The 57,671-nt window shown below is 39.4% G+C and carries 42 protein-coding genes (2 of these 42 cut by a window edge); 30 read left to right on the top strand and 12 right to left on the bottom strand.

Features of this window, described 5'->3' with window-relative positions; genetic code table 11:
• A protein-coding gene (scpB, locus tag I6F42_RS05480) for an SMC-Scp complex subunit ScpB (protein ID WP_197151334.1) crosses the window boundary here: on the top strand, nt 1–394 show its 3' portion. It extends 197 nt beyond the left edge of the window; only the last 394 of its 591 coding nucleotides appear in the window; the start codon falls outside the window, past its left edge; it ends in the stop codon at nt 392–394.
• Nucleotides 391–1,263: a 23S rRNA pseudouridine(2605) synthase RluB gene (gene rluB, locus I6F42_RS05485; RefSeq protein ID WP_007582584.1), complete on the top strand. Its 873-nt coding sequence runs from the start codon at nt 391–393 to the stop codon at nt 1,261–1,263. The genes scpB and rluB overlap by 4 nt, the downstream gene beginning before the upstream one ends.
• 83 nt (nt 1,264–1,346) lie before the next feature.
• Here rluB and I6F42_RS05490 read toward each other — a convergent pair whose 3' ends face one another.
• Nucleotides 1,347–2,093, bottom strand: coding sequence for a YciK family oxidoreductase (locus tag I6F42_RS05490; protein WP_007375386.1), 747 nt, complete (start codon nt 2,091–2,093; stop codon nt 1,347–1,349).
• Nucleotides 2,094–2,299: 206 nt separating this feature from the next.
• On the opposite strand from I6F42_RS05490, the gene I6F42_RS05495 reads away from it, so the two are divergent.
• Both I6F42_RS05495 and sohB read left to right on the top strand, forming a co-directional pair.
• Nucleotides 2,300–4,756, top strand: a complete 2,457-nt coding sequence (locus I6F42_RS05495; protein ID WP_197151337.1) for a VolA/Pla-1 family phospholipase — start codon at nt 2,300–2,302, stop codon at nt 4,754–4,756.
• A gap of 100 nt (nt 4,757–4,856) precedes the next feature.
• Nucleotides 4,857–5,873, top strand: a complete 1,017-nt coding sequence (gene sohB / locus I6F42_RS05500) for a protease SohB (RefSeq protein WP_007582588.1) — start codon at nt 4,857–4,859, stop codon at nt 5,871–5,873.
• A gap of 97 nt (nt 5,874–5,970) precedes the next feature.
• Here the strand turns inward: sohB and I6F42_RS05505 are convergent, their stop codons facing one another.
• Nucleotides 5,971–7,305, bottom strand: coding sequence for a dicarboxylate/amino acid:cation symporter (locus tag I6F42_RS05505; protein ID WP_007582590.1), 1,335 nt, complete (start codon nt 7,303–7,305; stop codon nt 5,971–5,973).
• Nucleotides 7,306–7,498: 193 nt separating this feature from the next.
• On the opposite strand from I6F42_RS05505, the gene I6F42_RS05510 reads away from it, so the two are divergent.
• Both I6F42_RS05510 and topA read left to right on the top strand, forming a co-directional pair.
• Nucleotides 7,499–10,798: an Ig-like domain-containing protein gene (locus I6F42_RS05510; protein WP_197151340.1), complete on the top strand. Its 3,300-nt coding sequence runs from the start codon at nt 7,499–7,501 to the stop codon at nt 10,796–10,798.
• 249 nt (nt 10,799–11,047) lie between these two features.
• Nucleotides 11,048–13,756, top strand: coding sequence for a type I DNA topoisomerase (topA, locus tag I6F42_RS05515; protein ID WP_024592543.1), 2,709 nt, complete (start codon nt 11,048–11,050; stop codon nt 13,754–13,756).
• 317 nt (nt 13,757–14,073) lie between these two features.
• Here topA and I6F42_RS05520 read toward each other — a convergent pair whose 3' ends face one another.
• Nucleotides 14,074–14,316, bottom strand: coding sequence for a hypothetical protein (locus tag I6F42_RS05520; protein ID WP_007582596.1), 243 nt, complete (start codon nt 14,314–14,316; stop codon nt 14,074–14,076).
• Nucleotides 14,317–14,555: 239 nt separating this feature from the next.
• On the opposite strand from I6F42_RS05520, the gene I6F42_RS05525 reads away from it, so the two are divergent.
• The gene (locus I6F42_RS05525; protein WP_007582598.1) at nt 14,556–15,101 is read left to right on the top strand and encodes a TIGR00645 family protein; all 546 of its coding nucleotides are present in this window, start codon (nt 14,556–14,558) and stop codon (nt 15,099–15,101) included.
• Nucleotides 15,102–15,193: 92 nt separating this feature from the next.
• Here I6F42_RS05525 and I6F42_RS05530 read toward each other — a convergent pair whose 3' ends face one another.
• Nucleotides 15,194–16,816, bottom strand: a complete 1,623-nt coding sequence (locus tag I6F42_RS05530; protein ID WP_197151341.1) for an alpha-glucosidase family protein — start codon at nt 16,814–16,816, stop codon at nt 15,194–15,196.
• A gap of 662 nt (nt 16,817–17,478) precedes the next feature.
• Between I6F42_RS05530 and I6F42_RS05535 the strand changes: the two genes are divergently transcribed.
• From I6F42_RS05535 to I6F42_RS05560, 6 genes are all read left to right on the top strand, one after another.
• A complete protein-coding gene (locus I6F42_RS05535) occupies nt 17,479–20,262 on the top strand; it encodes a TonB-dependent receptor (protein WP_007582601.1) in 2,784 nt (927 codons plus the stop codon).
• A gap of 132 nt (nt 20,263–20,394) precedes the next feature.
• Nucleotides 20,395–21,885, top strand: a complete 1,491-nt coding sequence (locus I6F42_RS05540; protein ID WP_197151342.1) for a tryptophan halogenase family protein — start codon at nt 20,395–20,397, stop codon at nt 21,883–21,885.
• Nucleotides 21,886–21,887: 2 nt separating this feature from the next.
• A complete protein-coding gene (locus I6F42_RS05545) occupies nt 21,888–23,738 on the top strand; it encodes a glycoside hydrolase family 13 protein (protein ID WP_197151345.1) in 1,851 nt (616 codons plus the stop codon).
• A 90-nt stretch (nt 23,739–23,828) separates the two neighbouring features.
• On the top strand, nt 23,829–25,688 hold the full coding sequence (locus tag I6F42_RS05550; protein WP_197151346.1) for an alpha-amylase family glycosyl hydrolase: 1,860 nt from the start codon (nt 23,829–23,831) through the stop codon (nt 25,686–25,688).
• Nucleotides 25,681–27,186: an MFS transporter gene (locus tag I6F42_RS05555; protein WP_010555040.1), complete on the top strand. Its 1,506-nt coding sequence runs from the start codon at nt 25,681–25,683 to the stop codon at nt 27,184–27,186. Before I6F42_RS05550 ends, I6F42_RS05555 begins: the two co-directional genes overlap by 8 nt.
• Before the next feature lie 10 nt (nt 27,187–27,196).
• Nucleotides 27,197–29,605, top strand: a complete 2,409-nt coding sequence (locus I6F42_RS05560; RefSeq protein WP_197151347.1) for a glucan 1,4-alpha-glucosidase — start codon at nt 27,197–27,199, stop codon at nt 29,603–29,605.
• Nucleotides 29,606–29,695: 90 nt separating this feature from the next.
• Here the strand turns inward: I6F42_RS05560 and I6F42_RS05565 are convergent, their stop codons facing one another.
• The gene (locus tag I6F42_RS05565; RefSeq protein WP_165735095.1) at nt 29,696–30,715 is read right to left on the bottom strand and encodes a LacI family DNA-binding transcriptional regulator; all 1,020 of its coding nucleotides are present in this window, start codon (nt 30,713–30,715) and stop codon (nt 29,696–29,698) included.
• 291 nt (nt 30,716–31,006) lie between these two features.
• Between I6F42_RS05565 and glk the strand changes: the two genes are divergently transcribed.
• From glk to I6F42_RS05595, 6 genes are all read left to right on the top strand, one after another.
• Nucleotides 31,007–31,999 carry a glucokinase gene (glk, locus tag I6F42_RS05570; protein WP_197151348.1) on the top strand — a complete coding sequence of 331 codons (993 nt, stop codon included), beginning with the start codon at nt 31,007–31,009 and terminating at the stop codon, nt 31,997–31,999.
• Between the two features lie 38 nt (nt 32,000–32,037).
• Nucleotides 32,038–33,051 carry a LacI family DNA-binding transcriptional regulator gene (locus tag I6F42_RS05575; protein ID WP_197151349.1) on the top strand — a complete coding sequence of 338 codons (1,014 nt, stop codon included), beginning with the start codon at nt 32,038–32,040 and terminating at the stop codon, nt 33,049–33,051.
• Nucleotides 33,052–33,387: 336 nt separating this feature from the next.
• Nucleotides 33,388–35,238, top strand: a complete 1,851-nt coding sequence (gene edd / locus I6F42_RS05580) for a phosphogluconate dehydratase (protein ID WP_007582619.1) — start codon at nt 33,388–33,390, stop codon at nt 35,236–35,238.
• A 33-nt stretch (nt 35,239–35,271) separates the two neighbouring features.
• A complete protein-coding gene (gene eda, locus I6F42_RS05585) occupies nt 35,272–35,892 on the top strand; it encodes a bifunctional 4-hydroxy-2-oxoglutarate aldolase/2-dehydro-3-deoxy-phosphogluconate aldolase (RefSeq protein ID WP_002959756.1) in 621 nt (206 codons plus the stop codon).
• Between the two features lie 9 nt (nt 35,893–35,901).
• A complete protein-coding gene (gap, locus tag I6F42_RS05590; protein WP_007582622.1) occupies nt 35,902–36,906 on the top strand; it encodes a type I glyceraldehyde-3-phosphate dehydrogenase in 1,005 nt (334 codons plus the stop codon).
• A gap of 212 nt (nt 36,907–37,118) precedes the next feature.
• Complete coding sequence (locus tag I6F42_RS05595; RefSeq protein ID WP_197151354.1) at nt 37,119–38,243, top strand: sterol desaturase family protein; 1,125 nt, start codon at nt 37,119–37,121, stop codon at nt 38,241–38,243.
• A gap of 77 nt (nt 38,244–38,320) precedes the next feature.
• Here the strand turns inward: I6F42_RS05595 and I6F42_RS05600 are convergent, their stop codons facing one another.
• The 4 genes from I6F42_RS05600 to I6F42_RS05615 all read right to left on the bottom strand — a co-directional run bounded on the left by I6F42_RS05600 (nt 38,321) and on the right by I6F42_RS05615 (nt 44,812).
• Nucleotides 38,321–39,646 carry a leucine-rich repeat domain-containing protein gene (locus I6F42_RS05600; RefSeq protein WP_197151356.1) on the bottom strand — a complete coding sequence of 442 codons (1,326 nt, stop codon included), beginning with the start codon at nt 39,644–39,646 and terminating at the stop codon, nt 38,321–38,323.
• A 41-nt stretch (nt 39,647–39,687) separates the two neighbouring features.
• Nucleotides 39,688–40,401 (bottom strand): YebC/PmpR family DNA-binding transcriptional regulator, encoded by a 714-nt coding sequence (locus I6F42_RS05605; RefSeq protein ID WP_010555049.1) that lies wholly within the window; start codon nt 40,399–40,401, stop codon nt 39,688–39,690.
• A 258-nt stretch (nt 40,402–40,659) separates the two neighbouring features.
• Nucleotides 40,660–42,738: a M13 family metallopeptidase gene (locus I6F42_RS05610; RefSeq protein ID WP_197151358.1), complete on the bottom strand. Its 2,079-nt coding sequence runs from the start codon at nt 42,736–42,738 to the stop codon at nt 40,660–40,662.
• A 295-nt stretch (nt 42,739–43,033) separates the two neighbouring features.
• Nucleotides 43,034–44,812, bottom strand: coding sequence for an ABC transporter ATP-binding protein/permease (locus I6F42_RS05615; protein WP_197151360.1), 1,779 nt, complete (start codon nt 44,810–44,812; stop codon nt 43,034–43,036).
• A 108-nt stretch (nt 44,813–44,920) separates the two neighbouring features.
• Here I6F42_RS05615 and I6F42_RS05620 point away from each other — a divergent pair, with 108 nt between their 5' ends.
• The 7 genes from I6F42_RS05620 to I6F42_RS05650 all read left to right on the top strand — a co-directional run bounded on the left by I6F42_RS05620 (nt 44,921) and on the right by I6F42_RS05650 (nt 50,209).
• Nucleotides 44,921–45,382 carry a hypothetical protein gene (locus I6F42_RS05620; protein WP_197151363.1) on the top strand — a complete coding sequence of 154 codons (462 nt, stop codon included), beginning with the start codon at nt 44,921–44,923 and terminating at the stop codon, nt 45,380–45,382.
• A 108-nt stretch (nt 45,383–45,490) separates the two neighbouring features.
• Nucleotides 45,491–47,329, top strand: coding sequence for a protein translocase subunit SecD (gene secD / locus I6F42_RS05625; protein WP_197151369.1), 1,839 nt, complete (start codon nt 45,491–45,493; stop codon nt 47,327–47,329).
• A complete protein-coding gene (gene secF / locus I6F42_RS05630; protein WP_197151374.1) occupies nt 47,322–48,257 on the top strand; it encodes a protein translocase subunit SecF in 936 nt (311 codons plus the stop codon). The genes secD and secF overlap by 8 nt, the downstream gene beginning before the upstream one ends.
• Nucleotides 48,258–48,438: 181 nt before the next feature.
• Nucleotides 48,439–48,915 (top strand): GreA/GreB family elongation factor, encoded by a 477-nt coding sequence (locus I6F42_RS05635; protein ID WP_010555055.1) that lies wholly within the window; start codon nt 48,439–48,441, stop codon nt 48,913–48,915.
• A 323-nt stretch (nt 48,916–49,238) separates the two neighbouring features.
• Nucleotides 49,239–49,496 carry a type II toxin-antitoxin system Phd/YefM family antitoxin gene (locus I6F42_RS05640; protein ID WP_010555056.1) on the top strand — a complete coding sequence of 86 codons (258 nt, stop codon included), beginning with the start codon at nt 49,239–49,241 and terminating at the stop codon, nt 49,494–49,496.
• A complete protein-coding gene (locus I6F42_RS05645) occupies nt 49,484–49,801 on the top strand; it encodes a type II toxin-antitoxin system RelE/ParE family toxin (protein ID WP_010555057.1) in 318 nt (105 codons plus the stop codon). The genes I6F42_RS05640 and I6F42_RS05645 overlap by 13 nt, the downstream gene beginning before the upstream one ends.
• Before the next feature lie 198 nt (nt 49,802–49,999).
• Entirely contained in the window at nt 50,000–50,209 is a 210-nt protein-coding gene (locus I6F42_RS05650; protein WP_007582647.1) for a zinc ribbon domain-containing protein, read from the top strand.
• A gap of 273 nt (nt 50,210–50,482) precedes the next feature.
• Here the strand turns inward: I6F42_RS05650 and I6F42_RS05655 are convergent, their stop codons facing one another.
• A complete protein-coding gene (locus I6F42_RS05655; RefSeq protein ID WP_197151377.1) occupies nt 50,483–50,821 on the bottom strand; it encodes a zinc ribbon domain-containing protein YjdM in 339 nt (112 codons plus the stop codon).
• A gap of 293 nt (nt 50,822–51,114) precedes the next feature.
• On the opposite strand from I6F42_RS05655, the gene I6F42_RS05660 reads away from it, so the two are divergent.
• Genes I6F42_RS05660 through I6F42_RS05670 form a run of 3 tightly spaced genes read left to right on the top strand, consistent with a single transcriptional unit; the run spans nt 51,115 to nt 54,147 of the window.
• Nucleotides 51,115–52,509 (top strand): RimK family protein, encoded by a 1,395-nt coding sequence (locus tag I6F42_RS05660; protein WP_169060176.1) that lies wholly within the window; start codon nt 51,115–51,117, stop codon nt 52,507–52,509.
• A gap of 4 nt (nt 52,510–52,513) precedes the next feature.
• A complete protein-coding gene (locus tag I6F42_RS05665) occupies nt 52,514–53,626 on the top strand; it encodes a GNAT family N-acetyltransferase/peptidase C39 family protein (RefSeq protein WP_197151380.1) in 1,113 nt (370 codons plus the stop codon).
• Between the two features lie 8 nt (nt 53,627–53,634).
• A complete protein-coding gene (locus I6F42_RS05670; RefSeq protein ID WP_197151382.1) occupies nt 53,635–54,147 on the top strand; it encodes an MgtC/SapB family protein in 513 nt (170 codons plus the stop codon).
• A 176-nt stretch (nt 54,148–54,323) separates the two neighbouring features.
• Here I6F42_RS05670 and I6F42_RS05675 read toward each other — a convergent pair whose 3' ends face one another.
• Nucleotides 54,324–55,550 (bottom strand): EAL domain-containing protein, encoded by a 1,227-nt coding sequence (locus tag I6F42_RS05675; RefSeq protein ID WP_197151383.1) that lies wholly within the window; start codon nt 55,548–55,550, stop codon nt 54,324–54,326.
• A gap of 88 nt (nt 55,551–55,638) precedes the next feature.
• Nucleotides 55,639–56,649 (bottom strand): GlxA family transcriptional regulator, encoded by a 1,011-nt coding sequence (locus I6F42_RS05680; protein ID WP_197151384.1) that lies wholly within the window; start codon nt 56,647–56,649, stop codon nt 55,639–55,641.
• 125 nt (nt 56,650–56,774) lie between these two features.
• Here I6F42_RS05680 and I6F42_RS05685 point away from each other — a divergent pair, with 125 nt between their 5' ends.
• A protein-coding gene (locus tag I6F42_RS05685; RefSeq protein ID WP_197151385.1) for a beta-ketoacyl synthase crosses the window boundary here: on the top strand, nt 56,775–57,671 show its start. 1,011 nt of this gene lie beyond the right edge of the window; 897 of the gene's 1,908 nt are visible here — the first part of the coding sequence; its start codon is at nt 56,775–56,777; its stop codon lies off the right edge, out of view.

Genomic DNA, 57,671 nt, shown 5'->3' on the forward strand with positions numbered 1-57,671 from the left:
AGTTGGTAGTGGGTATCGGTTTCAGGCATGCAGTAGTTTAAGCCCTTGGTTAAATAACTTGTGGCAAGAACGCACACCAAAATACTCGCGTGCTTTACTGGAAACATTATCACTTATTGCATACAGGCAGCCCATTACACGCGGCGAAATTGAGCAAGTAAGAGGTGTTACTACGGGTTCGAATATTATTAAAACCTTACTCGAAAGAGAGTGGGTTAAAGTGGTAGGGCATAAAGAGGTTCCGGGAAAGCCGGCTTTATATGCAACTACTAAGCAATTTTTAGATTATTTTTCGTTAACTGGACTTGAAAATTTACCTGCGTTGCCAACAGAGCAGCAAAGTAAAATTAACCAGTTATTGAGCGATCCTTCTGTGAGAGAACCATCCGAATGAGTATTATACAAGGTGAAAAGTTACAAAAAGTCTTAGCCCGTGCAGGCGTAGGCTCACGCCGTGAAATGGAAAAATACATTGACGCAAACCGCGTTAGTGTAAACGGTAAAGTGGCAAAGTTAGGTGACCGTGTTGAAGAAACCGATTTGATTCGTGTTGACGGACACAGTGTAAAAATCGAAGAAAAAGCAGACCGAATCTGTCGTGTGATTATGTATAACAAACCAGAAGGTGAGTTAAGCACACGTAAAGATCCTGAAGGGCGTCGTACTGTATTTGACCGACTTCCTCGTATTGATGGCGATCGCTGGATTGCGGTTGGTCGACTAGACGTTAATACATCGGGTTTAATGCTTTTTACAAACGATGGTGAACTGGCAAACCGTTTAATGCACCCAAGCTATGAAGTAGAGCGTGAATACTCTGCACGTGTATTTGGTGAAGTAACCAACGAGACGGTTAAAAACTTACTACGTGGTGTTGAACTTGAAGATGGTCCAGCCAAATTCACGACTGTAACCCCTATGGGTGGCGAAGGCGTTAACCGTTGGTTTAACGTAACGTTAAATGAAGGGCGTAACCGTGAAGTTCGTCGTTTATGGCAGTCTCAAGATGCGGAAGTATCTCGTCTTATTCGTATTCGTTACGGTAAATTAGAGCTTGATAAGCGCGTGCCACAAGGTGGTTGGATGGAGTATGATTTAGAAACAGTAAACTACTTGCGTAAAACCGTTAAATTAGGCCGCGAAACACAAACTAAGCTTTCTGTTATGCCTGAAAAACGCAAAGATAAACGCGCTAAAATCAATCAAATTCGTAAAGCAGTTAAAAAGCACAATCAGCGTGTTAAGCCGACTAAACGTAAATAATCAATTAGTTATTTATTGAACACAAAAAAGCCGCTAATTGCGGCTTTTTTAATGTGTGTTGTTTAAACTATTTAAACTCTAAATTACTTTTTTACTTGAGCATCTAACGATTCGCCATTCACTTCACTTGAATCGTCACTCATTAGATATAAATATGTAGGCATTAAATCCTCTGGTGTAGCAAGTGCGTCTCTATCTTCACCTGGATATGCAGCAGCTCGCATTGAAGTGCGAGTAGCGCCTGGGTTAATACAGTTTACACGAATATTCGTTTTACCTACTTCACATGCCCATGTTTGCATCATACCTTCTACTGCAAATTTTGAGATGGCATAAGGCCCCCAAAATTCACGACCTTTGCGGCCTACACCTGATGACGTAAATACTATCGATGCATTATCAGACTTACGAAGAACAGGAAAAAGTGCTTTAGTGATCATTGCTTGTGCAGTCACGTTTACTTTCATTATGTTTTCGAACGTAGATGAGCAAAAATGTTCAAGCGGACCGAGTGACCCTAAAATACCTGCATTATTAAGCAACCCATCAAGGCGTCCAAACTGATATTCGATTGTTGCAGCAAGGTCACGGTAGTTTTGCTTCGTTGCGCCTTTTAAATCCATAGGGACTATTGCAGGTTTAGGGTAGCCAGCATTAACAATTTCATCGTAAACACATTCAAGTTTATTAGTTGTTTTTCCTAATAAGATAACTGTAGCGCCGTATTTTGCATACGTAATTGCTGCAACTCGGCCAATACCATCACCGGCGCCTGTTATTAAAATAACTTTATCTTTAAGTGCGTTTTCAGCTGCTTGATATGTGTGCATAAAAGTACCAATTCATATAATTTTTTTGATTTTAACATAGCGAAACGTGAAGTAATCGAATTTATTGTAAAATTAGGTGGCGAAAATAGAAACTTTACGTTAAGTTTAACTGGTCTAATGTCTCATTAATAACCTGATTACATTGTTTTAACTTAATACACTGATTAAACACACTATAAAAATAAAATACGTGCGGAGCCAACAATATGAAAAAAATGCTACTTTCACTCTCGGTTACAGCTGCTTTAGCAGGTTGTGGCGGTGGAGAAACGTTAACAGATGTCAAAAACGACACAGCACCAGTTATCCCAACAGCAACAGTTACATTTGATCCAGCAGCAGGTATCTTATCGGTACCTAATGATTTATTAATGAGTGGAACTCAAGACGGTACACTTAATATTCCTGGTGAATTAGATGACAACAATGTGTCTATTTCGCGCGCAGCTTATGCAAACCCTCAACTTGCACTAGGTGCACTTGATGGTTGGTCTTCGCAGGTTCCTTATAAAATCGATTTAACATTCCCACCAAATGTGAGTTTAGATGAAGCGTCTGCTGGGACCCCAGGTACAGTAAGAATTTTTGAAGTTGTAATGGGTGCAAGTTTAACTGATGCAGAATGTTCAGTTGTAGCTGCCGGTACTGCTTGTAAATTGGTCGGTGAGCTTACTTTTGGTGTTGACTTTGTTACTCAAGCTTCAGGTGATGGCGTTGCTATTATACCTTTAAAACCTTTTACGGCCGGTAGCTCATACATCAATGTATTAACTACAGCGCTTAAGGATTCTTTAGGTCGTTCTATTGAGCCTTCATCTACTTATGCCTCTGTGAGTGAAGAAGCGCCGTTAATTACAGAAGCCCAACTTGGTTTGCAAGGTGCTGTAAATAGCTACGAAAATGTAGTAGTTAGTTCAGGCGATATTTCAAAAGACGATATTATTTTTTCTAGCGCAATGACTATTCAATCAGCAGGGCCAGTACTTGGTACTATTAAGCAATTGTTAGCTGGTAGTTTGAGAAACCCTGCAACCATACCAAAAATAACTATCACAGAGTCTGAAGAAACGGTTAAAGATTTTTTAGGTTTTCCAGACATAGCTACTTTTGCACCATTTGATGCTGTTGAATACATTAAAGGTGAAATTACTTTACCAATGTATCTAGGCACACCTACAGGTACCGATATAAGCGCTTTGAATGACACATACTGGAAAGCAATGTGTTCAAGCCCTGTTGCAGTATTAAATCAGTTAGCCGCGGATCAAAAGTTACGAGATGAGGGTAAAGAAGAAGATATTGATGCAACTATGTTTGACGAAGGGCCTTATGAAGACGTTTGTCAGCAAATAAATACCCGTCTACATGACTATCCAAAAATAGATATTACTCGGCATTTAACTAAATATAACCCAGTTCCATTAGCTCAAAGCAATGAGACTATACCTGTACAAATTACAAAGCCAATTTTAGCTGATATAAATGTTTATCGTTCAGCTTATGGTTTACCTGAGCTTGAAAGTATCCCAGAAGGTGGTTGGCCTGTTGTGATTATGCAGCACGGCATTACAACACAAAAAGAAAGTATGCTTGCTTTAACTGCGCAGCTTTCTATTCAAGGCTTTGCAACGGTTGCTATTGACCATCCAAGACATGGTGAGCGTGGAATAGATGTTGATGATGGAACAGACGACTTTAATGCAACAACGGGCTCTGTACTTAGTTACATGAACTTAAGTTCATTGCTTGTTGCACGTGATAGCTTACGTCAATCGGCTGCTGATTTATTAGGCCTTCGTTTAGGCCTAAACTTTATCAACGATACAACTATTAATAGTAAAGACGTTACCTACATTGGGCATTCGCTAGGTTCTATTGTTGCTCCAGCATTTATTGCTCAAGCTAATACGCCAATGGCAGAAACGCTTGATCCGTTATTTAATGTAAACACGGTAGCGCTTGCAAGTGGTGGTGGCGGTATAGCAAGTTTCTTACTTGAATCTGCTGCGTTTGGTCCATTTATTCAAGGTTCAGTACTTTCACAAGCGGGTACAACAGAAACTGATGAACTTAACGTTTACTTACAGGGCGCTGCACTTTCTAACTGTGGTTCATTGGCATCGGAGGATATGGAAGCTTATTTAACGTGTGGTTACAGCGAATATATTGCATCACTTACCACTGCGGGTGAAACGACTAAACTTACTAACATTCAAGGAGTGTTTACTCAGTTTGCTTTTGCGGCGCAAACAGCATTAGATAGTGGCGACCCAACGAACTACGCAGCCACTGTGAAAGCATTAGGTACTCCTGTTTATACTAATGTTGTTGTGGGTGATGGTGTTGATAACAAGCCTGACCAAGTGATACCACCAATGGCAGCTAATAATCCTATTTCTGGCACAATTCCATTAGCTAACTTGATGGGTCTTGAAACAGTAAGCTCTTCGCAAGCATTGAGTGAAACACCTTCGAGCTATTTAGTTAAATTTACGACTGGCCATCATGGTTCTATTTTAACGCCAGCTCAAGATGCTGCAGAGGCTTCGACTGTTGAAGGCAGTGCAGCTGCTAATGCAGAAATGCAGTTACAAGTAGCAACTTACTTAGCTGCTCGCGGACGGATGTTATTAGTGTCAAATCCTGAGATTGTGACTGATTAATAACCAGTAAAATAATTAACCTTTAAAAGCCACTGAAAAGTGGCTTTTTTTTGCTTTAAAGCATGCTAAATTAGCTGAAATTTATAAATGGAGAAACCTGTTGGAATTTTTATACGAGTACGGTTTGTTTTTTGCTAAGACAGTCACTTTTGTTATCGCTATAGCAGTTATTTTAATGCTAATAGTTGGCGCTGCAGTTAAGCCAAAGGCCAAAAAAGGTGAAATACAAATTGACGATATATCAGAGCAGCTAGTTGAACTTAAAGAAAGTTTTTTACAAAATACGTTGGGTAAAAAAGAGCTTAAAGCGCATCAAAAACAACTTAAATCAAAGAGTAAAAAAGCAGATAAAGATGAGCCTAAACCTCGTTTATATGTAATTGACTTTGTGGGTAGTATGGACGCTCACGAAGTAGAAAGCCTGCGAGAAGAAATTACAGCCATTATCTCTATTGCCGATCCAAGTAAAGACAAAGTACTTATTCGTTTAGAAAGTGGTGGCGGTGTTGTACATGGCTACGGACTTGCTGCATCTCAGTTACAGCGTATTAAAAGTGCGGGTATTCCTCTGAGTGTTGCAATTGATAAAGTGGCAGCAAGTGGTGGTTACATGATGGCGTGTGTCGCGGATGAGATACTTGCAGCGCCTTTTGCAATAGTTGGATCTATTGGTGTGATAGCTCAAATACCTAACTTTAATAAAATATTAAAGAAAAATGATGTTGAATTTGAGCAAATAACAGCAGGTGAATTTAAACGCACACTTACTTTATTTGGTGAAAACACAGATAAGGCCCGTGAAAAATTTCGTGAAGAAATTGAACAAACACATGATTTATTTAAAACGTTTGTAAGCACTCAACGTCCAAGCTTAGATATAAACTTAGTTGCGACAGGTGAGCATTGGTTTGCAACTCAAGCGATAGATAAAGGCTTGGTAGACGTAATAAAAACGAGTGATGATGCATTGCTAGAGCAACAACATGAGCGTCAAATTTATAAGATTAAATACAAAGTTAAAAAAGGGCTGAGCGATAAGCTAGCTCTTGGCTTGAGTAGTGGTGTAAATAAAGTGGGAATAAACTTACTTTCTAAGTTTAAGTCGTTAAATCCTTAGATTAGAATCTTTTTCAGGATTCAGTTTAATTATTTTTACTCGAAAAAAAACCTTGATGGATTGCATCAAGGTTTTTTTATAGCTGTATAAATGTAGCTTATGAGTCAATAGATTTATGATAATCTTCTAAGTCTTTAGCTGCATTAGGATCGTTAAATATGCTCTCATCTAGCTCACCTTCAGACTTGGCAACAACACAGGTAACCATACAATCGCCGGTTACATTAACTGCTGTACGTGTCATATCAAGTAATCTATCTACACCGATAATAATTGCAATCCCTTCTACAGGTAAGCCAACTTGGTTAAGTACCATTGCCAGCATTATTAAACCAACACCAGGTACGCCTGCTGTACCTACAGAGGCAAGTGTTGCTGTTAATATAACCATTAGATAATCAGATATTGTCAAATCGACACTAAACACTTGTGCAATGAACACGGTAGCCACACCTTGCATGATGGCAGTGCCATCCATGTTAATGGTAGCACCCAGTGGGATAGTAAATGAGGCAACCGAGTTATTAGCACCTAATTTTTTAGTAGCAGTTTCAAGTGTAATAGGCATAGTTGCGCTTGAGCTCGAGGTACTAAATGCAAATAAGCATGTGTGCTTCATTTTTGCTAAGAAAATAAGTGGGTTTAAGCCCGTTAATATTTTTAAAAGCAATGTGTAGTTTACAAAAGCATGTAATAACAGTGCAAGCACTACAACGCCAAAGTACTTAGCTAAGCTCACAATTAAGTTAAGCTCAATTGTTGTAAACAGTTTTGCCATTAAAAAGAACACGCCATAAGGGGCAATATTCATTAAAAGCGTAACTAGTTTTAAAATCACAGTGTTTAAATCTTCAAATACGGTAGCAACACGCTTTCCTGCTTTACCACTTAATGCCATTGCTACACCAAATAAAAGTGCAAACACAATAACTTGAAGCATATTACCTTTGGCCATCGCTTCAAAAGGGTTTGTAGGAAACATATCTATAATTACACGCGCTAGGGTAGGCGCTTCTTTCGCGTCGTAAGTTGCATTAGATGGCAAGCTTATACCTTCACCTGGGCTAAATAATAAGGCAAGTGTAATTGCGACTGTTATAGCAATAGCCGTCGTTAATAAGTATAAACCAATAGATTTACCACCTAGGCGACCTAATTTTTTAGGGTCACTTAAGCTACAGGTACCACAAACAAGCGATACAAAAACAAGAGGCACCACTAACATTTTCAAGCTGGCAATGAATATTTGACCACCAACATGGAAAATACCATCAACAAAAAAGGCTTTAATTGGCAAAGAGAATAACCCAAGTGGTATTAGATAATCGTCTTCACCAGCTAATATAGCCTGAAATATAAAACCTACTGTAACCCCAAGCGCCATACCAATCATGATGCGAGTGGTTAAACTCATTGAACGGATTTTTGACATATTTCCTGATCTACATTTTATAAATTTGCCATAGACTACCAGCAAGGAAATATTTACTACAGAAAAAGTTAGTATTTATTTAAAAATATTTCACTCAAAAAAGTAATAAAAAACTGTGATTTTAGACTAAGTTATAGGTTAATATTAAGCAGGAATTAATTTTGATTATAATAACAACGCTAGGGAGAGGTTTATGCCTTTAATGCGACTACTCAGCATCTCATTGCTCAGTTTTTTTCTTACAGCTTGTGGTGGCGGTGGGTCACTTGAAAAAGATGGTTCTATTGGTGATGGTGATTCTACGACGGAAACATCAACATATACTTTAAGCCTAAAAGGTTATTTGAAAGCAAGTGATACTGAATCTAATAATGTGACTGCTAACGCACCATTAGAATTAAGAGCTAGCTTAGTTAATGAGGATGGTGATGCTCTTTCAGGAGAGCGAATAACATTTGCATTAGCAGATACTATTGGCGAGCTAAATCCTACATCAGGAACTGCTCTTACTGGATCAGATGGTGTAGCCACAATTGAACTGATAGCAGGCTCGAATATAGGAGCAGGTGTAGTTACAGCAACTTTTACTATTGATAGTGTGAGTTACACTGATACATTTGCTTTTGAATCGGATGGTACTCAGTCAACAGATCCTCAGTTAAATATCACAGTAATAAACACTTCAGGTGATACTTCTCGAAATGTTGAATACTCAAACCCTCTCACAGCTCAAGTAGAACTCATAATTAATGGGGAGCCTGCAGCATTTAAATTAGTTGAATTCGAACTAACCGGGCTAGGAACAATCAATCCAACTAACGGAACTGCATTAACAAATGATAAAGGCATTGCAACAATAAGCCTTCTAGCAGGTACTGAAGCAGGAGCGGGTTCTGTAGTTGCTACTTACACTGATAATGATAATACTGTTTATAGCTCAGATGGTTATACTTTTACTACTGAAGGGGATGCACCTATTCAAGGTGAGTCCCTAGACTTTTCTATAGATCTGAGCCTTACGTCTTCGACGACATTGACCGAAATCAGTACTATAAGTGCAGCGGATAGCGGTGTGCTTAAAGCAACTATTCTTGATGGTGATGGTATTAAAGTAAAGGGCGCAGTTGTTAATTTTTCTTCTACCCTGGGTAACTTGATCCCAAGCATTGGAACTGCTTTAACAGGCGAAAATGGTATTGCTTCACTTAACTTAACGTCAGGTACTGTCGAAGGAGCTGGTGTAATAACTGCGAAATATGAAGGTGTGGAGCAAACTTTAGGCTTTTATACTAGAGGTGATGCTGTAAACCCAGAACAAAGTACTGCTGATATTAGCTTTTCTATTTTAGAAAATTGCCCAACAACTTTTAAAACAGCAAGAGACCCTTCTAAATGTGATGAAGTCACCAGTATTTCTGGTGACTCATCTGCCATAATATATATTAAAGTTACCAATAAAAACTCTACAACACCACTTACTCAAACACTAGTTACTGCAACTACAACTATTGGTTCAATTTCACCGACCACAGGAACTGCAATTACAGATGCTAATGGTATAGCACTACTCGATATAGTTCCTGGACAAGACGTAGGGGCAGGTGAAATCACCGTGTCTGTACTTGAGAGTAACTTAACTAAGGCCTTTCAAATTGCTGCTGTAGATATTGAAATTTCTATTTCAAGCTCTATTGCCGATGATGAGTTATTAGCGGCAGGAGCTACTGCTTTAGTCTCTATTGAAATCTCTAAAGATGGTGAATTATACACAAATCCATTAACTGTTGAGTTCTCATCTGGTTGTGTAAGTTCAGGACAGGCAATAATTGATAAAACGGTGGCTAGTATTGGTGGTTTTGCTCGCTCAACATACCGACCTCTCACCTGTGTTGGTGGCGATATAATTACTGCCACGGTTATTACTGGTGGCGATACGGTCTCTGCAAATACAACAATTAATGTATCACCTGCAAATATCGGATTTTTACAGTTTATTAAAGTTACAGAGCCTGTAATTGCCTTAAAGGGTACTGGCGGTGCAGACAGAACCGAAATTTCAGACGTAACATTCAAACTTGTCGATTCAAATGGTAACGATTTAGCCTCAAGAACGGTTGATTTTGAATTATCAACTAGCGTAGGTGGAATTACTTTAGGTACTTCTTCTGCTATTACAAGTGCGAGCGGCGAAGTAAGTACATCTGTGTTATCGGGCTCGGTGCCTACACCTGTGCGTGTTATTGCATCTAGTGTTGATGAAGATAACCCTTCAGTTATTGTAACGGCTCCTTCAGATATTCTTGTTGTCAGTACAGGTATTGCTGATCAAAATAGCTTTTCATTATCGCGTTCTATTTTCAATCCACATGCTTTAAATATTGATGGTACGGAGGTGTTAGTTAACGCTCGACTAGCGGATCATTTTAACAATCCTGTTCCAGATGGTACGGCCGTCACTTTTATTACTGAAGGAGGTGTTATCGAACCGAGCTGTACAACTACCAATGGCGCTTGTAGTGTCACATGGACAAGCACCAATCCTCGGCCTTTTACTGATTCAATGTACGAGAATACAATTGCACAAAAATGTGATGGTGGTTTACCTTGTCCATTAGGTATTTTAAAGAATAATTTAACTGTGGATTTACCTCTAGGTGGTCGAGCAACAGTGCTTGCTTATGCTATTGGCGAAGAAACATTCTCAGATCTTAATGGTAATGGCTACTTTGATAGCACAGATTTTTTTGGCGATTTATTTGATATCACAGAAGCTTTTATTGATAACAATGAAGATAGCACTTTTGGCGGTAAAGATTGTAGTGATGGAAAAGATCTATGTTCTCGTGACAATTCAACAGGTGATGAGTTTGAAGAGTTCGTAGATTTTGATGGTAATGGCTCTTGGACTGAACAAAACAGTTTATACAATGGCTTATTGTGTCGTGAAGAAGATGAAACCGCAGGACTATGTAGCCGCCAGATGGTTAATGTATTTCAAAATCAAGAGATTGTAATGTCGGGTGATACAGCATTCTTTAGGCTAGTAGCGTATGATGATAACTGTGCAACTGCTGTAGGCGTAAAAGCATCTGATGTGCATGTAAATAGTGATCCTAATAGTCCATTAGTACGTCGTTCACAAAGTGACCTCGCAAGTCAGCAGATGTGTGAAGTCAGTGAAATAGATTTAACCCAGAGTGCAACGGGGACTGGTAGTGTTAGTTTGATTTTGTATATTGCAGATATATATAACAATCCTCTGCCTGCAGGTACTGAGGTATCTATTAGTACTGATAACGGTGAACTTACTGGTGAAACTAGTTATGTATTTCCAAATACTACGAGCTTTATCCCAGTAGGTGTTTCATTTGGTATTAAACGGGAACCTCTAACAGGTGGTAACGATAGTCCATCGGGTAGCTTAAATATTTCAGTTAAGGCTCCGTCTGGTTTAGTATCTCCATTTTCAGTTACAGTAAAAGATGATTTATAATCGTTTAAAATAAAAAATGCCAACCTTTAGGTTGGCATTTTTGTTTCTGTTCTATATATTCCACATCAATTAATCTAAAAACACTAGTTTGTTTAATTTAACGACAAAAATTGTTCGTTTATTCAGTAAATACTGAAAAGTTTGTATTAAAAGCTTGTAACAACTAGTGTTTGTAGATATACCTATAAATATTCGCGCCGCTTATGTCGGCAAAACACATTTTCAATATTTGGTTAGAAATAGGCAACTATGGGCAAATCGCTAGTAATTGTAGAGTCTCCTGCTAAGGCTAAAACAATTAATAAATATTTAGGTAATGACTTCATCGTAAAGTCCAGTATTGGGCATGTACGAGATTTACCTACTTCAGGTTCGAGCAAAGCTAAAGTGCCGGCAACTAAAACGCCAGCAGAAGTTCGTAAAATGGAACCTGAAGAGAAAGCAGCGTATAAAAAGCAACGAGATTATACAAACTTAGTCGCGCGTATGGGTATAGACCCAAACCAAGGCTGGGATCCGCATTACGAAATACTGCCTGGTAAAGAAAAAGTTGTTCAAGAATTACAAAAGCTGGCTGAAAATGCAGACCAAATATATCTCGCAACGGATTTGGATAGAGAAGGGGAAGCAATTGCTTGGCACCTTCAAGAAATCATTGGTGGTGATCCTGCTAAGTATAAGCGCGTAGTTTTTAACGAAATTACTAAAAACGCAATACAGCAAGCGTTTGAAACACCTGGCGAGCTTAATACTGATATGGTTTATGCTCAGCAAACACGTCGCTTTTTAGACCGTGTTGTTGGCTTTATGGTATCACCATTATTGTGGGCTAAAGTGGCCCGTGGACTTTCTGCAGGACGAGTTCAGTCTGTTGCGGTACGTTTATTAGTAGAGCGTGAGCGTGAAATTAAGGCGTTTATCCCTGAAGAATTTTGGGATATCCATGCTGACGTTAAAAATACTGAGTCTGAGTTACGTTTAGAAGTAGCCAAACAAGCAGGAAAGCCTTTTAAGCCTGTAAATGAAGCTCAGGCTAGCGCAGCGGTTAAAAGCCTTGAGAATGCAGAATACAAAGTAATTAGCGTTGAAGAAAAACCAAGTAAAAGTCGCCCAAGTGCGCCATTAATTACTTCAACCATGCAGCAAGCGGCAAGTACACGTTTAGGTTATGGCGTTAAAAAGACCATGATGCTTGCTCAGCGTTTGTATGAAGGCGGTTATATTACGTATATGCGTACCGATTCAACTAATCTTTCAAAAGATGCCGTTGAAATGTGTCGTGAGTATGTAACAAACGAGTTTGGTGCTAAATACTTACCAAAAGATCCAATTAGCTACAGCTCTAAAGGCAATGCACAAGAAGCGCATGAGGCAATACGTCCTTCAAGCGTTACCGTGTTATCAGGTCATGTTGAAGGTGTAGACGCCGATGCTAAAAAGCTGTACGAGCTAATTTGGCGTCAGTTTGTAGCGTGCCAAATGGTACCTGCTGAATACGATTTAACAACACTAACTGTTGCAGCTAACGACTTCCAGCTTAAAGCGAAAGGCCGTGTGCTCCGCTTTGATGGTTGGACAAAAGTACAACCTGCGATACGTAAGAAAAACGAAGAAGATCAATCACTACCGGCTGTTAAAGAAGGTGAAGTCCTTACTTTAATCGAACTCGATCCTAAGCAACATTTTACTAAACCGCCAGCGCGCTTTAGTGAAGCAAGTTTAGTAAAAGAGCTTGAAAAACGCGGTATTGGTCGTCCATCTACTTATGCGTCAATTATATCAACGATTCAAGATCGTGGTTATGTACGTGTAGAAAACCGCCGTTTCTTCGCTGAAAAAATGGGTGAAATAGTTACCGATCGCTTGGTTGAAAATTTTACTGATTTAATGAACTTTGATTTTACAGCTAAAATGGAAGGCCGTTTAGATGATATCGCTGAAGGCGAGCGTGTATGGACTCAAGTTCTAGATAAGTTTTATGCTGATTTTTCAACGCAATTAACTGTCGCTAAAGACGAGCCAGAGAACGGTGGTATGCGTCTTAACGAGATGGTTGAAACTGATATTGAGTGTCCTACGTGTAGCCGAAAAATGGGTATACGAACGGCATCAACTGGTGTTTTCTTAGGGTGTACTGGTTACAGCCTTCCGCCAAAAGAGCGTTGTACTACAACAATGAACTTAGTGTCGGGTGATGAAGCAGTTGCAGCTGATGTAGAAGATGTAGAAACTGAAAAGTTAATGCAGATGAAGCGTTGTCCTATTTGTGAAACTGCAATGGATTCATACCTAATCGACGAAACCCGTAAATTACATGTGTGTGGTAATAACCCCGCATGTAAAGGGCATATAGTTGAAGAAGGTACCTTTAAAATTAAAGGCTATGACGGACCAATTATCGAATGTGATAAATGTGGCTCTGACATGGAACTTAAATCGGGTCGTTTTGGTAAGTACTTTGGCTGTAATAATGACGAGTGTAAAAACACACGTAAACTACTTAAAAGTGGCGAAGCTGCTCCACCAAAAGAAGATCCTGTTCACATTACTGAGTTAGAGTGTGAAAAGTCAGATGCGTATTTCGTATTACGTGATGGCGCCGCTGGTATATTCTTAGCTGCAAATACTTTTCCTAAGTCTCGTGAAACACGTGCACCTAAGGTAGAAGAGTTAAAACGCTTTAGAGACCGTATCTCGCCTAAGTTTTATTACTTAGCAGATGCACCTGCTAAAGATCCTGATGGTAATCTTGCTGTTGTACGCTACAGCCGTAAAAATAAAGCTCAGTATGTTATGACTGAAGTTGACGGTAAAGCTACTGGCTGGACTGCTCATTATGAAGCAGGTAAATGGACAGAAGAAGCGAAGAAAAAGGCAGCACCTAAAAAGAAAGCTGCTGCAAAAAAGGCACCAGCTAAAGCAAAGCCTAAAGCGAAAGCTAAAAAAGAAGATGAATAAGCACGTTATCGCTTATTCATAACTTTTTATAGGTTTTAAAAAACTATAAAAAAACCGGAACGCACAGCTTGTGTCTATTCCGGTTTTTTTGTGCCTAGTTAAATGTTTTCGCAACGGCTTTATTAGCAGTACATTCAACTAAGCGTATTGGAGATACCAGTTTTATTAAAAAAATGGTCATTATATTGCACTAAATAACCCACTCACTGCGTTAAAAAACATTCATATAAAAAAACTATATGCCATGCTATTTCACTTGCTATTGAGCTATTTTCTTAGCGCTAAAATAGATCACTAATTTAATGCAATTGGTATGATTAAATCTTAACAGAAGATACTTTTTTATAGCCTTCAGATTCAAGCTCATCATTTACGCATTTTAATACGTAGGCATTTAGCTCTTCATTGCTTACGTCATCATCTTTAGCCCAGTTAACACACATTTCTGTGTATTCTTTTACCATTTCGGCTGAAGCTGTTGGCGCATCGTCTGCTACCGCGTAAGTCGCAGATACTGCAAATAGTGGAGCTACGATTAATGCTAGCAATGCTTTTTTCATTCGTTTATTCCTAAAAAAATGGTGTGATGACTGATTTACCCAGTTTAAGATTAGGTTTAAATCAGTAGTGCCCAATCCAGAACAACTCTGTTGGTATACTGATTTTTAAACGAAAACGAAATAAAAGATAACGAAATTTTTTTATCGTGAGGATGAGTAATTTACTTGTCAGGATTTCGCAGCATTGTGTTGCAGTGGTTTATAAGCTAAGGTCGCTTTTTTAATTAAAAGACAAATCAATGTCATCACACACCCCTAATAAAAAACCACGCCAAGCTAATAAAGTAGAGCATGCATTAGAATCTTTTATTTTTAAAGGGCGTTGGCTACTAGCCCCATTTTTTGTGGGTTTACTATTTGCAGTTGTACTGTTGTTAATAAAGTTTTTTAAGCAGCTTTATTTAATGGGTATTGCGACATTTACAGCAACGAATCAAGAGTTACTTGTCGGTATTCTAACTTTAGTTGATACGGCATTATTAGCGGGGTTATTGCTGATCATTACATTTAGCGGTTACGAGAACTTTGTTTCTAAGCTTAATATTGATAATCATGAAGACAGACCATCTTGGATGGGAAAAGTTGGTTTTTCAGGTCTAAAGATGAAATTAATAAGTGCGATAGTCGCTATTTCTGCTGTTGAGTTATTAAAAGTATTTATAAACTCAGGCGCATATCCAAGTGATGAGCTACTTTGGAAAGTGACTATTCATGTTACGTTTGTAATGTCAGGCGTTTTATTTGCTTTAACTGACTACTTAAACAGTAAAACCCAAAGTCATTAGAAAAATTAAACGCACAAAAAAGCCCAAGTAATTTACTTGGGCTTTTTATGTTTAGAGCTTAGCTGTAATATTAAGTGTAATTATTGATGTCATTAACACTTTGCATAAAAGCAAGCGAAAGGCTCAAGCGTAAGTGTGTCTTGGCTTAATTTTGCGCTGTGGTGGCTAAGCTCATTGTATTCTTTAACGATTGATGTTGGCATATCAATACTTGTTTGTTGAGAGCTTAGATTAAATATGCACAGCATTTTTTGCGGTCCAAGCGTTCTATAAAAAGCAAGCACAGGCTCAGGCGTTTCAATAAACTCAATATCACCCTCTAGTAAAACAGTTTGGCTTTTGCGCCACGCCATAAACTCACGATAGGCGTTTAAAATTGAGTGGCTATCATTAGTTTGCACAGCGACTGATTGCTGTTTGTGTGCATCATCAACAGGTAGCCAAGGTTTTACGTCACTAAAACCCGCATGAGGTGAATCAGCTTGCTCCCAAGGCATTGGCGTTCTACAGCCATCACGCCCTTTAAAATTAGGCCAAAATGTTATGCCATATGGGTCTTGTAAGTCTTCAAAGGCAACACTTGCTTCACCTAAACCTAATTCTTCACCTTGGTACATACATACACTGCCACGAAGGGAGGCAAGTAGGGCGGTTAACATTTTACATTGCTGAGGGTTTATTTCGCCATTTTCGCTCCAGCGACTTGCTACGCGCTCTACATCATGGTTGCTAAATGCCCAACACGGCCAACCCTCAGTCATACGTTGTTCAAGAGTTTGAACCGTAGTTCTAATATATTCACTTGAATAATCATTTGTTAAGAGCTCAAAGCTATATCCCATGTGCAGCTTATCGCCACCTTGGGTGTACTGTGCCATTGTCGCCAATGAATCCTCTGATGAGATTTCGCCAAGCGATACAGTACCTGGGTATTTATTAAGTAATGTGCGAATGTCTTGCATAAACTCAATATTTTCTGGCTGAGTGTTGTTGTAGTAATGATACTGAAATGCGTATGGGTTATCTTCACTAAAACCACGACCCTGGCGCTTATCTTTTGGTTTAGCTGGGTTATCGCGAAGTTGTGCATCGTGATAACAAAAGTTAATAGCATCTAATCTAAAGCCATCAACGCCTTTTTTAAGCCAAAACTCTACGTTATCAAGTACAGCTTGTCTTACGTCAGGATTATGAAAGTTTAAATCGGGTTGTTCGGTTAAAAAGTTATGCAAATAATATTGCCCACGGCGAGGTTCCCACTGCCACGCGCCACCACCAAAAATAGACAGCCAATTATTAGGTGATGTGCCGTCATCTTTAGCTTCAGCCCAAACATACCAATCCGCTTTATCGTTATTTTGATTTTCGCGGCTATCTGTAAACCATTGGTGTTGATCTGATGTATGGCTTAGTACTTGGTCAATTATAATTTTAATGTTGCGATCGTGGGCTTGGCTAATAAGTTCATCAAAATCGTTTAAATCACCAAAAAGCGGGTCAATGTCACGGTAGTCACTAATATCGTAGCCAAAGTCTTTCATCGGCGATTTGAAAAAAGGTGAAATCCAAATTGCATCAACGCCTAAGCTTTTAATGTAATCAATACGATTAATAATCCCTTTTAAGTCACCAATACCATCGTTGTTGCTATCTTGAAAGCTACGCGGATAAACTTGATAAATAACCGCACCTTTATACCACTGCTTTTGGGTCATGCTTTTCTCCGTCATTCGACACAGTATTTAGACTATTCTTAATTGTGATTACGATTAATCACGTTATTTTCAAAAAGCATACGTGAAGCCTGTAATTCTGTAAAAAGTCTGCATACGTATGCACTAAAAATAATGCAATAAAATTATTTAAAATAAGCGCTTAGCGCATCTTTAGCGGTGTTCGTTTTGTGTGTTTAATGTTTACCAATTATGGTATTCATTCATTTTTTAGTTAAATTTAACCTAACAGTTTGTACTATAAAGGAAATATACCCTTGGTTTTACTAGAAATGGTCTGACCAATTTAACACTTAGTAAATGTGCAATTATTTAAACGTTATATAACAGTGCCAATTAATTTCATCTTGTTTACATTCAAGTAGAAAGGCTATTAGTTTTCTACAAAATAGATTTAATCTGCCATGCTCTTTCAGTGTTTTTTGTTTTGTTTATTTTTAATAAAATCATATGGTTAAAATTATATGTGTGTAATGTATGTTAATGTTAGGCTACATTGAAATTGTTGAATACGTATGCATAAAGTTGTTAATAAAATAAATCTGGCGTTAATATTCATCCTGACAACAAAATTAGCTCGCCTTGTTTAACTATCACTTAAACATTGAACGCGGGTATCACAATATGGGTAACGGGAAAACATTATGTCTATGTTCAAACCAAGTATATTAACTTTAGCATTAACAGCTGCAGGCTTATCAAGCTTTGCTACACAGGCTGCTCAAGAAGATACAATAAAAAAAGATGATGTAGAAGTTATCGAAGTTAAAGGCTTTCGTGGCAGTGTTGTAGAATCAATCAACACAAAACGTTTTTCTACACAGGTTGTAGAATCTATTTCTGCAGAAGATATAGGTAAGCTGCCAGACTCTTCAATTGCTGAATCAATTGCACGTTTACCAGGCTTAACAGCTCAGCGCTTAGATGGCCGAGCAAGTCGTGTCTCTATCCGTGGTTTTGGCGAAAACGAAAGTGGTACTACGTTTAATGGTCGTGAACAAGTATCGATTGGTGATAACCGTGGTGTAGAGTTTGACCTTTACCCATCAGAAATAATGAGCGGTGTAACTGTTTATAAAACGCCAAATGCAAGTATAGATGCTGAAGGCATTGCCGGTGTTATTAATATGCAAACCGTGCGCCCTTTAAGTAAAGGCGAGCGTGTTGTGCAAGTAAATGGGCAGTATGAGCAAACCAGCTTTGGTAAATTAAATCCAGACGGTAATGATGACGGCTATCGAGGCACTATCTCATACATCGATCAGTTTGCTGACGATACAATTGGTGTTGCCTTTGCTTTAAATACAATGAGTTCACCAAATCAAGAAAAACGTTGGAACTCATGGGGCTACCCAGAATTCACCGAAAATGGTAACGATTATTCAATTCTAGGCGGCGCTAAACCATTTGTACGTTCATCAACCCTTGAGCGTGATTCGGCAATGCTAGTACTTGAAGCCGCCCCTACAGATAAACTAAACATGACGTTTGATGCGTTATATGTAGATTTTACAGATGAAAAAATTCTACGCGGTATTGAAGTTCCATTTGCATGGGGTCAAGGTAGTATTGATGCAAATAGTGTTGTAGTTGATGAAGCATCTGGCTTTATAACAAGTGCAGTAACACAAGGCCAACGTGTAGTAGTTCGAAACGATTATGAAGAACGCGAAGCGGAACTTACAGCTTTTGGTTTTAATACTAAATATGATATTGACGATTCGTGGTCAGTAGAGTTTGATGCAAGTTATTCACAAGTAGACCGTAAAATCTGGAGTGTTGAGAGTTACTCAGGTACAGGGCGTGGTGATGCTCGCGGTGTTGCAGATAACTTAGGTTATACATTTAATGGTGGAAATACCGGCGCAAGTTTTACTCATGACTTAGATTATAGCGATTATGGTTTAATACAGTTAGGTGGCCCGCTATCGTGGGGTGCAAGCTCTGCACTTAACGATAAATATGGTTTAACTGGTACTGAGTATGAAAACCAAGCGCAAGATGGTTTTATTAATGCACCGACCATTGAAGATGAGCTATCAACATTAAAAATAGCGGCTTCAAAGGTATTAGAAAACGAGTACATAAGTTCTATTGAATTTGGTATGTCTTACAAAGAACGTGAGAAAACAAAAGATTCAGAAGGTTACTTTATGACGTTATCTAGCTTTTCGCTTGATAACCCAGGCATGCTTAATGTGCCAGAACAGTACCGTAACGGAAGTGTTGATTTAGGTTTTATAGGCATGGGCGATATGATTGCTTATGACGTAAATGGCTTAGTTAACGACGGTTATTACGACTTACTGGCAGAGAGCTTAACAAATACAAGTCATGCGACTAAATCGTGGACTGTAAAAGAAGAAATTACTTCTGCATTTGTTCAAGCTAATATTAATGCTGAAGTAAGCGGCCTTGCATTAACGGGTAACGTGGGCGTGCGTTATGTACAAACTGATCAATCATCACAAGGTAATGCATTTAGTACTGTTGATGGTGTGGTTGTTACATCACCTACAAACATAAGTCATGATTACTCGCACGTATTACCTAGCTTAAACTTGTCACTTGCGATTGATGAGCAACAAACGATACGTTTTGGTGCTGCTAAAACAATTTCTCGTGCACGCTTAGATGAAATGAATTCATCAGTTAATGCTTCATATAATCAAACACCTGATGAAAATGGCAACTATTGGTCTGTATCGGGTGGTAACCCAAATTTAGAACCTAAAGAAGCAACCGGCTACGATTTTACTTACGAGAATTACTTTAGCGATGAAGGTTACTTCTCTGCTGCGTTTTTCTATAAAGATTTAACTCAGTGGATTTTTGACGGCACGTATGCAATTGATATGTCAGGTGTAGCTGACCCTTCAACAGGTGAAGTTCCTGCAACATCATCAGGTACAGGCAGCGGTAAAATAAATGGCGGCGGTGGCGATTTATATGGTTACGAGCTTTCACTAGCGTTACCATTTAAAATATTCCATCCATCTCTTGAAGGTTTTGGTTTAATTGCCAGCCATACTGGTATTGAGTCTGATATTGAAGATCAAAACGGTAACGATTACGAGCTACCAGGTCTTTCGGATAAAATTCAAAGCTTAACAGTTTACTACGAAATGCATGGTATGCAATTACGTACCAGTATGCGCAAACGCAGTGCCTTTAAAGGTGATGTATATGGTTTAGGTTTTAACACTGAACAAGTTGATATTTTAGGTGAAACTATTTGGGATGTTCAAGCAGGTTATGACTTCTCTGAGGCCGGCATTGAAAGCCTTGAAGGTTTATCTGTTCAGTTTCAAGTACAAAACTTAACTGAAGAACCGTTTACGTCACTTTCTGGCGATAATGCTCTACAAGTACGTGACTACCAAGATTACGGTCGTACTTACTTGTTAGGCTTTAGTTACAAGCTATAATAAAAGTTGTGTGTAGAAGCCCTTGTGATTTGTTTTACAAGGGCTTTTTTATAGCTAGTTTATCAAACACTGATTAATACCAATTCGCTTAATTAAGTTTATTGAGCGCTGTATTAAAGCGTGGGCAATAATATGAAACCAATAAAACATGTCGTAATTGCAGGCGGTGGTACCGCAGGGTGGATAACAGCAGCACTGCTTAATAAAGTGTTAGGTAAAGTAATTAATATCACACTAATAGAATCATCAGCTATTGGTACGGTAGGAGTGGGTGAAGCAACGATACCGCCCATTATTCAACTTAATAACGCGCTGGGTATAAACGAGCAAGATTTTATTAATGCCACTAATGCTTCAATAAAATTAGGTATAGAGTTCGAAAATTGGAAAACCCAATCGCATAGCTACATGCATGCGTTTGGCTCGTTAGGTAAAAACTTTCCCTTTTGCGATTTTTATAACTTTTGGTTAAAAGGTCAAATTACGGGTTGCGAAGACGACTTATGGGATTTTTCACTCAATTACCAAGCGGCTAAACAGCATAAATTTGCACTCCTCAATACAATTCCTAATACCCAACTATCTGGGCTGAGTTACGCATATCATTTTGATGCAACGCTTTACGCTGAATACTTAAAAAAGTTGGCTATATCGCGCGGTGTTAAACACATAGATGCAAAAATAAACCATGTTGAACAATGCGATACAGGCAATGTTAAAAGCCTAGTACTGGATAACGACAGTCAAATTAGTGGGGATTTATTTATAGATTGCACCGGGCTGCGTGCACTATTAATTGAACAAACATTAAATACAGGGTTTATTGATTGGTCTCATTACTTACCATGCGATAGTGCAGTAGCCGTACAAACAAAAAGTACTCATGAGCTTAAGCCCTATACGCGATCTATTGCACATAGTGCTGGTTGGCAATGGCAAATACCACTGCAAAATCGTATTGGTAATGGCCTTGTTTATTGCAGTAGATACTTGTCAGATGATGATGCTAAGCAGTTACTGCTAAAAAGCTTACCCGCTGAGCCAATTACAGAGCCCCGTATTATAAAATTCAAAACAGGTCGGCGTTTAAAGCAATGGCATAAAAATGTGGTGTCGGTTGGCCTCTCAAGTGGTTTTTTAGAGCCGCTAGAGTCAACCAGTATTCATTTAATTCAAACTGCGGTTACGCGTTTAATTAAGCTATTTCCACACAACGGTATTAGCGATGCGTTAGTAACGGAGTTTAATAAACAAAGCGTTATTGAATTAGAGCACATACGTGATTTTATTATTTTGCATTATAAACTCACCGAGCGAGAAGACTCCCCGTTTTGGCGTCAATGCATGCAAATGGATATACCAAATTCCCTTACCCATAAACTGAATTTATTTAAACACACAGGCAAAGTAATACGTGAAGATGATGAACTATTCGCCGAAGTTGCTTGGCAGCAAGTCATGATAGGGCAAGGGCTTATCCCTGATGACTATAACAGTATTGTTGATTCACTAAGTGATGATCAACTGAGCGATTTATTCTCTACTTTAAAAACGTTGATCAGCTCAACTGTAACGCAATTACCAACTCACCAGAATTTTTTAGCCAGCATTAAAAAGGTATAACAATGCGATTTTTAAACACACTTTTACTAGTAAGCGCTTGTAGCTTACCAAGCTTTAGTTATGCACTTAATGTAGAGCCTGCCAATTGGTGGGTCGGAATGAATAAAAATAACATTACAGTACTCGTGCATGAGCAAAATATAGCTAACGAAGAATTTAAATTAGATAAGTATAAAGGGGTTGAACTTAATAACGTAACACGTACCGACAACCCTAATTATGCTTTCCTACATTTAAATATTAGCGATAACGCCAAAGCAGGAACGCTCAAGTTTAACAGCACTAATACAGCGCATAGCTTTGAGTTTCTTTTATTTACTCGAGATAAAAATAGCGCGCAACGCCAAGGTTTCACAAGTGCAGATGCTTTATATTTAATTAACCCAGATCGCTTTGTAAATGGCGACTCCACAAATGACACCGTTAAAAGCATGCTAGAAGCTGCAAATCTAGGCTTTAAAGGCGGGCGACATGGAGGGGATATTCAAGGTGTTATTAACGCATTACCGTATTTAAATAATTTAGGTGTAACACAGCTTTGGCTTACTCCAGTGCTTGAAAACAACATGCCAGATTACTCTTATCATGGTTACGCGATTACAGACTTTTACAACGTTGATCCGCGAATGGGATCAAACAATTTATACAAAACGTTATCAATAAAGGCTAAAGAGCAGGGCATTGGGCTTGTTATGGATATGGTGCTTAATCACTTTGGTGCTGAGCACCCGTGGATGAAGGATAAACCAACTCAAGATTGGATTAACTTTAATGGGCAGTTTGAAAATGGCAAACATGCCACAAGCCATGCGCGCCAAACAATTCAAGATCCACACGCAAGTAACTACGATAAACGCCAGTTTAGCGATGGTTGGTTTGTCGCTAGCATGCCCGATTTAAACCAGCGCCAACCATTATTGAATGAGTATTTAATTCAAAATGCAATTTGGTGGATTGAATACGCAGATTTAAGCGGTATTCGTGTAGATACCTATTCTTATTCAGACAAAGTATTTTTAAGTGATTGGACCAAGGCCATTATGGATGAATACCCACACTTTAATATTGTTGGCGAAGAGTGGACTTCAAACCCTGCAATAGCGTCGTATTGGCAGCGCGGTAAAGTAAATCAAGATGGGTATGTGTCAAGCTTACCCAGTGTGATGGACTTTTCGTTGCAAGAGGCGGTAATTCGAGCTTTAAATGAAGATGAAAGTTGGAGCACAGGCTGGGTTAAAGTATATCAGTCATTAGCTAACGATTTTTTATACCCAGACACCAATAACATTATGGTGTTTGCTGATAACCACGATATGAGCCGTGTATATACGGAGCTTGGGCAAGACTTAGCTAAAACTAAAATGGCGATGACTTTGTTTTTAACAACGCGCGGCATTGCTCAAATATATTATGGAACCGAAATATTATTGGATAATACGCCGAGTAAAGATCATGGTGATATACGCATTGATTTTCCTGGTGGGTTCAAAAATCAAAACGCTAATGCGTTTACTGGAGTCGGGTTAAGTAAAGATCAGCGCGATATGCACGAAACTATAAGCACGCTACTTAACTTTAGAAAGCAAAGCCCGGCGCTTGCAAAGGGTAAGCTCGTTCATTTCAGTCCGAATAATGGTGTTTATAGTTATGCTCGCGTTAGTGATACGCAAACAGTATTAGTTTTTATGAATAAAAACAAAGTAAAACAAAAGCATAATCTTGATTACATGCAAGAAGCCATACCAAAAAATGCCAATGCGCAGGGATTATTCACACAACACACTTTTAAACTAACTAACAGTATTAACTTAGAGCCAATGACTGCTACGGTATTAGTGATTAATACGCCGTGAATGTTTAAGTGAATACGTATGCAGCAACTGTATGCTTGCTGCAGATATCTTTAGTATAAAGCTATAACACTACTGACAAAAAGACACACAATGAAAAAATCAGTTTATGTACCCGCATTACTGTGTAGCGCACTTATAACAAGTGCGTGCTCAGACAATAATGAAACCGAACAACAGCAAGCCCCTAAACAGGCACAAAATGAGTTAACAAAGCCTGTTGTATACCAAGTATTTACACGCTTATTTGGTAACACACAGACCGCGAATGTGCCCTGGGGTACAAAAGAGCAAAATGGCGTAGGTAAATTTGCCGACTTTAACGATGCTGCACTTAAAGGTATTAAAGAATTGGGTACGACCCATGTTTGGTATACCGGTGTTTTACATCATGCGCTAGTGGGCGATTATACCGAGTATGGGATTACGCAAGACGACCCTGATGTAGTTAAAGGCCGTGCAGGTTCACCTTATGCAATAAAAGATTACTACGACGTAAACCCAGATTTAGCTATAAATGTGACCAATAGAATGGGTGAGTTTAGTGATCTGATTGAGCGTACTCATGAGCATGGCATGAAAGTGGTTATAGATATTGTACCTAACCATGTGGCTCGTAATTATAAATCAGTAGCAAAACCCAAGGGAATAAATGACTTTGGTGAACAAGACGATACAACCAAAGCATATGATAAAAACAATAATTTTTACTATGTCCCGGGTCAGTCTTTTCAGGTTCCAACATCACAAAGCTATACAGTTTTAGGGGGTAATACTCACCCTTTAGCTGACGGTTTTTTTGATGAAACGCCAGCGAAATGGACGGGGAATGGTGCGCGTGCACCCAAGCCAGATATTAACGATTGGTACGAAACCGTAAGAGTCAATTATGGCGTTAAGCCTGATGGCAGCTATGACTTTCCTGTATTACCTAAAGAGCTAGAAAACCAAGATTATCGCGCTCATTATGCGTTTTGGCAAAATAAGGAACTGCCTAATAGCTGGTATAAATTTAGAGATATCACTCTTTACTGGCTTGATAAAGGCGTAGATGGTTTTAGGTACGATATGGCCGAAATGGTGCCGGTTGAATTTTGGAGCTTTTTAAATTCATCAATAAAAATGCAAAAGCCCGATGCGTTTTTATTGGCTGAAGTTTACAACCCACAAATGTACAGAGCGTATATTCAGCAAGGAAAAATGGATTACTTGTATGACAAAGTCGGCTTTTACGACACATTAAAAGCCATTATGCAGGGTAAGCAAGCTGCTAATACTATTTTTGCAGCCCAAAGCCAAGTGGCTGATATTGAAGCGCACATGCTGCACTTTTTAGAAAATCACGACGAACAACGCATTGCTAGCCCTGATTTTGCAGGTGATGCACGCTGGGGGAAACCAGCAATGGTCGTTTCTAGCTTAATGAGTCGCGCACCTACTTTATTATATTTTGCCCAAGATGTGGGGGAGGACGGATCTGCAAACGCAGGTTTTGGCACATCTACTCGCACCAGCATTTTTGACTATATTGGTGTACCAGCGCATCAAGCATGGATGAACAACGGAAAATTCGACGGCGCTAACTTATCGAGCGAGCAAGCATCACTTCGTGATTATTATAAATCAATAATGGCTCTTAATCGTTTACCCGCTGTTGTAGGTGGAACCATGTCAGAGCTTTCACTTAGCAATAGCGAACGCGTTGTTGGTTTTGTACGCTCGCTGGGACGGCAATCTGTTTATGTTTTTAGTAATTTTAGTGAGGAGCCACAAACGGTATTAATTAATTTAACACCAGAGCAAGCAAATATCTTTGAGCGAAATAAACCGCTACACGACTTACTTGAACAAAACACGGTAAAGATCATCACTGACAAAGAAGTTACAAAGCTTATGCTTTCGCTAGATGCATTTAGTAGCGCAGTTTTAACTAATAAGGCTAATCATGAATAATCAAAATAATAATTATGACAGCAACAAACCAAATCTAAGTTTTTGGCAAATATGGAATATGTGCTTTGGCTTTTTAGGCATTCAATTTGGTTTTGCACTACAAAACGGCAATGTGAGCCGTATTTTTCAAACCCTAGGCGCACAAGTTGATGATATTCCTATTTTATGGGTTGCAGCACCGCTAACGGGCTTAATAGTGCAACCAATAATTGGTTATTGGAGTGATAAAACATGGGGGCGTTTTGGTCGTCGTCGTCCATTCTTTTTCATAGGGGCGGTACTTACTACTATCTCACTCTTTATCATGCCGCATTCACCAACCCTTTGGATTGCTGCAGGTATGTTGTGGATTATGGATGCATCAATCAACGTCACTATGGAGCCTTTTAGAGCACTTGTAGGCGATAACCTGCCAGAAAAACAACGTGCTACGGGCTATGGCTTGCAAAGCTTTTTTATTGGTATTGGTGCGGTATTAGCCTCAGCGCTACCATGGATGATGACCAATTGGTTTGACGTAAGTAATACCGCTGCGCCAGGGCAAATCCCTGAATCTGTTAAATATTCATTTTATTGGGGTGGGGTGGTGTTACTTGTTGCAGTTCTCTGGACAGTTATGCGAACCAAAGAATATAGCCCTGAGCAATTAGCTGCTTTTGAAAACCACACTGCCAAACCGACTAACACCGCATTAGTAGATATCAACTTCAATAAAGGTGCCATTATTTTTGTGGTGCTAGGTTTAGCAACCCTTGCATTAGTAATGGGTTTATCGCTTGAAAAAGAGTTATACCTACTTGCTGGTGGCTTACTAGCGTTTGGTATTGTGCAGTGGATAGCAAGCGCATTAAAGGCTGCTAACAAAATACAAGGCGGTTTTTACCAAGTAGTACAAGATGTATTTACCATGCCAGAGGCAATGAAGCAGCTTGCTTGGGTGCAGTTTTTTAGCTGGTTTACGTTGTTTGCTATGTGGATATACACCACAGCCGCAGTAACAAGCTTTCATTACGGCAGCAGTGATGCAACAAGTAAAGCCTTTAACGATGGGGCTGATTGGGTCGGTATTTTATTTGCAGCTTACAATGGCTTTGCGGCTATTGCCGCTATGTGTATTCCATTTTTAGTTAAAAAAATGGGCTTAAAAGGCGCACATTGCTTTAACTTATTACTAGGCGCATTGGGCCTTGCGAGCTTTATGTTTATAACAGATCCAAAAATGCTCCTTATTCCAATGATAGGCGTTGGCTTTGCATGGGCTTCTATTTTATCGCTTCCTTATGCAATGTTAAGTAATGCATTACCGAGTAATAAAATGGGCGTGTATATGGGTATTTTTAACTTCTTTATTGTTATACCGCAATTGCTTGCCGCTAGTATTTTAGGGCTTATTTTACGCCACGTATTTTCTAACCAGCCTATTTACGCATTATTAATTGGTGCTGCATCATTCGTTGTTGCTGCGATTGCTGTAATGCGCGTTAAAAATTCAAACTAAGGGTCACACAATGAAAAAATATAACCTTATTACTACCGCTCTTTTAACTTTGGGCTTAACAGCCTGTGGTGCACAAAATACGAATAACGAAAATATTGACGCTACAGTTTCAGCAGCTCCTGGCGCACCAGGTGCTGAACCATATTGGGCTTACGCGGGTAAAACCGGAATTGGTACTTCTTTTGAGCAATACCAAAACGGCCAATATAATAACAACGCTGCGACAGGTGAAGTATCAAAAGTATGGTTTTCAATTGCCAAAGGTATGATCACCGAAACTATGTTTGGACTCATTCACCAAGCTCAAATTAAAGATATGCAGTTTGTAGTAACCGGTAAAGATTTTACAGTCACTGAAGCTGACGACTTAGACGTTACAATTGATTACTTACATAAAGACGATAAAGGCAGACCACTATCGCTTGCTTACAAAGTAACAAGTACAGATAAGAAAGGGCGTTTTACCCTCGAAAAACACATATTCACCGACCCTGACGGACAAACATTGTTTGTACGCAGTATTTTTAATACATCACTTAAAGGCGTGAAAGCGTATGTTGCTGTTAACCCTTATATAAACAACAACGGCTTAGGTGATTTTGCAAAAACCACTGAGCAAGGCTTAGTAGCATGGGAAAATGATAATTTTTTAACGTTGCAATCATCTACGCCATTCAAAATGCAAAGTGTAGGCTTTACAGGTGTGAGCGATGGCATCACCTCACTTAAAAAACAACACACACTAAGCAAAAAATATTCAAACACCGGCGATAAGGCCGGTAATGTCACTCTGCTGGCAGAGCTTGGTAATATCGATAGTAATACCACATTTGATTTAGCACTAAGCTTTGGTAAAACGCAGCAGCAAAGCCAGCAACAAGGTGCACAGAGCTTATCTAAAGGTTATCAAAATGTGCTTGATGCCTACAACGGTAAAGGTGAAGCGCTAGGCTGGGAAGATTATTTACAAAGCCTTGAACCATTAAATACAATGGTTAAGCAAACAGCCGATGACGGTAAATTGCTTTACACCAGTGCAATGGTACTAAAAGCGCAAGAAGACAAAACTAATGCGGGTGCGCTCATTGCCTCACTTTCTAATCCTTGGGGTGAAACTGTTTCAGCCAAAGAGGGTTCGACTGGTTACAAAGCAGTATGGGTTCGTGATTTTTATCAAGTAGCTATGGCATTTATGGCCTTAGGCGATACAGCGACTGCAAAAACGGCCTTCGAATACCTTGAAAAAGTACAAGTTACTAGCAAAACCCCGGGTAACAATGGTGATACAGGATGGTTTTTACAAAAAACACATGTTGATGGTGAACTTGAATGGGTAGGGGTACAGCTAGATCAAACGGCTATGCCAATTATGCTTGCGTGGAAGTTACATCAAGCAAACGTACTAAGTGATAACGAACTTAAAGATTGGTACGCACGCATGCTAAAACCGGCAGCTGACTTTTTAGTTGATGGCGGAAGAGCTAAAATTTTATGGAACGACATGCAAATCACTCCACCTGCAACACAGCAAGAGCGCTGGGAAGAGCAAAGTGGTTATTCTCCCTCTACAACGGCTGCCGTTGTTGCTGGCCTTATAACAGCCAGTGACATAGCAACACTCAGTGGTGATACTCAAAATGCAGATCGTTATTTAGCAACGGCTAAAAAGTACAACAGTAATATAGAATCGCAAATGTTTACCACCGAAGGTAATTTAAAAGGTGATAGCACCGATGGCGAGTATTTTATTCGTATCGGTCAAGACACCGACGCTAACTCTAATACTAAAATTAACGCCAACAATGGCCGTGAAGGTTTTAACAAAAAGCAGATTTTAGACGGTGGTTTTTTAGAATTAGTCCGCTATGGAGTAAGAAGTGCCAACGATTCAAGTATAGTTAAAACCCTGCCTGAGTATGACGACGAAACGCTTGAAGATAACTTACAAGTTAAATACAGCTTTAACTTTACCGATGGTAGCGGCACATTTGCAGGCTATCGCCGTTATGGCAACGACGGTTACGGTGAAGATGAAACCACAGGTACTAATTACGCCGAAAGCGGGAGCAATACGCCAGGCCAACGTGGTCGTGTATGGCCATTTTTTACAGGCGAACGCGGACACTATGAAATAGCGGCCGCAAACGCAAATAATACGCTAGATGATGCAAAACAAGCGGACATTAAAAATAGTTACGTAAAAGGGCTAGAGCAATTTGCTAATAGCGGAATGATGCTACCTGAGCAAGTATGGGATGGCGTGGGTGTAAATAAAGCAGGTTATGCGTTAGGCGAGGGCACAAACTCAGCAACACCTCTAGCTTGGACACATGCAGAATACATTAAGCTTGTACGCTCACTCAGTGATAAACAAGTTTGGGACTATTATCCGGTGGTTGCCGAATCGCTTAAAGACTAATATAAAACATGCTGTAGTTATTAAAAAAGGCTTCTAAATAAATTTAGAAGCCTTTTTGTTATGTTGAAGTCTTATTAGGATATTTAATTTTTAACTGCTACTTTTTCGAGAAATTAATACAGGTGGGAGTAAGGTACTTTGCACTTCTTCACCACGTATCAGTTTTAATAAGTTCTCTACGAGCATTTGCCCAGCAACAGTGGTGTTTTGCTCTATCGTCGTCAGCGGTGGGTTTACATAACTAGCAATGGCTATGTTATCAAAGCCGACTACCGCAACATCTTTTGGCACGTTAATATTTGCTTCTTTAAGTGCACGTATAGCCCCAATAGCAATTAAGTCACTTGCAGCAAATAAGGCGTTAAATTTAATATTATTAGCGATAAGCGAACGAGTGGCGTGATATCCAGATTCTTCAGTAGATATAGCATTAGCCATTTTACGTTCGTTTATTTTTACGTTGTTAGCCAGTAGCTCATCTTTAAAGCCCTGAAAACGACTAAAGAATTCAGGGCTATGATCAGATGCATCACCAATAAAAGCGCAGTCAGTTCTGCTGTGAGCAATAAAGTGCTCAGCGGCAAGCTTACCGCCACCGTAGTTATCACAACAAACAGTTAAATCTGGGCGATTATCAACCGTTGCACCCCAACAAACAAACTTAGTGTTTTGTTCAAGTAAGGTATTAAATTTTGGTTGGTAATCAATGTAATCGCCATAACCGAGTAAAATAATACCATCGGCTCTGTGGCTATCTTCATAGTCTGCTTGCCAATCAGCACTGGCTGATTGAAATGATACTAATAAATCGTAACCTTCTTTAGCGCAAGCACGGGTAATGCTGCCAAGCATGGCTAAAAAGAAAGGATTAATTTGTGACTCATCAGAAGTAGGGTCTTCGAAAAGAAGTAATGCAAGTGTGCTGCTTTGTTGTGTACGCAAGTTGCTGGCATTTTTATCAACTTTATAATTAAGCTTTTTAGCTATATCGAAAACACGTTTACGTGTTTCTTCATTAACAAGATGGCTGTTACGTAAAGCGCGAGATACAGTTGATTGAGATACCCCTGCATAGTGGGCAATATCAAATGAGGTGGCTTTACCTTTCATTGTTACAACTTAATTAATTTGATAAATAATTGTGCCATTTTCGGTTATTAATGAATAATTTCAAGCTTTTTGTGAATTAACGTATATTTTTATTGATAAACGGCTGACACCGGTGTCATAATATAAATGTTTTATCATTTTGTTGTCAAAACGTATTCGCTGTTTATATATTTTATAGGCAGCATTTTTTACTGTGATAGCTACTTTGAGGTGATAGCTCAAAGTATAAATAACAATGGTATACCATTGTAAAATAATAAGCACGAGTCGCTTAACAAAAGAGATAATACTATGAGCCTAAACTCTTCTGCCCAATTTGATCCCATCTTAGTTGCTGATGTTGGCGGCACCAATGCCCGCTTTGCTTTAATAACTGCTTTTAATGAGCACACTAACCAATTTGTAATAGAGCACATTAATATTTTTCCTAGTGCTAATTTTGGTTCACTTGAAAGTGCGCTTGAGCAATATTTACAAACAGTCTCGCATATTACACCCAAACGCGCATGTTTAGCCGTTGCAGGTCCAATAAAAGCTGGGCAGGTACATTTAACCAATTTAGGTTGGCATTTTAGTGTTAGTGAATTTAAAACTCATTTTGATTTACAGCAACTAGAAGTCATTAACGATTTTGCTGCTTTTGCATATGCGGCTCCTTACTTAGATCCTAAACAAAATGTCATTGTTAAATCAGGTCAAGCTGATGATAATGCAAACATTGGTGTTATAGGTCCCGGTACTGGTTTTGGTGCCGCGTGCTTAGTTAGAACGTCGCAATCTACCGCTGTTTTAAGTTCAGAAGGGGGGCATATATCGCTTGCACCTGTTAATGAACTCGATACTTTACTATTAAATGAGTTACGTAAAGATCATCCCCATGTTTCTATCGAAACTGTATTTTCAGGCCCTGGCATAACGCATTTATACAAAGCGATGTCTGCGGTTAAGGGTGTAACAGCTAAAAATTTAGATGCTGCGCAAATAAGTAGCCTAGCAAATAGCGGTGAATGTGCTGTGTGCGATGCAACTCTTAATCAATTTTGTGATTGGATCGGCAGTGTAGCTGGCGATTTAGCCGTTGTTTACGGCGCTTTAGGCGGACTATTTATTGGCGGTGGAATACTGCCTCGTATGCAAGAAAGACTTCTAGAGAGCCGTTTTGTTGAACGATTTTCGCAAAAGGGTATTATGTCGCAATACGCAGGGCAAATTCCTGTAATACTTGTAACACAAGACAACATACCGCTCATTGGTGCCGCTGCATGTTTACACAATAATAAATAAGGTTTTAGCCTTGTTGGTTGTATTTGGATAATGGATAGATGAAAAAAGTAACCATAAATAGTGTAGCAAGTCATGCTGGGGTTTCTAAAAAAACCGTATCACGCGTTTTAAATAACGAGCCTAATGTAAGTGCTGCCACTCGAGAAAAAGTGCTTGCGGTATTTAAAGAACTCGATTATACCCCAAATCCAATTGCACGAGGCCTTGCACAAAATCGTAGCTTTATTATTGGTTGTCTTTACGATAATCCCAGTAAAAGCTATATCACTCGGGTGCAAACGGGCGCTTTAGAAGCGTGCAAAGAAAACAACTATAATTTATTGATACACCCTTGTGAGTTTCGTGGTGAAGCCCTTATTAATAATATTGATCAATTACTACAGACTTCTCGATTAGATGGCATTGTGTTAACGCCTCCTTTTGGTGATTTTGCTGAGCTTGTTTCTTTTTTAAAATCTAAAAAAATTCCTTATGCAAGGGTTGCATCGGCTTTACTTCAAGATGATTCTATTTCAGTTCGTAGTAATGATGAACAAGGCGCATTTGAAATTACTGAGCATCTAATTAGCCTTGGGCATAAATCTATAGCGTTTATTAAAGGGCACCCGGATCACAGTGCCACTCAACAACGCTTTAAAGGCTACAGGCGTTCACTTGCAAGCCATGGAATAGAGTTTGATGAGCGCTTGGTAGAGGAGGGTAACTTTAGTTATCACTCAGGTGTAGATAGTGCACGCAGTATTTTAGATTTGTCTCCTAGGCCAACAGCTGTATTTGCATCAAACGATTACATGGCGGCAGCGGTATTAAAATTAGCTACCCAGCGCCAATTAAAAGTGCCTGATGACATTTCAATAGCCGGCTTTGATAATGCACCCATTGCACGTCATATTTGGCCTGGTTTAACGACTATTGCACAGCCTGTTGAAGAAATGACTAAACAAGCCGTAACTCAACTTATTTCACACATCGCTCAACCGCAAGAACAGCCGTATCAGGTAACGCTTGAGTCACGCTTGATTACACGCGAGTCTACCTCTGCGATAAAATAGTGAGTTAAAAACACTTTCACAGTAGCCCGAATATGAGTGACGCTTATTCGGGCTTTTTTTTGCTCTGAACTTGCTAAAATATACTTTGTGCCTAAAAATCAATTAGGTCATTATTCGGTCATGTTAAAATATTAAACTATTTTTGTTACCCGGGGTTGACACCGGTGTCATTGCTATGCGTTAATACAGTGACACCGGTGTCAGGGCTGTTGTGAGAGGCTCCCTGGTAGCGTACCTTTGAACGGGTAAATCAAAGATGCTCAGTACAGTTATTTACGTGGAGTCTGTAGTTGCTACTGAGCCTTTATCCTCTAACTAATAGAGATGAGTTAAATTATGTTACATCCTCGTATTCAAGAAGTTACCCAGCGCGTTATCGAACGCAGTAAAAATACCCGTCAAGATTATTTAGAACGTATTTCGCACGCAAAAAAACAAACAAGAGTTCGTGCCGGTTTAGGTTGCGGAAATATAGCCCATGTTATGGCTGCATGTAGCAGTGATGACAAAGCGCGCTTAAAGGCTGATGAGCAGCCAAATCTTGCTATTATCAACTCATATAACGATATGCTATCGGCTCATGTGCCATACAAAGACTACCCAGATTTAATTAAAGACATTGCTACCAAATACGATGCTACAGCACAAGTTGCTGGTGGCGTTCCTGCAATGTGTGATGGTGTTACGCAAGGGCGTGACGGCATGGAACTTTCGCTTTTTTCTCGTGATGTAATTGCTATGTCTACGGCAATATCGCTTTCACACGATGTGTTTGATGGCGTTTTTTGTTTAGGCGTTTGCGACAAAATCGTCCCGGGTTTATTAATTGGTGCATTGTCGTTTGGTCATTTACCTGTGTTCTTTTTACCAGCAGGTCCAATGCAATCAGGTATTCCTAATAAAGAAAAAGCACGTATTCGTCAAAAATTTGCACAAGGTCTAGTAAGTCGCGAAGACTTATTAGAGGCTGAAAGCGCGTCTTACCACAGCGCAGGTACTTGTACGTTCTACGGTACTGCAAACTCAAACCAAATGTTAATGGAAATAATGGGCTTACACCTTCCTGGTAGTTCGTTTATTAATCCTTACACTGAGCTTCGCGATGGGCTTACAGGTAATGCTGTAGAAACTATGCTTAAGCAGCTTACAGATGATAAAGAAAGCCCGTGTTTAGCCGATGTGATCAGCGAAAAAACGATTATAAACGGTTTAGTAGGCCTGCTTTCTACAGGTGGTTCTACTAACCATGCTATTCATATTGTTGCGATAGCAAAAGCGGCGGGCATTCAGGTTACGTGGAAAGATATGTCTGATTTATCAGAAGTTGTACCACTGCTTACACGTATTTACCCTAACGGCTCTGCAGATGTAAACCACTTCCAAGCAGCTGGTGGTATGGGTTTCTTAATGCGCGAGCTAGCAAGCGCTGGTTACTTACACACAGACGTTAAAACAATGCTAGGCGATGGTTTAGCACCTTACATGACAGAGCCTCGTTTGGATAAAGACGATAGCCTGATCATGAGCAACTCAACCGGCCCAACTAAAGTTAAATGGGTAGATTGCCCAGCAAACTCACACGATGAAGAAGTACTTCGCCCAGTGAGTAACCCTTTTAGTAAGCAAGGTGGTCTGCAACTTCTAACGGGTAACTTAGGTAAAGCTGTTATTAAAGTGTCAGCTGTTGCTATTGAACATCAGGTTGTTACTGCTCCTGCAAAAGTATTTAGCTCACAAAGTGCTCTGCAAGATGCATACACGCGTGGCGAATTAAACCAAGACTTTATTGCCGTGCTAAAAGAGCAAGGCCCTAAAGCGAAAGGTATGCCAGAGCTACATAAATTAACGCCAGTAATGGCAACGCTTCAAGATGAAGGCTTTAAAGTAGCCATTGTTACTGACGGTCGTATGTCGGGTGCATCAGGTAAAGTACCAGCTGCTATTCACTTAGCACCAGAGGCAGTAGAAGGCGGCATTATTGCTAAAATCCGAGAAGGTGATTTAGTGACACTTGATGCGCCAAACGGAATATTAAAAGTACACGTTAGCGACGAAGAACTTGCTAAACGTGAAGCAGAACTTAGCCTGCCAAGTGCAACATTTGGTACAGGTCGCGAATTATTTACTGGATTTAGAAATATCGTAAGCAGTGCCGATTTAGGCGCGAGTGCTTTTGGACTTGAATAAATATTAGCCATACTGGGTAATGAGGAACAAGTAATGAGTATTGAAAAAATCTTAGCATCGGCACCCGTAGTGCCAGTGGTTGTAATCGAAAAATTAGAAGATGCAGCACCACTTGCAAGAGCGTTATATAACGGTGGCTTAAAAGCCTTAGAAATAACACTACGTACACCTATTGCTGCAGAAGCTGTAAAGCTGATGAAAGCAGAAGTACCTGAAGCCTATGTAGGTACTGGTACGGTAGTAGATAAAGCAAGTTTTGATCTTTCGGTTGCCGCAGGTGCAGATTTTATGGTGAGTCCAGGTGTGAGCGATGAGCTTATTGCTTTGGCTAAAACATCAGATATACCATTTTTACCAGGCGCTGCAACTGCAAGTGAAGTTATGCAACTTGCGTCGCATGGTTTTAAGTATTTAAAATTCTTCCCTGCAGAAGCAGCAGGCGGAACAGCAATGCTTAAATCAATCGGTGGCCCATTACCACATATTACTTTTTGCCCAACTGGCGGCATTAGCCTAGCAACTGCACCGAACTATTTAGCGCTTAACAACGTTATTTGTGTGGGTGGTACGTGGATGCTAGATAAACAACTAATTGAAAATAAAGACTGGCAAGCAATTGAAGCGCTTGCTCGCCAAGCAAGTGAACTTAAATAGGAGTCTAAAATGATTAATGTAGCAATTAACGGTTACGGCCGTATCGGTAGAAATGTTTTACGTGCACTTTATGAGTCAGCTCAAAACAGCGAAATTAAAATTGTAGCAATTAACGATTTAGCACCTGCTAACGTTAATGCACATTTAACGCAGTATGACTCAGTTCATGGTCAATTTTCTAAAAAAGTAACACTTGAAAATAACACCATGTTAATTGACGATGACGTAATTACGTTAACGCAAGAACGCGACCCTGCAAATTTACCGTGGAAAGCACTAAACGTAGATATCGTTTTAGAATGTACTGGCTTTTTCACTAAACGTGATGACGCTGCTAAGCACATTACAGCGGGTGCTAAAAAAGTAATCGTTTCTGCTCCAGGTAAAGATATGGATGCAACAGTGGTTCATGGTGTAAACAGCGATGTAATTAACGCTGATAGCCAAATCATCTCAAATGCATCGTGTACTACTAACTGTTTAGCACCACTTGCAAAAGCAATTAACGACACTGTAGGTATTGAAAAGGGGAGTATGACAACGATTCATTCTTATACGAATGATCAAAACCTATCTGACGTATACCACCCAGATCTATACCGTGCTCGTAGTGCAACTCAATCTATGATCCCAACTAAAACAGGTGCTGCGGCAGCTGTTGGTTTAGTATTACCAGAACTTGCAGGTAAATTAGACGGTATGTCGGTACGTGTACCAACAATCAACGTATCTTTAGTTGATTTTACGTTTATTACTAAGCGCGATACGACTGCAGAAGAAATCAATGCAATCATGAAAGAAGCATCAACGGGTTCAATGAAAGATATTTTACAATATAATGAACTTCCGCTTGTTTCTATCGACTTTAACCATAACCCAGCGTCATCTATCTTTGATGCAACGCAAACTAAAGCCGATGGTAATCTAGTTAAAGTAATGGCTTGGTACGACAACGAATGGGGTTTCTCAAACCGCATGTTAGACCAAGTTAAAGCATTAGGTGCGTTTTTATAATACAGCCCTAATGATGTAAAGTTTTAGCTTTATCCAACCAAGCCACGCATTGCGTGGCTTTTTTGCGTTTGGTTTATCTGTATATTTGCAACTCAGACTATGGAGGGAACTATTTGTATTTTTTATACCCTAAATTTTGTTAATATGTGGGTGTGTAAATCAATGGAATTTCGTTGTATTTAATCAACTCAACGAAGCAAGGAATAATAAAAATGATCAGAGCTTTATCACGAAAGGTATTTCGCACAAATCATCTTCAGATAGGTGAGGGCAACATAAGTGGCTACATAGCCTGCTTTTTAGCAATACTGAGTTGCCTAGGCGTATTAGCGTTTCACTTTCCTGAATACTTAACCACACCAGAACTACGCAAAAGCTACAGTGTCGACTTTTTACGTCAGCTTATGTTTGCATCATTATTGGTCTCGGGCAGTTTAGGATTACTTAACTTTGTACGCAATACCAATAAGCGTTTAGGAGCTACAGCGTGGTTTTTTATTATTCTGGCAATTATGTTTGGCGGACCAAACGTTGAGGTAAATGAGTTTGCCACCGACACACCTTACATAGGGCTAGATTGGTTTATTTTAGATTTACTCGGCTCAACACTCATATTTATTGTTATTGAAAAGCTGCTACCCCATCGAAAAGAGCAAAAAATATTACGTAGCGAATGGCGAGGCGATTTAAACCACTTTTTTGTAAACCATTTAATTATTGGTTTTGTGTTACTCGTTACTAACCACTTTGTGCATTATGGTTTTGGCTGGGCTGTATCATCTACAGTACAAGGTTATATAGAGCAAACACCATTTGTAGTGCAGTTGTTTTTAATAATACTCGTGGCTGATTTAATGCAGTATTGGGTGCATCGTGCTTATCACGAAGTCCCTTTATTATGGCGCTTTCATGGCGTACATCACAGTGCCAAAGAAATGGATTGGTTAGCGGGCTCTCGCCAACATATTCTTGAAATACTCGTAACTCGCAGCTTAGTGCTCACACCCATATTTGTACTTGGATTTTCACAGCAAATAATTAGTTTATACGTAATAATTGTGGGTTTACAGGCTGTGTTTAACCATGCAAATGTACGTGTGAAATTTGGTTGGCTAAAATATTTTATGGTTACACCGCAGTTTCACCATTGGCATCACGCGTCAGATAAAGCCGCAATTGACCGCAATTACGCTGCGCATTTTTCGTTTTTAGACTACGCGTTCGGTACTGCTGTTAAAGGTCAAAAAGAGTGGCCAAAAGCGTATGGTGTAGTCGGGGATTACATGCCGGTAGGTATGCTTAAACAACAGGTCTACCCATTTAAGCGCACTAAATGAGCTAGCCTAATTGAATAAACATAAACTAAAAAAAGAGCAACGTGTTACACGTTGCTCTTTTTTATGACTCTACTCAATTATATATTTAGCTCTTCTAATAGCTCAGTAAATGTAGGTCTCTGATTTAATGAAGGCTGCATAGCACGTTTTGCCATATCGGACATTTCACCAAATAGCTCGCTTTGCCTATCATCGCCGGTTACCGTGCCTAATAAGTCTTCAATTAAACAGCCCAAAGCTCTTACTTCTATCCACTCTAGTTGCTTTTGTTGATACTCACTTAGCATCGTTAAATTAGTTGCAGCACCAAAATCACCAAACAGAACGTCATGGTTTTGGTTAATCATAGTGTTATGCGCATAAATGTCGCCATGACTTACTTTACGAACATGTAAGTGATGTAAGGTACTTACCACTTGCTGTGCAATTTTTAAAATAGCTTGAGTTGAGTAATGGCAATCATTGTTAAATGTATCACGCGTACAGGTTTCAAGGCTTGGAGGCAGGCCTAAATTAGCGAAGCTTTTATCTATTAGCTCCATCACTAAACCCAACTGATCACTTTGTTCAATGTAGGCAAGTACTTTAATTAAATTAGCGTGATCGCCTGCTTGTAAGCAGCAATTCACTTCATCAAGCGGGTAGCCGTCGCTGGTAATTGCACCTTTAAATAATTTAATCGCTACAGCGCTATCTGCAGCTTGCGCTAAATGAATAACGCCCGATGCACCTTGGCCAATAACATGACTAAGTGTGTAATCGTTAAGAGGCTTATTTTCTAAGCTGCACTTTGTAAGGCACTGTGCTTGATTAAAATCGTTACCGGCAAACGCAAGCCAAGCAAGTTTAGGCAGTTCAAACAGCCAGTCGTCTACGTCTGTTAAGTTATTAGCAGAGAGCCTAACAAGCTCGAGGTTTTTACACTGCGCCATGCTACTTGGCAGTTGCTTAAGTTGATTGCCCGCAAGCGCGAGCTTTTTAAGCTGTGTAAATTGGCCAAAACTTTGCGGTAGCTCAGTAATATTATTATCGGTGAGGATGAGCCATTCAATATTTTTTGGCAGGCTGTTTAAAGCAAATTCAGAAATTTGGTTACCTTTAAACGCAACCATAATTAAAGCAGGGCATTTAGCCAGCACAGTAGGAATATGCTTAAACTGATTAAACGATAAAAATACTCGCTTAAGGCGTGTTAAACAGGCAAATTCATCAGGTAGTGTTGATAAGTTATTATTTGATAAATCGAGTACTTCGAGCGTGTCAGCTAAGCTAAAAATCTCTTCAGGGAATATTGTTAACTCTTCTACTAATTGCAGGTGAGTAGCACCAACAAGTTTGCCACTTTTAAGCTCTTTAAGGGAGTTCATATTTATACCACGTTCTAAAAATGAAAAAGCCAACATAGCTGTTGGCTTAAAGTCGTTCTAACTTACTAAATCGTTCTTTAGAATTGCGCGTTATGGTAAACGTTTTGTACGTCATCGCAATCTTCTAACATGGCTAAAAAGCGTTCCATAACTTCAACGTCTTCGCCTTCAATCGGCGTTTCAATTTGTGGCACAAAGCTAATTAGGTCTTCGTCAAATTCAGTCACACCCATTTCTTCAAGCGCTGTACGCGTATTGTTGTACTCTGTGTGAGGAGCAAAAACAGTAACTTTACCGTCATCAACTTCTACGTCAGTTACATCAACATCAGCCATCATTAATGCTTCAAGTACTGCTTCGTCGTCATCACCGTCAAATACAAAAATAGCAAGGTGATCAAATAAATGTGAAACAGAGTTTTGAGCGCCAATTTTAGCATTTGCTTTGGTAAAACAAACACGTACATCAGCAAAGGTACGCTTGTTATTGTCTGTTAAACAATCAACAATAATCATACAGTTACCTGGGCCGTAACCTTCGTAACGTGTTGCTGAGTAGTCTTCGCCGCCGCCACCTTTTGCTTTGTCTATTGCGCGGTCAATAACGTGTGCTGGTACTTGGTCTTTTTTAGCGCGTTCAATTAAACGACGTAATGATAAGTTACCATCTGGATCTACACCGCCGTTTTTAGCACAAATATAAATTTCTTTGCCGTACTTAGAATAAACTTTAGTTTTAGCACCCGCAGTCTTAGCCATTGAATCTTTTTTGTTTTGGTAAGCTCTTCCCATCTGCGTTTCGCCTTAATATATGTAAATAATAGAATAAAATTATAATGCGTATTCTAAAGGTAAATGCATTCAAGGGCTAGTAAGTATTAAAGCCGATTAAAACTGTAGCGTTTAAAGTCCATCTAAAGTGCATTTTAGTGAGGGGATTATCGAGGAATTTTGACGTTGGAATGATATCTATTATTGTAAATTTAACTCAATAAAAAAGGCAACCTGTATAACAGGTTGCCTTACTAAGTAATAAAAAGTAAGTATTACTTACCAAATACGTACACGTTCATCTTCAGGAAGGTATAACTCATCGCCTGGTTTTACATCAAACGCTTTGTACCATGCATCGTGGTTACGCGGCGCTTGTGCTCTAAAGCGACCTGGGGCATGTGTGCCACCACGCAGTTGGTTAAGCATGCTTTGCTCAGTACGTTTTTCTTTCCATACCTGCGCCCATGCAAGGAAGAAACGCTGATCGCCAGTAACGCCGTCAATAACAGGCGCTTCTTTACCATTTAAACTGAGCTTGTACGCGTGATAGGCCATTGATAACCCACCTACATCACCAATGTTTTCGCCAAGGCTATTTCGACCATTAACAAAGTTACCTTCTATTGGCTCGTATTTACTGTACTGCGCAGCCAGTTGATCGGCTTTTTTGTCAAATGCAGCGCGGTCAGCATCAGTCCACCAATTACGTTGCACACCGTTTTCGTCTGATTTTGAACCTTGATCGTCAAATCCATGACCCATTTCGTGACCAATTACAGCGCCAATACCGCCATAGTTTACAGCCGGATCGGCATTTGGATCGAAAAATGGCGGTTGTAATATCGCAGCCGGAAATACAATTTCATTAAACGAGCTATTGTAGTAAGCGTTTACGCGTTGTGGCGTCATGCCCCAGCGGTTACGGTCTGTTTTTTGTAGCTCTTTATCAACACTTTCTGCGTGGAAAAACTCACGCATGTTTTTCACATTACCAATTAAATCGTTTTTAGTAATGCTTAAACCATCATAAGACTGCCATACATCGGGGTAACCAATTTTTGGTACAAATGCAGCCAGTTTAGCGCGCGCATTTACTTTAGTTGCATCGCCCATCCACTCTAGGTTATCAATACGTTCACCAAGGGCTGTACGAAGGTTTTCAACTAGCTCTGACATTTGTTGTTTTGATGACTCAGGGAAGTAACGCGCTACGTATATTTTACCAATAGCAAAACCAAGCGAACTTGTGCCCGACATTTCACTTATTGCACGTTTCCATCGAGGGCGAGGCTCTTGCTGTCCGTTTAGTTCTTTACCAAAAAAAGCAAAATTAGTATTAAATACGTCTTCTGATAGTAAACCTGCGTTACCGCTAATAGCGTGATACGTTAGGTAGTCTTTCCATACTGCAATATCTTCTTGATTGATTAGCTCAATCATCGCTTTTATAGGTTCAGGCTGAGATACATTTAACTGAGGTACTTTATAACCTGTTTGCGCAAAATATAAATCCCAGTTAAAACCAGGGTAAGCAGTGCTTAAATCGGCGCGTTCAATTTGGTTTAGCGTTAAATCACGATTACGGCGCTTTTCACGTGGCCAGTGACCTTGTGCAATTTTGGTTTCAAGGTCTAAAATAGCTTGAGCACGTTCAGTTGCATTTTCAGTGCCTGCAAACTCAAGCATGTCAGCAATGTGAGCAACATAAGCTGTACGGGTTTTTACAAAGCGCTCAGCGTCTTCAAGGTAGTAAGAGCGATCTGGTAGGCCTAACCCACCCGCACCTAGTGACATTTCATATTTGTTAGGGTCTAGGCGATTAAACCACATGCCGCCGCCCAAAGGGGCTTTATTACCGGTTAACCAAGACTTACCAAACATTTCAGCTAAATCGTCAGTCGACGATATATCACTAATTTCACTTAACAATGGCTTAATAGGCGCTACACCGAGTTTATTAAGTGTTTCGGTATCCATATACGCATTGTAAAAATCAGCGACTAGTTTTTCTTCTGCGTTTAAATCTTTACGTGCGGCTATTTCTTCAATAATAGCTTTAACATCGCCTTCGCTGCGCTCAGCTAATCCTGAAAATGCACCGTAGCGGGTTTTATCTGCAGGCATTACGTAGTTGTCATACCACGTGCCACTGGCATACATAAAAAAGTCATCGCCTGGTTTCACGGCTTCGTTACGGGCTGTTAAATCAACACCAAAACTACCTAACTCTGCTTTTTCTGTTACTGCTGCAGTGGCTACTTTAGGTTGTTGCTCGTCTGTTTTTGTTGTTTGCGGCTCTGAACAACCGGTAATAAATGTGGCAGCTAATGCTGCGGCAATTAAACTCTTTTTCATTACTTACTCCTGAGTATCACTGATTGAATTAAAGCAGCAGTGAATCATTTTTATTGTTACGAATATTTAACTTATCGATTGTTATTGATATTAATCAGACAAACAAATCTTTTGAGGTGAATCACCACAGTGCTCGATAAAACTTAGATTAAGCAAGAAGAGCAAGATTAAAAGCGCGAGGTAAACTCCCGGCTACAATTTAATGGCAGTGTGTAATTTTTGTGTAGGCGCGGCTTTATGCCGCGCTTGTTTAAATTGGCTCAAAAGCGCGAGGTAAACTCACGCCTACTATTATTTATTTTTTATGCTGAAGCTCCCACATACGGGCATATTCTCCGGCGAGTGTAAGTAACTCATCGTGCTTACCTTGCTCAATAATTCGTCCGGCTTTGAGCACAATAATGGTGTCTGCATCGGTAATAGTAGAAAGGCGATGGGCAATAACAATACTCGTATGGTTACTGGCAACTTCACGCATTGCAGCAAGTATTGCTTGCTCAGAATGAGAGTCGAGTGCAGATGTTGCTTCATCAAAAATTAAAATAGGGGACTTTTTCAAAATAGCACGTGCAATGGCAATACGCTGTTTTTCGCCGCCAGATACTTTTAAACCGCGCTCGCCAACCAGCGTTTTATCGCCTTTATCAAGTGTTGCTATAAAGTCTTTTAAATGCGCCATAGCGATGGCTTCGTCAATTTCTGCATCACTTGCTGATGGTCTACCGTAAGCGATATTTTCACGAATCGTGGTGTTAAACAGCACAGTATCTTGCGGGACTATTGCAATGGCTTTTCGTAAACTATTAAGTGTTACTGAGTTTATAGCTTGATTATCAATACTAATTTCACCAGCGCTTACATCATAAAAACGATAAAGCAGTCGCGCTAATGAACTTTTACCAGCACCACTGGCACCAACAATGGCTACTTTGCTGCCTGCTTTAACGCTAAAGCTAAGGTTATTAAGAATAGGGCGATGGGTATCGTAACTAAAATTTACATTATTAAATGTTATTTCACCTTGGCTAATATTGAGCTCTTTAGCATTAAGTGCATCGGTTATTTGTGGTTTTTTGTTAAGTAGCCCAAGCATGTTTTCAAGGTCGGTTAGGGCACGCCTTATTTCGCGGTACACAAAACCTAAAAAGTTAAGTGGTAAAAATAGCTGAATCATATACGCGTTAATCATCACAAGTTCACCAATAGAGAGTGTACCTGCAACTACCTCGGTTGAGCCCAACCACATTAAAGCGGTAATAGCACAAGCGATAATAAGTGCTTGGCCTGAGTTGAGGGCGAGCAGCGACATTCTATTTTTTAAACGGGCTTTTTCCCAGTTTGCTAAAAAGGTGTCGTACGTTTTTGCTTCAAACTGTTCGTTATTAAAATACTTTACAGTTTCATAATTAAGCAAGCTGTCTATTGCGCGGGTATTACTTTGATTGTCGGCAGCATTTGCTTCTCTAATAAAGCGGTTTCTCCACTGGGTAACCACCACAGTAAAGGTAATATAAATAGCGACTGCCAGTAATGTAATAAGCGCAAACCAAACAGAAAACAACGTGCCAAAAATAATCGCAACGGTCAGTATTTCAAACAAAGTCGGCACAATATTAAACATTAAAAAGCGCATTAAAAAGCTTAACCCGCTCGTACCGCGTTCTATATCGCGGCTAATGCCACCGGTTTGCCTATCTAAATGAAAAGCCAGCTCAAGTGAGTGCAAATGCTTAAATACTTTTAAACCAATATCGCGCATGGCGTGTTCGGTAACGCGAGAAAATACAGCATCTCTTATTTCACCTAAAAACACGCTAGCAAAACGCAGCGCGCCGTACATCAATAATAATAAAGCGGGAATAACTAACAGTGGGTTAATCGACTTATCTACCGAGTCTATTATTTCTTTAAGCGCCCAAGGCATTAAAAGCGTGGCACCTTTTGCGCCTATAAGCGCCATAAGTGCAATAAAAACACGGCCTTTAAATTTTGTAAGGTAGGGCCACAGTGTTTTTACACTTTGGCGTAAATTCATGGCGTCTGGTCGTTTTTCACTGCTTTGTCTGGGGCGCATTAAAAGTCTCAGTAAAATTAAATTAGATAGTAAATAGCTAAGGGCTATTGTATTTCAAATACTAGCCCTTATATACTACGCATCCCTTATTTTAGTTTTAAAACGTGAATGTTTAAATTTAGAGTGTTTTTAACTGCCTTTTTGCTACTTGCTGCACTTTTTAGTGTGCAGAGCAATGCTATGGGCGCCTCACAAAATTTAAATATCAATATTAGTACGCAGGTTTCGCTTACTGATATTGGCGATTTAACTAAAATACAGCCTATTAGTAAGTCTGTAGATACTTCGCAACATAAAAAAACGCATCAAACCGATTTTGACGCGCACCAACCAAGGTTAACTGCCAATAATTCATCATTGTTTTTGCACACTGTTCAAAGTGAGCCAGAATACGATGTGGTTTTTGAATTTTTTGCTCAAAATCTTGTTAGGCATATATTTTTAAAACCACGCGCTGTTAACCCTATACAACCTTGGTATACGTTTGTAACTAATAGTAAAAAGTCGCGTTTGAGTGGCTGGAAAGACGTTAACTTACTCTACAAAGCTGTAACTACCTACCACGCTTAATTTTCCTTATTTAATTTTATTAGGTTTTAACTTTTAAAGTTTTAGCCTGCAGATTAATTGTGCTTTTAAAAAGTACGTCGCTAGCTTTGCTGGCAATAAGGATTCAACATGTTAAGTTTTAAAAAAGATAAAAAGCCGTCTACGGCTAAGTTCAAATTAAGCTATATCGCCATGCTAATTGTATTGGTTTTATTAGCTATCAGCGCATTACCAAACCTATATCCAAATAAATCGTGGTTGCACGTAAGTAGTACGCCGCACAGCGAAACGCAATCTTTACCGAGCACTAAAACGCTAGTTACTTTTTTAAATAAACAAGGGCTAGAGGTTGAGCAGGGTTTAGATAAGCAATCCACTATTAATATACTTTTAAACGAGCCAACTAAAAGCGCTCAGGCGCAAGCGGCTATAAAAGCGCAATATCCAAACACGCAAGTTAAAATTGTTGAGCATGCAACCAGCCCAACATGGTTACAAGATTTTGGTTTATCACCAATAAAGCTGGGCCTTGATTTAAATGGCGGTGTGCTATTTGTACTAGACGTAGATTTAGATAAAGCCGTTGATGAGCAATTAGTCAGTGCGTATCAACAAGCTAAATCAATCATCATTAAGCAAAAAGCACATGGCGTAAAAGCGCAGCAAACTCAGCAAGGGTTTGAAATAAACGCATTGCCTAATGCAACCGACAAGTTAACCCCAGTTATTGAAGAGCTACAAAGCCGATTTGCTAATTTAGCCGTTGTAACAAGCAATAACGGCAGCGTTAAAACTGCCAAATTTAGTTATTCAGAGCAAGGCCGCAGCAGCTTTGATAAAGAAGTAATGGGGCAAACACTCACAACCCTTCGTTCACGTATTGAAGAGTTAGGCATTACCGAAGCGGTAACACAGCGCCAAGGAAAGCACCGCATTCGTATAGAGCTACCAGGCGTGCAAGATCCAACCGAAGCAAAACGTATTATTGGTGCAACAGCATCGCTTGGTTTTTATCAATTAAAAGAAATTGGCGGGCAAACATTTAATATGCAATCGGGCGGAACCATAAAGCTCGATCCTGTGCCAATTTTTACAGGCGATCATATTAATAATGCAAACATAGGCCGCGACGATTGGGGTAAACCATTGGTACAACTAAGCTTAGACGGCCAAGGTGGTGATGCAATGTCGGCGTTTTCAAAAGCCAATATTGGTAAGCCAATGGCGACGGTCTACTCTGAGTACTCTCAAAATGCTAAAGGCGAAGTAGTTAAAAAAAGCGAAGTTATTAATGTTGCCAATATTGCTCAGCATTTAAGTTCGCGTTTTAGTATTACCAATATGAAAAGCCAACAAGCTGCAGCCGACCTAGCATTGTTATTACGTGCAGGCTCGCTTACAGCACCCGTTACAATTGTGCACGAACAAACAATAGGGCCAAGCCTCGGCAGCGAAAATATTAGTAATGGCTTAGCCGCGCTTATGTTAGGTATGGGTATTACCCTTGCATTTATGGCGCTTTGGTATCGCCGTTTAGGCCTTATTGCAAACGTAGCACTTATATTAAATTTAACGTCGCTTGTGGGCTTAATGTCATTATTACCAGGGGTTGTGTTAACGCTTCCGGGTATCGCTGGTCTGGTGCTAACGATAGGTATGGCGGTAGACACTAACGTAATAATATTTGAACGCATTAAAGAAGAACGACGCCAAGGCCGTGCACCATATCAAGCTATTCAAGAGGGTTATAAACAAGCCGCAAATACAATATTTGATGCCAATATAACCACCATGATCACCGCACTTATCTTATACGGCATAGGCTATGGGCCCGTTAAAGGTTTTGCCATTACACTCGCACTGGGGCTTTTAACGTCTGTATTTACAGGTGTGTACGTATCAAAAATATTAAGCCAAACGTTGTATTTAAAAATGGGTAAAAAAGCAGGAGAAAAAGCACATGCTTAATTATTTTTTGAAAGGTGAAAAGGGCACACGTTTACGCTTTATGGGTATGCTTTTAAGTGCCATTTTAGTGCTGCTATCCGTATTTACGCTTACGCAAAAAGGTCTAAATTTTGGCCTAGATTTTACCGGCGGTTATTTAACTGAGTTTACAACCAGCCAAAGTGTTGAACTAAAAGAGCTTCAATCGTTTATTGCTAAAAATCACAACGGTGAGTTTGAGCTAACCGCGCAAGGTAATAGTCATTTTCAATTAAGAGAAGCGCCAAGTGCATCAACAACAGCTAATAGCCCTGATTGGCAAAGCGCCGTTACACAAAACGATTATATAAACGCACAGGTATTATCGTCAGCTTATATTGGCTCACAAGTGGGCGATGAGTTATTTGATCAAGGCTGTTTAGCAATGTTTGCTGCAATGATTGTGGTAATGATTTACCTTGCAGTGCGTTTTGAATGGCGATTAGCCGTTGGCTCTGTGGTAGCGCTAGTGCACGATTTAATACTCGTACTTGGGTTATTTTCACTATTACAAATTGAATTTAACCTAACCGTGCTGGCAAGTTTACTGGCTATTATTGGTTACTCACTTAACGACTCAATAATAGTAGGGGATAGAGTACGTGAGCTTTTACGTGTTCAATCAAACAATGTACTTAGCCCAGCGACCATTATTAATAATGCGATTAAAAGCACACTAACGCGCACCTTAATTACGTCGGGTACTACACTTGCAACGGTTGCGAGCGTTTGGTTACTTGCAGGCGCACCACTGCAAGGCTTTGCTATTGCATTATTTACTGGCATTGTAGTGGGTACGTTCTCGTCTATTTGTATAGCGGCAACCTTGCCGGAGCTATTAGGCTTAAGCGCTAAAAACTACGAAGTTAAAGTAGATGCCCACACGCAAACATTATTAGATATGCCATAAGGTTTTTAATAAAGCACAAGCAAAGAGCTGCACCAACCAGCGGCTCTTTGCTTGTTTAATGTTTATTTAAACCCGGCTAGTATTCCAACCAACCTTGCGGGGTTTAAAACAATGGTTTTAAGCCCCGCAAAAATGTTAAACTGGTAGCCTTATTTTTACTGCCTGTATTGTATTAATCCCCATGAATAAAACCCACGTTATCGAACATCTTCGTTTTGCGCTAGAAGCGCAGCTTACAACAGCTAAAGTAGCGGCAAAAACTGCGCACGACACCGCCACACATGAAGAAAACATAGCCGAAAATAAATACGATACTCTAGGGCTCGAAGCCGCTTATTTAGCACAAGGCCAAGCCCAGCGCGTAAACGATTGCTATAAAAGCATAGAATTGTTCGAACCTGCCTTTAATGAAAAACCAACCGACAAAATAGCTATCGGTTCGCTGGTATGTTTAGAAGATGATAACGCAGCCCAAAAATGGTTTTATTTAGGCCCTGCAGCTGGTGGTTTAACAGTAAACGTTAAAAAGCACGCAATTGCTGTTGTAACACCCGGCGCACCAATGGGTAAGCAGTTATTAAATAAACAGATTGATGATGAAATTACGTTAACAATTGCAGGTAAAGCCCACGAATATGTGGTGGTAGAGATCTTATAAAGCTTTGGTTTTTTAAGAGAACACCATCTGACAAAGCCATACCAACGTAATAATCGCTTATTTATATTCATAAATTAATTGTCGGATGGCATGGCTCCGCCATTTATCCAACCTACAGCTATGCTTTTATAGCGTAACGTGGTGTGTATTTCAATTTGTGCAAAGGCATATAATGAGAAGTACCTAATAGTTTAAAAGTGAGCAGGGTTGACGTTAGGTGCTTCCTTTTTAATTGATTTTAGTGGTTATACAGCCTCGTTAGTTATATTTTCCAAGTTGGCTACTCGGTGCTACTATAGTGATACATTTGTTTGGGGATTATTATGAGAGTAGAACTAGTAACAACATTGAAGCGTCAAGCAACGAAGATATTATCTGAACTTCATTCCTCTAAAGAACCTGTGTTGATAACTGAACATGGACAACCATCTGCATACTTAGTAGATGTTGATGATTATGAATTTATGCAAAAGCGTATGCAAATTCTTGAGTCTCTTGCAAAAGGAGAGCAGGCAATAAGTCGTGGTGAAACCATGTCGAATGTTGAAGCTAAAGATAAAATGAATAAATGGCTGAAATAATTTGGACTAATCCAGCTTTGGATGATCTTAACGATATCGCTGAATATATCGCATTAAGCAATTTGCAGTCAGCGAAAAAATTGGTTTCCAAAATATTTGAAAAAGTTGAACGTCTCAAACCCTTTCCTGAATCAGGTAAAAAACCAATTGAGTTAGCTAACCTAAATTATCTTGAACTGGTCGTGAATCCTTGTCGTATATTTTACAAAAAAGATAACAATAAAGTATATATTTTGCACGTAATGAGACAAGAGCGAGACTTACGAAAATTTTTGTTGCTAACGCAATATACAGCTAACAAGTAGGTAATCCCTGAGTGAAATTAGTATGACCCCCATACTAATTATTATAAAAAGCAATTATTAAAAAGCCATCCAAACATCTATCAAAATTCCAACCTAACCAATATAAGAACTAAATTATGGTTTTTTTATTAAAAAAATTGCTACACACGTTCCTTAAGTGTTTAATATACCGTACATAAATAATATGGAGGTTGAAATATGAGACATAACAATTGGTCTTGCTCTAAGTGTAATAATAACGAATTTGATACCGGTGAAATAAGAGTTTCGGGTGGCTTTTGGTCAAGAATTTTTGATGTTCAAAATAAAAAGTACACCGCTGTGACATGCAGTCGATGTAGTTTTACTGAATTTTATAAAGGTTCATCATCAACACTTGGTAACGTATTTGATTTCTTTACTGGGTAATCAAAGCTTAAAAAGCACTTTAACTGAAATGTAAACTGATCAGTTCAAGAGATACCTCCTCATTAAGGTGAGGAGGTTAAATGCTTAAACACACCTAAGCGATAATTCACCTTATTAAATGTAGGTGGACCTTTAGATATACACCAACTAATAGCAGTTAAACAAAATCTATTACACGCACTAATAATAAGCTTCAATAACAGACCATAAGGCTTGGATGAATTTATTTTTATGATTTTTCATCTAACATCCTTATATTTTAAATATCTAATTTTAGGTAGCTTTTTTCACAAACTTTGCTGTTACCATCATTTCGCCAATGCCTTCTACTTTACAATCAAGTTCGTGATCTTTTTTATCAAGCACTCTTTTAACTACCGCTTTGGTGCCAATTTTAATTACTTGCGAGCTGCCTTTAATTTTTAAATCTTTGGCTACTGTCACTTTGTCACCATCATTTAGCAAAGTGCCATTGGCATCTTTAACTAAAATTGCGTCTTCATCGCTTGTATTATTAGGGTTCCACTCATGGGCGCACTCGGGGCAAACAAGCAGTTGTTGGTCCTCGTAAACATATTCACATTGGCATTTTGGGCAAGCAGGCAGCGACATTTTTAACTCTCATAAGGTACTGTTTTGCGTATTTTAATCTGCGTTATTAGTTAATCAATATTTTTTATCTTCACGCTAAAAATATCTCGTTTGTGCGTTTTTAAAAAAGGGCATATAAAGCACATGTCGCTTAAGCAATTTAAGCGCTAACTCGTACAGTAGGTACCTGTTAAAGCACCCATCATATTAAGTGATTCGCGCAATGCCCACTTAGTACGATGGGTGTTTCTATTTATAATGCTTAGTATTTTACTAAGCATGCTTTTTATATTTTGACTTAACTAGGAAAAGTCGTGTTTAAAACCTTAATTGTGGTTGATAACAACGAGCAAACGCTTGCTCAATCGTTCGAAAATGTAATTACGTTTAATACCTACTTACGTGATTACCCAAAACATAACGAACCAAAAACACGCATTATTAATCTGTGCGACTCAAGCCAATACTTGAGCAAAGGTTACTATTGCTCGTTACTTGCAGAGGCGCGCAAGCACCAAGTTTTACCCAGTGTAAAAACCATTAATGCTCTTCGTAGTGGCCAAGCACCTATGTTAAATGTGGGCCAAATAGATGGCACACTTTACTTTGGCAATGCCCAAAATGATTTACAATCAAAAGCAGCAAAGTCGGTATTTAAACAATACCCAGCGCCTATTTTATTTGTTGATGAGCAAGGCTTATTGCAACAAGGCTCGATGTCGTCTTTAAGCGAGCAACAGTACAGCGAATTTGTAGCCAAGCTAGATAACTTTACTAAAACGCAGTGGCGTATTAGTTCGGTACAACGTCGTTTTAGATGGGACATGGCAATACTTGTTGATCATAACGAAAAAGTACCACCGAGTGATAAAGACGCCATTGCACGTTTTATTAAAGCAGCGGCTAAACATGGTATTAATGCACAAGCATTAAGCTTTGACGAAATTGATAACATTGCCCAGTTTGATGCGTTATTTATTCGCCAAACTACAGCGATTGACCATCCAACGTACCGCCTTGCAAGCAAAGCGCAAAGCCTGGGTTTAGTGGTTATTGACGATGCTGAGTCTATTTTACGTTGTTGTAATAAAGTGTATTTACACGATGCTTTTAATTATCAAAAAGTGCCAAGTTTAAAAACGGTTGTAGTGGCTGATCAAGCAAATGAAACGCTTGAGCAATTAGAAGAAGCGTTTACGTATCCGCTTGTTTTAAAAATGCCTGAAGGGTCGTTCTCAAAAGGTGTGTTTAAAGTTTCAAACCGTGATGAGCTTGCCGCTAAGCTTACAGAGCTGTTTGAATATAGCGCATTAGTGCTTGCACAAGAGTACATGTATACCGAATACGATTGGCGAGTGGGTGTGTTAAATGGCCGTGCAATTTATGCATGCCGCTATTTAATGGCGCGTAACCATTGGCAAATTTATAACCACGACGCTAAACGGTTTTTCTCTGGTGGCTTTGAAACCTTGCCAACCTTTGAGTTACCAAAAGCGGTATTAGATGCAGCATTAAAAGCATGTAAAACAGTGGGTAGGGGTTTATATGGCGTAGATGTTAAAGAGCATCAAGGCAAAGCATACGTGCTTGAAGTAAACGACAACCCAAGTATTGATCACAAAGTAGAAGACGGCTATTTAGGCGATGAGCTATACATGATCATTATGGATGAGTTTAAACAACGCTTAGAAGCACGAGGCCGTGGGTAATAACATGAGCAACCTTGTTATTCGAAAGGCGCTTGGCAGTGATTTAAACGCACTGATTGACGTTGAAAACGCCTGCTTTAATAACGATAAATTAAGCCCGCGTAGTTTAAAGCGCTGGCTAAGTGCAAAACACGGTATTTTACTCCTTGCTGAAGACGACGAGCAAATATGCGGCTATGGGCTAGTATGGTGCCATAAAGGGACTCGCTTAGCGCGTTTATATTCGCTTGCTGTTTTACCAACTATGCAAGGTAAAGGCATTGCAAAAGCACTGCTTACTAGTCTAGAAAAAGAAACGTGTGAGCGGGCTCGTATTTACCTTCGTTTAGAAGTGGCTGTAAATAACGAAGGTGCGATTGGGCTTTATAAAAGCTTAGGCTACAGAGTGTTTGGTCAATACAGCGATTATTACGACGACCACAGTGACGCACTACGAATGCAAAAAAACATTCGACAAACAAGTGAGTTAAAAGTGGCGCGTTTAACGCCGTGGTATCAGCAAACAACTGAGTTTACGTGCGGACCTGCTGCGCTACTAATGGCAATGGGGGCACTTGAGCCAGCTACTGAGCTTAGCCAATCACATGAGCTGGCACTTTGGCGTGAAGGTACCACCATTTTTATGACATCGGGTCATGGTGGTTGCCACCCGTTTGGTTTGGCACTTGCCGCTAATAAGCGTGGTTTTAAAAGCGAGGTAATGGTTAATACCACCGAGCCTTTGTTTTTAGATGGCGTACGCAACGAAAACAAAAAAGTGGTACTTGCCACCGTGCATCAACAATTTGTAGATGGTATTGCACAAGCAAATATACCGCTTACACATAAAGATGTAGAGCTTGAGCATATTGAGCAGTGGTTAAGTAAAGGCTTTAGTGTGCTGTTATTAATTAGCACATATAGTTTTGATGGTAAAAAATCACCACATTGGGTGTGTGTTACGCACCTTGATGAGCATTGCGTGTATGTTCACGATCCGTTTTGTGAGCCCGGTAACGATAAACAGCTCGCAATAGATTGCCAATATGTACCTATTGCACGAAGTGATTTTAGTAAAATGTCAGCATTTGGTAGCCAACGTTTAAGAACGGCGGTGGCTATAGCTAATAAAATATAAGGTTAACAGTGACTTTTTTAGATTTAATTGATGTAGCCCCGTATTCATGGGCAGCTATTGGTACTGCGGCTTTTTGCGGTGCTATTATTGGTATAGAGCGGCAATTGCGTGGTAAACCTGTAGGCATTCGTACCTCTGCGTTAATAACTTTGGGTACGTATTTGTTTTTATCCACTGCGTTTAATTTACAAGGGGATGTAATAGATCATTCTCGTGTAGTTGGGCAAATAATTACAGGTATTGGCTTTTTAGGGGCAGGCGTTATGCTCGCAAAAGATGGTGCGGTAGTTGGCGTTACTTCAGCTGCAACCATCTGGGTGCTCGCATCAATAGGCGTTATGATAGCCACTGAAAACTTAGGCCCTGCAATAAAGCTTTCAGTGCTGGTGGTGGGTATTTTATACGGTGTTGACGTACTTGAGGCTAAATTTAAAAGCTTAAGCAAAGGCGTACACACTAAAGTAAAAAACTATCAAAAGCGCTATTATCGAAAAGAATTTAACGACACAGAACGCCACTAAAAGTGGCGTTTTTATTATACCAACCTGCATAAATCTTTGATCAATTTATCGAATTAAATTTCACTATAACGTCGTTAAAAATTTTTTATTTAGAACAACTAGATACAAAAATTTTTGCCTAGTTCTAGCGTAATTTTCTTAACGTTAAATAGACCCCATATATAAGCAGATTGGTATTAGAGCGTAATTGTTTGATAGTGGATGGCATCTTCAATAGGAGCTGGGCGCCCAATAAAATAGCCTTGTACGTTATCAACGCCTAGTTTTCTGAGTGTGTTTAATTCATCTTGATTTTCTATACCCTCAGCTACAATTGAGCAATTAATAGCTTTAACAAATCCGCATAGTGCTTTAGCTAATAAAAACTTTCTACGGTCTGTGTTTATATTTTGAGTGAGGCTTATGTCTAACTTAATGATATCTGCCTCTAATTCTAAAATATGCTGAAAAGATGAAAATCCAGCACCTACATCATCGATAGCTAGCTTTACACCCCGGTTTCTTAATGGTCGAAGTGCGGTTCTCATAGCTTGGTAGTCTAAAATAGGTGAATGTTCAGTCACTTCTAAAATTATTCTATTACAATCGATGCTTTGTAATACTTTGTCTATTGAGCCTGATAAAATATGCTGAGGTGAAGTATTTATAGTGATATAAGCTTTTTCATCAAATTGATCTAAGTAACGTAATGTATTTTGTATAGCAAGTATTTCTAATGCTTCTCCTAAACCCAGTTTTTCAGCATCTTTAAACCAAATATCAGGTGTTTTATAGGGTTCAATAAAAAAGCGTGACAGAGACTCATAACCCGAAAGTTGATTGGTTGATAAATTAAATATGGGCTGAAAATAAATCGTAATATCGTTTGTTTTTATAATATTTTCAATAAGCGACTTTGACTCATTATTTAAAATGTCAGATTGAACCTTTTTTTCGATTAACTCAGTAGCTATTTCAGAAATCAGCCTAAGAAATGACAAATCTCTGTCGTTCAAGGTATTGTCTAATACGGTTTTATAACAGCAAAAAGTTCCATAAATTTTTCCGGTGGATAAGATAATGGGTACACCAATATAAGAGCCAATATTTAGCTTTTCTGTGACTGGCATGTTGCGGGTTATTGGATGCTCAAGAGTATTAGGGATTATTTGTTCTAGCTCGTTATCGGATATTTTTTTACAGTAAGTTTCGCAAATTGGATCTGAATTACCTTCTGATACGCAGGTATTTGTAGTTTGGTTATCTACCACTTTAAAAACGCGATCAGTATTGGTGAATTCTGAAATAAACGCGACTTCCATACTCAAATGTTTTCGTACAAGTGAAAGTAACTTTAATAACTTTGATTCAATAGAAGCATCGCTTTGTGGATCAAAAAGGTGCTTACTAAGTTTATCTCTCATGCAGTTACCTTGGTATAACGTAAATTATATTATTGATAAGAGTATAATTTATGTATAAAAAAATGCCAATTTAGAGTGTCGTCGCTGGTTATCCAAATAACTTTCGTCTAACTACTTTTCTATAACCACTAGGTGTTTGGCTTAATACTTTTTTAAACACGCGTGTTAAATGACCTTGGTCGTTATATCCCACTTCTAAAGCCACTTCTTGAATTGATAAATTTGATGATGCTAATAACTCTTTCGCACCTTCTACGCGTAATTGTTGCCAATACTCAATAGGGCTTTGATTAGTTGCGGCTCTAAAACGGCGGGTAAAAGTACGGTAGCTCAAGCTAAATTGGGCAGCGACTTCTTGCAGATTTAACTCGGTGGCTAAATTTGTTTTTAGCCAAAACTGAATTTGCGCAATTAGCTCGTCGGGGTGACGATCAACTGCACCCTCGAGATAGCGTTGATCTTCGTAGGGTTTACGTATTTCGTGCGAAAAGTTTCGCTCTACATGTTGAGCGGCGGCTTTTCCATAGTACTGACTAATAATATGTACGATCACATCTGCAAGGGCATTAAGGCTTGCTACGGTGTACATGCGTTCTGACTGGGTTATAAAAAAGTCGGGTTTTAAACGCACTAACGGGTAGTCTTGGCTAAATTGATTGGCGTAGTGCCAATGGGTTGTAGCAGGGTGCCCATCAAGTAAGCCAGCCTCAGCTAGTAAGCAGTTGCCAGTGCCTACACCAATTATATGACTGCCTGCGCTAAAGCTCTCGCTTAGCCAATCAACTACGTCTTGATTTGTACGCACTACAGGGCGTGGGTTTCGCCAAATACCAGGCACTATAATTAAATCGCTGTAGGGCGCATTAGTTGTTATGCAATCAGGATTTATAGCAAGGCCTGCGCGGGTGGGTATAAATTCAGCATTTTTAGCCACTAAATTTATAGCAAGCGGTCTAAAACTTTGCTTATCAATATGGCCTTTAGAAAAGGCCTCGCCTGCTCTTAACATCTCAATAGGCAGCGTTAAACTGGTAACTAATAAGTGCGGATAAACCGCTATAGCAATGTTTAATGGTGGATTAGTGTTTTTTTCAGTCATATAAATGCTCCGACCAGTACGTTTTGGCCTTTTGTGCTGAATATTTGGCTATTAAAGCACAATGTATAGTGCGTAATCCATTTAAACTGCCTGTTCTTCTAATAACACGTTTTTAAAGGTAAATTATGACAGCATTACCCGTTATAGTAGGCATGGGTGGCATTAACGCCGCTGGCCGTACTTCTTTTCATCAAGGTTATCGCCGTATCGTGTTAGATAGTTTAAATGCTCAAGATCGCAGTGAAACATTTTTAGGCCTCGCCACACTGATGAATCTAGTAAGTGTTGTAAACGGCCAATTACAAGATGCACAAGGTAATAATGTTGAGCAAAGCGACATAGAAGCACGCTTTGGTGAGCAAATTATTGCTGGTACGCTTATTCGTAAAATTGAAAAAGAACACTTTGATGCCGATGCCACACCGTGGCAGCAAAAAATGACGCTAAACGCATCAAGCGATAACGCAATTGTGTTTGAAACGCGCGCTCGCGACTTACCTACACCTGTTCCAGCTAGCTGGCAAGTTGAAGAACTTGAAGGCAAAAAAGTAAAAGTAACTATTGCAGCCGACTTAGATGTTAAGCATGACTCAACACGTGATAACCCGATTAAATCTGCAGGGCAATTTCCGACTGGGTTTGATCCGTCTGTTATGTATAACAGCCGCTATCAGCCTCGTGGTCTGCAAGCTACTATTTTTGCAGCTACCGATGCTATTAAATCAACAGGGCTTGATTGGCAGCATATTATGAATAGCGTAGAGCCAGATAAAATTGGTACCTATTCAGCATCGGTAATTGGCCAAATGGACGACAAAGGCCTAGGCGGTTTAGTAAAGGCGCGCCAACAAGGCGACCGTGTTAGTACTAAGCAGTTAGCACTGGGTTTAAATACAATGTCGACCGACTTTATTAACGCGTATGTTACGGGCAATGTAGGGACTACGTTTTCGACCTCGGGCGCCTGTGCTACGTTTTTATACAACTTACGTGCAGCGGTTAACGACATACAGGCAGGGCGT

The organism is Pseudoalteromonas sp. SWYJZ12 (assembly GCF_015864395.1).
Lineage (GTDB): Bacteria > Pseudomonadota > Gammaproteobacteria > Enterobacterales > Alteromonadaceae > Pseudoalteromonas > Pseudoalteromonas arctica.

Bases quoted from the DNA above. Each gene is read 5' to 3' on its own strand.
- I6F42_RS05555 (WP_010555040.1), top strand. From the start codon at position 25,681: ATGAATAATCAAAATAATAATTATGACAGCAACAAACCAAATCTAAGT.
- I6F42_RS05510 (WP_197151340.1), top strand. From the start codon at position 7,499: ATGCCTTTAATGCGACTACTCAGCATCTCATTGCTCAGTTTTTTTCTT.
- glk (WP_197151348.1), top strand. From the start codon at position 31,007: ATGAGCCTAAACTCTTCTGCCCAATTTGATCCCATCTTAGTTGCTGAT.
- I6F42_RS05560 (WP_197151347.1), top strand. From the start codon at position 27,197: ATGAAAAAATATAACCTTATTACTACCGCTCTTTTAACTTTGGGCTTA.
- I6F42_RS05540 (WP_197151342.1), top strand. From the start codon at position 20,395: ATGAAACCAATAAAACATGTCGTAATTGCAGGCGGTGGTACCGCAGGG.
- I6F42_RS05665 (WP_197151380.1), top strand. From the start codon at position 52,514: ATGAGCAACCTTGTTATTCGAAAGGCGCTTGGCAGTGATTTAAACGCA.
- I6F42_RS05530 (WP_197151341.1), bottom strand. From the start codon at position 16,816: ATGACCCAAAAGCAGTGGTATAAAGGTGCGGTTATTTATCAAGTTTAT.
- I6F42_RS05505 (WP_007582590.1), bottom strand. From the start codon at position 7,305: ATGTCAAAAATCCGTTCAATGAGTTTAACCACTCGCATCATGATTGGT.
- I6F42_RS05610 (WP_197151358.1), bottom strand. From the start codon at position 42,738: ATGAAAAAGAGTTTAATTGCCGCAGCATTAGCTGCCACATTTATTACC.
- I6F42_RS05535 (WP_007582601.1), top strand. From the start codon at position 17,479: ATGTCTATGTTCAAACCAAGTATATTAACTTTAGCATTAACAGCTGCA.
- I6F42_RS05520 (WP_007582596.1), bottom strand. From the start codon at position 14,316: ATGAAAAAAGCATTGCTAGCATTAATCGTAGCTCCACTATTTGCAGTA.
- I6F42_RS05545 (WP_197151345.1), top strand. From the start codon at position 21,888: ATGCGATTTTTAAACACACTTTTACTAGTAAGCGCTTGTAGCTTACCA.
- I6F42_RS05490 (WP_007375386.1), bottom strand. From the start codon at position 2,093: ATGCACACATATCAAGCAGCTGAAAACGCACTTAAAGATAAAGTTATT.
- rluB (WP_007582584.1), top strand. From the start codon at position 391: ATGAGTATTATACAAGGTGAAAAGTTACAAAAAGTCTTAGCCCGTGCA.
- secF (WP_197151374.1), top strand. From the start codon at position 47,322: ATGCTTAATTATTTTTTGAAAGGTGAAAAGGGCACACGTTTACGCTTT.
- I6F42_RS05600 (WP_197151356.1), bottom strand. From the start codon at position 39,646: ATGTTGGCTTTTTCATTTTTAGAACGTGGTATAAATATGAACTCCCTT.
- I6F42_RS05495 (WP_197151337.1), top strand. From the start codon at position 2,300: ATGAAAAAAATGCTACTTTCACTCTCGGTTACAGCTGCTTTAGCAGGT.
- I6F42_RS05635 (WP_010555055.1), top strand. From the start codon at position 48,439: ATGAATAAAACCCACGTTATCGAACATCTTCGTTTTGCGCTAGAAGCG.
- secD (WP_197151369.1), top strand. From the start codon at position 45,491: ATGTTAAGTTTTAAAAAAGATAAAAAGCCGTCTACGGCTAAGTTCAAA.
- I6F42_RS05550 (WP_197151346.1), top strand. From the start codon at position 23,829: ATGAAAAAATCAGTTTATGTACCCGCATTACTGTGTAGCGCACTTATA.
- I6F42_RS05645 (WP_010555057.1), top strand. From the start codon at position 49,484: ATGGCTGAAATAATTTGGACTAATCCAGCTTTGGATGATCTTAACGAT.
- I6F42_RS05575 (WP_197151349.1), top strand. From the start codon at position 32,038: ATGAAAAAAGTAACCATAAATAGTGTAGCAAGTCATGCTGGGGTTTCT.
- I6F42_RS05525 (WP_007582598.1), top strand. From the start codon at position 14,556: ATGTCATCACACACCCCTAATAAAAAACCACGCCAAGCTAATAAAGTA.
- I6F42_RS05605 (WP_010555049.1), bottom strand. From the start codon at position 40,401: ATGGGAAGAGCTTACCAAAACAAAAAAGATTCAATGGCTAAGACTGCG.
- gap (WP_007582622.1), top strand. From the start codon at position 35,902: ATGATTAATGTAGCAATTAACGGTTACGGCCGTATCGGTAGAAATGTT.
- topA (WP_024592543.1), top strand. From the start codon at position 11,048: ATGGGCAAATCGCTAGTAATTGTAGAGTCTCCTGCTAAGGCTAAAACA.
- I6F42_RS05565 (WP_165735095.1), bottom strand. From the start codon at position 30,715: ATGAAAGGTAAAGCCACCTCATTTGATATTGCCCACTATGCAGGGGTA.
- I6F42_RS05595 (WP_197151354.1), top strand. From the start codon at position 37,119: ATGATCAGAGCTTTATCACGAAAGGTATTTCGCACAAATCATCTTCAG.
- I6F42_RS05650 (WP_007582647.1), top strand. From the start codon at position 50,000: ATGAGACATAACAATTGGTCTTGCTCTAAGTGTAATAATAACGAATTT.
- I6F42_RS05620 (WP_197151363.1), top strand. From the start codon at position 44,921: ATGTTTAAATTTAGAGTGTTTTTAACTGCCTTTTTGCTACTTGCTGCA.
- I6F42_RS05655 (WP_197151377.1), bottom strand. From the start codon at position 50,821: ATGTCGCTGCCTGCTTGCCCAAAATGCCAATGTGAATATGTTTACGAG.
- I6F42_RS05640 (WP_010555056.1), top strand. From the start codon at position 49,239: ATGAGAGTAGAACTAGTAACAACATTGAAGCGTCAAGCAACGAAGATA.
- I6F42_RS05615 (WP_197151360.1), bottom strand. From the start codon at position 44,812: ATGCGCCCCAGACAAAGCAGTGAAAAACGACCAGACGCCATGAATTTA.
- edd (WP_007582619.1), top strand. From the start codon at position 33,388: ATGTTACATCCTCGTATTCAAGAAGTTACCCAGCGCGTTATCGAACGC.
- eda (WP_002959756.1), top strand. From the start codon at position 35,272: ATGAGTATTGAAAAAATCTTAGCATCGGCACCCGTAGTGCCAGTGGTT.
- I6F42_RS05675 (WP_197151383.1), bottom strand. From the start codon at position 55,550: ATGAGAGATAAACTTAGTAAGCACCTTTTTGATCCACAAAGCGATGCT.
- I6F42_RS05680 (WP_197151384.1), bottom strand. From the start codon at position 56,649: ATGACTGAAAAAAACACTAATCCACCATTAAACATTGCTATAGCGGTT.